The sequence below is a fragment of the Synechococcus sp. 'PEA 65AY6A-5F PE A' genome (genome assembly GCF_047462575.1).
In the GTDB taxonomy this organism is placed as follows: Bacteria; Cyanobacteriota; Cyanobacteriia; order Thermostichales; family Thermostichaceae; genus Thermostichus.
On sequence record NZ_JAOALE010000004.1, the window covers coordinates 39,959 to 95,877 of the forward strand.

Here is a 55,919-nt window from a genome sequence, read left to right on the forward strand (position 1 = left end):
CGGCCCGGATCTCGGCAATTTGGGCTGCAAAGGCCTGCCGCATCTCCGTCATCTGAGCCTCAAACCGCTCGGCAGCCCGCTGCTGCTCAGTTCGGATCTCGGCGATCTCGGCGGAGAAACGCTCGGCGGCCCGCTGCTGCTCGGCCCGGATCTCGGCAATTTGGGCTGCAAAGGCCTGCCGCATCTCCGTCATCTGGGCCTCAAACCGCTCGGCAGCTCTCTGCTGTTCGGCTCGGATCTCTTGAAGCTGTTCTTGTTGAAGCTGAAGGTTGCGGATCAGCCACTCCTCTTGTTCGGGGGTCATGGGAAAGGTCTGAAGATGTCGTTCCAATTCTAGTCAGTTGGGGATGGGATCCCGGCGGGCGGCCAGCAGTAGGGCATTGACGATGGCAGCGGCCACCGGGGATCCGCCTTTGCGGCCCTCCACCCGAATCTGGGGGACATCCGTTTGCGCTAGCGCCCGTTTGGCCTCTTCCACTGCCACAAAGCCCACTGGCACCCCGATCACCAGGCTGGGCCGGATCCGCTGGGCCCGCATCTCTTCCACCAGCGCCAGCAGCGCCGTGGGCGCGTTGCCGACGACAAAGATCGCTTCCGGGTAGCGCCGGGCTACCTTGACCATCCCCTGGGCCGTGCGCGTTTGCCCGGCTTCAAGAGGCTCTTCTGCCCAGTCCAAAGCGCAATGGAGCGGGATCCCCTGCGCCGCGAGGCCAGCTTGGATCCCGGCGGCCACCATCCGCACATCCACCACCAGCGGCCGTCGTTGCCGCAGGGCCGCCAGTCCCGCCTCAACTGCCGTGGGGCTGAACACAAAGCGATCCCGCAGCTCGAAGTCAGCGGTGGCGTGGATGGCGCGGCGCACGATCTCATAGGGGATCCCTTGCCAGGGGTGGGGGCCGATCTCTTGGTCAATCTGGCGGAAGCTGGCCGCTGTAATGGGGTCTATCCAAGCTGTTTCATCCATCATGGGATCGGTAGGCAGAGCCACATCTGGCAGGAGGGTTTTCTCCATCCTGTTGACGCAAGCGGTTTTGTTTGGAAAAAGGGGTGGGGAATGTCCAGAAAAAGCCGCTCAAGAGGGTTATCTGAGAGAAACGCCCCTCCAGTCCACTCTAGACGCCCTCCAGCAACCGCTAAGATCGGTCTATCCTGATGGAGGTGGGCCTGCTGTTGTCACATACAAAAGGATAGCTTGGTAGCCCCGCACTTTAGTGCGGGGCGGAAAAGCCCGCTAGCGACTTTAGTTGCTAACTGCTATAATCCTAGCCAGACCAGGGGAAAACGCTAACTACGGTGAAAAACCCGAGCAGCAACAAATCCTCTGGAGCGAGAAGTAAGCAGAACCTTGGGGCTTTGCCTTAAGGAACTGTCTAGAGGCGCTTTGACAACGCCGTTACGGGTTCTTTTGTGGACTGCGTAAGAATCCCCCGCCTTTAGGCGGTGGGAGTGTCAATCCTCCCTTGCCTGAACATAACCCTCCTTCTTCTTCTCCCTCTGCTGCTGTCGGCGGGGCAGGTTTCCCCTCCCTTGCGACGCCCCCCTCTTCGGTCGGCAGCAGGGATCCTGTCTCAGGGCTTCCTCGCTATGGTCATTCCCAAACCTGGCTCTGGCGCGGCTGGCCTATTCATTTCACCTACACCCCCAGTCGCGCCCAAACCGCCAGCGGCCAGGTGAACTTGACGGCGGCTCCGGCCATCTTGATCCATGGCTTTGGGGCCTCGGTGGGCCATTGGCGCCACAACATTGTTCCTCTGGGATCCCAGCGCTCCGTCTATGCTCTCGACCTGCTGGGATTTGGCGAGAGTGCCAAGCCGGAGATCGCCTACAGCGTCGATCTGTGGGTCGAGCAGGTGTACGAGTTTTGGCGAACCCACATCCAGCAACCTAGCCTCCTGGTAGGCCATTCCATTGGGGGCCTGGTGGGGGTGATTGTGGCTGCCCGCTATCCCCAGATGGTGAAGGGTTTGTGCTTGATCAGTTGTGCCGATGGGCCTCACCCCGAAGAATTGTCCCCTCCTTGGGATGTGTTGGTGCAGGCCCTTTGCGAAGGGATCCTGGCTGTTTTGGGCTGCCCGCTCACCTATCCTCATTTGTTTAACTGGCTGCGACAAACCGAGGTGCTGCGGGCCTGGATCAAAAATGTCTACAAGCGGGACGAGCAGGTGGACGAGGAGCTGGTGCAGATCTTCCAGAGGCCGGCCTTTGAGCCGGGGGCAGCCCACGTGTTTTTGGATAGCCTGAGGGCCATTCTCTGCCGCCGCTTCGACAGTCCCAAGCGCCTGTTGCCCACGCTCAAGATGCCCATTCTCCTCCTCTGGGGCCAGGAAGATCCGGCGGTGCCCAGCTTTTTGGCGGATCAGTTTAAGCGCTGGCAGCCGGCTCTTACGTTGGTGAAGCTGCCAGGGGTGGGCCACTGCGCTCACGACGAGCTGCCCCACTGGGTCAACACCCTCATTAGTGAGTGGGCAGCTAGCCTGGAGACTTGCCCTAACTTGTCCACCCACCTTCGCAAGAATCCCGCGGCTGGCTAGTCCAGCCAGTTCCCCTGCCCAGGTTCAGCAGTGCCCTCCCTGCTAGCGGTGAAACCTTATGTATGAATGAATGATCGCGCTAGGTGGGAACCTCCCTCTCCGGTTGGGAAAGCGGCTAGGGATGAGGGCCAAGGGATCCCTTTAGTCCTCGGGGGGCAGCTTGAGGATCTGACGCTGACGCATCCCCTGCCAGCGCTGGATGAGGTCGCTGTCGATGCCAAACTGATCCAGGGCCTTCACCACCACAAAGTCCACCAAGTCCAAGAGGGTACGCGGCTGGTGGTACCAGGCCGGAATGGCCGGGACGATGCGCGCCCCTGCCTCTGCCAGGATGGTCAGGTTGCGCAGGTGAATGAGGCTGAAGGGGGTTTCCCGCGGCACGATGACTAGGCGGCGGCCTTCTTTGAGCTGCACGTCAGCCGCCCGCTCCAGCAGGTCAGAGCTCAGCCCAGCGGCCAACTTGGCTACCGTGCCCATGCTGCATGGGATCACCAACATCCCCTGCGTGCGGTAGGAGCCGCTGGCAATGGTTGCCCCCACATCTTGCCAGCGGTGGCAGACCAAGGATCCGCCCTCGCTTTCGGCCTGCTGCCGCCAAAACTGGGCCTGCCGCTGGGGATCTGCCGGCAACGGCACCCCTTGCTCCCCTTGCCACACCTGATAGGCCGCTTTGGAGGCCACCACCTCGACGCGGTAATCCAGGCTGAGCAGAACGTGTAGGGCGCGCACGGCGTAGAGCATCCCGGAGGCGCCCGATATACCAAGGATGATCGGCTGGGAGGAGTTCAAGGGCAGGCGGAAAGGGTCTTTACCTCAGTTTACCGACTGCCGAGGCCCCTCGGCTCTAGGCCTTGGGCTGGGCGATGTCGAACTCGGCGTCGTAGTCGAAGTCCTCGTCTTCCTCGACCCAGTCTTCCTCCAGCCTATCGTCCTCTTCCAGCTCCTCCTCTAGGCGAAGCTTCTCTGGGTACTCCTCGTCCAGCCCCAAAGCGGCTCGCTCTTCCCGCCGCCGGAAGCGCTCCAAAGCCGCCGGCGTGATGAAGGGATACGGCAGCCCCTGCGCTTGCGCCTCCTCCAGCGCTGCCCGGTAGCTCTCCACTTCCTTGATGTCAATTTTCCAGCCAGTGAGGCGAGCGGCCAGGCGCACATTTTGCCCCTCTTTGCCGATGGCCAGGCTGAGCTGGTCGCTGGTCACCAGCACATGGGCCTGTTGGATCTCCGGATCCACCAACCGCACCTCCACCACCTTGGCCGGGCTGAGGGCGTTGGCGATGTAGGTGGCCGGATCCGGCGACCAGCGGATGACGTCGATCTTCTCGTTGCGCAGCTCTGCCACCACCGCCTGAATCCGGGATCCCCTTGCCCCAATACAGGCCCCCACCGGATCCACGTCCCGCTCCACGGTATCGACGGCAATCTTGGTGCGCGGCCCCACGTTGCGGGAAGGCGGGTTGGCCTCCCGCGCCACCGCCACGATGCGCACAATGTCCTCTTCGATCTCCGGCACCTCGTTGGCGAACAGGTTCACCACCAAGCCGGCGTCGGCCCGAGAAACCAAAAGCTGCGGCCCCCGCCGGGATCCCTCGTATACCTTTTTGAGGTAGACCTTCATCACCGCGTTGGGGGTGTAGCGATCGCTGGCCAACTGCTCCTTCTTGGGCAGTTCGGCTTCCACCTCCGGCTGCCCAAAACCGCTGGATACCGCCATGATCACCGTCTGCCGCTCCGTGCGCAGCACCCGTGCCTGCAACACGGTATTTTCCAGGTCGCGGAACTCTTCTTGAATCAGGCGGCGCTGCTGGTCACGCAACTTCTGGGCCAGCACCTGCTTGGTTTGGATGGCCGCCATGCGGCCAAACTCCGCCTGTTGGGGAGTGACGTCATTGGTTACTTCCCAGCCAACTTCGGCTTCCGGGTAGTCCTGCTGCACGTCGTACAGGGAGATCTCGTGATCTGGATCCCGTACCTCCTCGACAATGGTTTTGGTGGCCAAAATGCGAAAGCCCCCTGCCTCCACATCCAGCTCCACATCGAAGTTGCGGAAGTGGTCTTCTTCAAAGACGACATCTCGCTGAATGGTTTTGCGGTAGCGTTCGTAGCCCTTGAGCAGCGCCTCCCGCAAGGCGTTGGTGACCGCATGGCGGGGCAAGTTGCGCTCCCGCGAGATCATCTCCACCATTTCTGCCAAACCGGGCAGAGGCACCATCGACATAAGCTGTTGTCCTCCTAATGCAACTTAAGCTGGGATGAAACTGCTATCACTGTTGCTCCGCAATCCTGACGGGAAATGCATCGCCGCACAGCAGGCAGCTCCGACGCGAAGACAGGGCAACACACTTCGCGCTCGAACGTCCTCTCTATCCCCATTCCTCTACTCGGTTTCCGCCTCTGAGAGGACAACCCGCTGCACCGAGGCGCGGGGCAACTGCACGCGTCGTCCCTTGAGGGATAGGGCAACTTTCTCCTCATCCCGACCCAGCAGATGCCCTGACCAGACAGCTTTGCCCTTGTAGGGGGGATCCACCGTCACCTCCACCGCAAACCCTTTGAAAACCACAAAGTCGCGGTCGCTGATGAGGAGGTTGCTGATGCCGGGGCTGGAGACCTCCAGCACATAATGGCCGGGGATCAGATCCACTCGATCCAGCTCCACTTCCAAGGCCTGGCTCATAGCTTCGCAATCGGCGTGGCTGGTTTCCTGCTCCGGATCCAGCGGACGGATATCCACCCGCAGCACCGGCGGATACTGGTTGGTGTGAAAAACCATCTGTACCAACTCGTACCCCAGTCGAGCGGCCAAGGGACGGGCCAGACTCTCCAACTGCGGGATCAGAGGGTGAACCATAGCCAACTCATCGCCAACTCGGTGTAACGGCCAGATCCCAGCCCAGCGAAGCTGGAGCCGGCAGCGGGGGCATCTTCCCCCTAAAAAAGCAAAGAAGTGGGCGCTACCCACTCCCCGTTATCATTGCGGAGATCCTTGGGAATCTACCTGCCGTCGCGGGGGGCTTTGGGCAGGCTTTTCCCTGGCTATGATCTTAGAATACTTTGTCGGATTTGGCCAGAGGGATCCGCGTGAGCCAGATCTGCAAAAGGCCACACCTATAATTAATGTGGACAGCCGCGGATTTGCCCAGACACCCAGCCGCATTCTGTGGGGTTTCCTATGACCGTTGCTTTCTCCTATCCCATCTTTGGCCCCAGCATTCAATGCCCCCACTGTCGGCAGACGATTGCGGCCCTTACCCTGACCGATACCTACCTCTGCCATCGCCACGGCGCCTTTGAGGCAGATCCCGAGCAAGAGGAGCTGGTTCACCTGCAATCAGGGCGGCGTTGGCGCCTCTGGGAAGGCCGCTGGTACCGCCAGCACACCCATGCCGATGGGATCCGCTTCGAGATTCACGAAGAGCTGGATCGCCTGCGCATGCAGGGGATGCGGGCCACGCAGGTGATCGTGGCCGAGCGCTACCGCTCTTTGCTCACCCCCTACCTGGAGCAGGGATCCCAGCGGCGCCCCGGCCCACCCCGCCTCTACGGCCTGCCGGTTAGCTTCAGCTCCCAGCTTCCTGAAGGAGCCGGTGGCTCGCCGCAGCGCTGGCGGGTGATCAACTTCGAGCTGATCTGCGAGCTGGATCCGGCCATGCGACAGCCGCAATCCCGGCTGCAGTTCTGTGACTAGCCCTGAGAAAGGCAAGGTCGGGCTTTAGAAGCGGCTAACCCGCCTGGGATCCCCCCTCCGGCTCAGGGGAGGCTATACCCCAGTAGGTGTAGCCGACCCACTTTGGTTGGCTAGGCATGTAGAATTGTTCCAACTGCTCAAAGCGAAACCCTGCCTCTCGGAGCGAGCGGGCCATCTGGCAGAGGAAATCGAGGCTTTGGGCAGGCAAGAGCGCCGCGAATTGGTCAATCGCTTGGGGATCCTGCCGGGACACCTCCTCAAGGGGCAGTTCCAGCTCCAGCTTCGCGGCAAAAGTTGGCGGGCAACTATTAGCGAACAACGTCGCCAAATCCAGCAATTGCTCAAAGAGAGTCCTAGCCTAAAGCCTGAGCTTTTGGCAGCTCTGCCAGAGGCTTACCAAGACGGGATCCTGTTGGTGGTGAAAGAAACGCCGCTCTCGGAAGAGGATCTGCCCGCCGAGTGTCCCTACACGCTTGAGCAGGTAATGGATCTCGGCTTTTATCCGGGATCGGAATAGCTCAAGGGGCTTTGCTCGCCCTTGGAAGTGCCGCCTCTTGCAACCTGAGAGCAAAAGCCGGAGCTCCAGCTTAACTGTCCTCCACAAGCTGTAACCAGAGCCTTAGGAAGGATGGCTCAGGCGTGATTTGAACACGCGACCCAGGGCTTATGAGTCCCCTGCTCTACCGCTGAGCTACTGAGCCGGGAAGATGCTTAACTAGGATAGCATCTTTGTGCAGGAAGTTGCTCTCGTCGGCTGGCAATGTCGCCTCCTTTTCTTAAGGGATCCCTGTTTTGGCTGGCCCTGGTGCTGCAGGTGGGCCTGGTTGGGCTGGTGCCAGCTCGGAAGGCGCTTACCCTTGCCACTGGCTCCCCGATCTACTTGCAGATTGCTCCTCTGGATCCCTATGACCCCTTGCGGGGCCGCTACGTAGCTTTGAGCTACACCGTTGCCCAGCTTTCCACCCTAGAGAAACTGCCCGGCTGGTCCCCTGAGCTCGCTAAGCCAGGGATCCTCTACCTGTGCTTGGCCCCTCCTGCCGGGGATCCTGCTCAACCCTGGCAGGCCATTGCCATCAGTCGCGACCGGCCCAGGGAGCTGCGGCCTGGGGAGGTTGTCCTGCAAGGGTGGTTTGATGGGCGGCAGCTTAGGTTTGGGATCGAAGAGTTTTTCATTCCAGAAGCGCTGGGCGATGATCTGGAACCAGAGATCCGCCGCAATCCAGAAACCCTGCGAGCAGAGGTGAAGGTGGATCCCTGGGGCCAAGCAGCGCTGGTGGGCCTTTGGGCGGGAAAACGACGGTACTAAAGGCCGGCCTTGTTCTGCAGGGGGGGAGGATCCCTTCTAGCCCTCTTTCTTTTTCCGAGAGCGAGTTGCGCTTGTTCTCTTGGCACTGGTAGATGCCGTGGATTTTTTAGAGGACTTCTTCTGGCTAGAAGGTGGCGCTGTAGGAGCTAGAAAAAATACTTCTTTCAGGGCCTCCAACTTTTTGCCTCGTGTAATTTTGCACCCCAGCTTGGTTATGGGGGTTAAGTCCTGCCACCAGCTCCTATCTGCCTCCGCAATTCGCGCGGCTGCAATGGTTACATCAACTCCCTTGAGCGGAGTGCCGGGCTGCTCTGCCAGGTATCTCAACGCGGCCAAGATAGTTTCTCTCGGGGCCTCTGTCAGATTCACCTTTGGGACAATTTCTCTGGTGAGGATTTGGGCCTGCTTAACCTGCTCTGGGTCGGGATCGACAACAATGCACCAGAGCCTCTCCAGCCCTGCCTCTCGAGCAACTGCATAGACAAAATGGTTACCAATGGCCTTGTACTGATAGTCGCCAGCCTCGACCACCAGCAGAGGAACCCAGTTGTGTCCTCCTGTCGCCCTTAGCTGATCTGCGGCTGCGGCAACAAGGAAGGAGGGAGCAGAAAACCCATCGGCGGGCGTAATGCTCTCAAGGGGTAAGTTAACCAACCTACCTAGATCTGAAAACTCACTCATCGATAAAGTACTCACGGGCAAGACTCTGGTAGTATTCTAAAACTCTCCTGTCCCTAAAGACGGCAGGCCTTCGAGCAAAGCTTGCAGAGGATATCACTGCATAGTCAGGTATCCTAAAAATGCTTTTGTCTTCATTACCTTTCTTAAAATGCGGCCAGAAATATGGACGTAGATCTACACTTTTCTCCTGGTTGATAAGCTTATCTATCTCTTCGTTAGCTAGTTGAATAGTGTATTCACTTCCCGAAGAGACGCCGTTGAAAAAGATAGGCAAAGCAATAGGGCCACCATCCTGTCGTGACCTAGCAGTTTCTGGAATAAACTTGGTGATTACTCTAACAGCATTACTCAGGGAAGACAGATCGTCGGGGCGGGTAGGTATCAAAATAACATCGGCAGCAAAAACACCACTTTGGCTGAAGTAAAGCCATTGAGTTGGGCAGTCAATTAGGATGTAGTCATACTCATTGCGAAGAGGGGCAATCAGATCGCGAAGGCGCCGAGTTCCCTTCTGGATATATGCTACCGCCTGGCTATCAGTTAACGTTTCCAGTTCAGGGTCTCTTGGGATAATGTCAAAGATGGAAACTATACTCTGTTTGCCTTGTCTAACTGTCTTGAGTCTGTATGTTTGGACAACGGAATGAACATCTATTTTGGGATCCTTTAAGCACTGCGTCAGTGTAATTTTTCCAGGAGTAACTCCCAAGCTTCTTGTCAGATCTCCTTGGGAATCAAAGTCAACAACTAAGACTTTCTTTCTCTTTGTTGCTAGTGCTGCTGCAAGGTTAATAACTGTTGTTGTTTTGCCTACGCCTCCTTTATTGTTATACACGCAGATAGTCAAAGCCCGCTCGTAGTTTTCTATCTTGTCTCGCAAGTTGCGAACTATGCCCTCAATGTTATTTGAGCTGATATCAAGGTTTGCTGTAGCGGGGTGAACGACTTTTCCGTGCTTTCTCCAAAGCTGGATGTTATTTGCATTGGTGATAATTCCCCATTTTGCAGATTTGCAGTTCTTGGCAAGCAAGTAACTTTCTATCTGACAAACTGCATCCCTATAGCAAGATCCTTCTTTGAGGTTGACTACTCTGGATTTTGCCTCCAAAAGCAAGTAGGGATTCTTCGGGGATCTCAAGAAAATATCTTCAGGATCTCCGTTCTTTCTTGCTGCGAGATCGACCTGGCCGCAACCTGTCTCGAATTCTTCTCTAATTTCCGAGTCGTCAAAGCCAAGCGCCTGCAGGAGGGGAACAGCAAAGTGTTGGACAACAACTCGCTCTACACTCTCGGTGGGAGATATCCTCTCAAGCTTCTCTCGGAGATAGCTAGCCTCAGTCATAGGAAAAAATAAGGTGGACAATGCTAACCAAGCTAAAAGCTCGCCCTCAGCCTAGCAGTTGCTTTGCCCTCTCTGCCAGCGCCTGGGCTGTCAGGCCGTTGTAGTCCATGAGTTCCGTAGGGGTGGCGGTGGTTTCGCCACGTTTCCAGGCAAAGATGTCGCGCGGGCCAGTGTAGCGCAGCAACAGGGGCTCCAACATCAGGCTGGAGCCGCCGGTCACGCCGATAAGGGCTTCGCCGGCAAACCAGGCGGCAAACTCCTGGTCAGACATGAACTCCCCATCGGGTTGGGCACAGGTAGACCAGGCTATATCGCCGGGGCGATAGAGACGGCGGGGGTTGACCACGGAAACAATTTTGCTGCCGATCCCCTGGGCTTGGAGCTGCTCAGCCGCGGCAAACACCGGCAGGAGGATCATATCCCCCACCACGGCAAAGACCACTGTGCGGGATCCGGGCACTTCCTGCAGCACGGTGCAGCCCTGCTCTACTGCTTGGCGAGCCTGTTCCAGGGTGGTGCGGATGGGCAGGGGGGTTTTGCTGGCAAAGATCGGGATCCCTTTGTTGTAGGTAGACAAGGCCCACTCGTAGGCGGCTTGGGCGCAGTTGGCGTCGGGGGGAAAGAGGGGGAAAATGTTGCCGTTGCGCATCATGGCCGCTAGGTAGGCCTCAATTTCCGGCCGCTGGTGGGTCCAGCCGTTGCGGCCTTGTTCCAGGGCTCCGGCGGTGTAGAGAGCAATGGCGGAAGGGGTGGGGCGGCGCAGCTCGGCCATCGCCTGGGTTACCGTCTGCCAGATGGGCAGGCCGTTGACGGCAAAGGATTCGTAAGAACACCACAGGGAGCGCCCGCCAAAGAGCGCCAGGCCTGCCGTCAGGCCGGCACAAGCATCTTCGCTAAGGGGTTCGTAGACCTGCCCTTGGGGCTGTTGGTTGTAGAGGGGATCCGCCGTGGGGTGGATCACTTTCAGGCCCTGGTTGACATTGGCAAGGCCAGAGGCCTCATTGCCGTCAGCGTTGGCCACCAGAAAGTCGGGGTCTTTCTGCCCCACCTGTAGCACCAGGGCGCCGATGGCAGTGGTGGAAACCTGCTTATCGCCGAGGGGGAACTCGGTTAAGTTCAGGGATCCCAGCGGCGGCAAGGGCCGGACGGACTCCGTGACAGCTACCTTGGCGGCTGGCCCGCCAGCAGCCCGTTCACAATTTTGGCGCACCAGAGCCCAAGCGGCTGGGTGCAGGGCCCGTGCCTCCAGAGCGGCCACGATGTCGGGGTGATCCAAGGTGTGGTGGGCGTAGAGGTTGTGGGATTTGGATCCCTTGGCGTGCACGCCTGCCCCCTTCAGTTGCTTGAGGATGAAAACCGTCAGGTGGCCGCCTAGAGCGCACTGGATGGCCCGTTCCATCTCTACCAGCACTCTTTGGACAAAGGCCAAGCGGGCTTCCAGGGAAAATTGGGTGCTATCCACGTAGGGGCCAGGCTGTTGGGCATCGTCGAAGTCTTTGGCATCCACCAGCACCACTTCCTCAAAGCCGTTGCCCCGCCAGTACTCGGCCATCTGAGCGTTGGTGAAGGTAGAGATCATGCTGTGGTGCTCTTGGCTGTAGCCGTTCCAGACCAGCACCGGCAGGAAGTTGGTGCGCTGCGGGAAGGCGGTGTGAAAGTGGATCATGGAGCTCATCACGTAGGGCTCCCCCAGGCCCCCATCGCCGATGGTGACGGGGAAGAGACGGTCTGGGTAAAGCAGAGCGGCGGCCATAGCAAAGTGCTGCCCCTGCCCCAGCGGCCCTGCTGGCGCCAGCAGGCCGGGGATGTAGCCCGACAGGTGCCCCAGCAGCCCTTCTCGTTCCCGAAAGCGGGCCTGCAAGTCGGCGACGGTGTGGATGCCCATTTCTGATAGGGATCCATCCAAGAACATGGCGGCATAGAATCCGGGCGCGTGGTGGCCCACTTCGGTAGGGATGTTCTTTTGGCCCAAGTACACCAAAGCGGCGTAGGCTTCCGCTTGGCTGGCAAAGCCGCCCGGGTGGCCCGAGGCTTTGCTGGCGGTCATCTGCAGCGTGAGATAGCGCAGCGCATCGGCATAGAGCAGGGTTTGGTAGGCGGCCATGCGACTGCCCGGATCCCGCAGCTTGCCGGTGGCAGCATCCACTGCAGGCTCCTGACCCAGGCGGTCGAATTCCGGCCAGGGATCGCCAAAGTAGCGGATCCCTTCGCAAAAGGCGGGGATTTGGGCGGTTGCCTCCTGAGCCAGCGTCATGGTCGAGCCTCACTCTTTGTCGGGTTACTCCTCACTTTAAACCTAATAGAGCCTCTTGGATGTTCTAAGCAGAACTCGTCTAACTGAGGCTACCCCTCTCGGCCCCCAAGTTGGTCAAGCGGTGGGTGGTGCGGCCCAACAGGCTGTTGGCAAGCTTTCGTCATCGATGACAGACGATCTGGACAAGTAAATCAAAAGGGTAGCCAAGATCCATCCTAGGGCAGAGGTTCGGTCGCGATGGCCCGTCCTCACCCTTACCTACAATATCTAGTGTCTCAAACCCTTTAATTACCTATTTTCCCACAATATACAGATGAAAATCTGCTGGCTATTGACCAGTTTCCCTTGTCCTTTACCTGGGAGGGATCGGTGCCCCTTTTTGGAAAGCTGTGGTACATTCGAGGGAGGCCAGAACTGAGCCTTTCCGAGAAGCAGGCTAGAGGCTTTTTGGAGCAAAGCAAAGGGCTGTACTGCAATGGCTTAAGTTTGTAGGGCTGTTGACTTTTTCTCGTCTTGATTGCCTGAGGTTCTCTGGTTTTGTTTGCCCAAGTCTTAGACTTGTGGGGGGTTGCTATTTTCTAGAGGATTTGCGATGGTTGCTAGCTGTTGTTGAGCATTACTTCTAACTAATTGCTTCTTGCCTGTTGTCGATCCGCTTGCTCCCCAAGACCGACTGCTCCATGACAGACACTCGTCCTTGTGCCCCCTGTATCGTAGATAGCGGAATTTTGGTTAATAAGCGGGATATTTACCGTCTTCTGGCGGATCTGGGGCGGGTTCGCTACTTCGATATTGTCGATGGTCGGGTACGAAAGCAGGGGGAGGGCTATGTGATGGAGGTGTTTCAGGATGCAACGGCGGCTACCTTGGTGGCCAATCGCAGCCTTTATCTCAACCTAAACAGCTTTGACTACGCCTGCTTGCGGGATCCCTCCCCCTCGGAGGTGGCAGGCCTGGAGGGGGAACGGCCCAGTGTGGTGATCGATCTGGTTCAAGAGAGCCGCATCTTGCGTTTGGTGCCTTTGTCGGATCCGCTATCGGATCCTGCGCAGTTGTGGGCGGACACTCAGGCGTTGCGGGCGGCAGCAGCGGACGCTTTGGGGGCGGGTTGGAGCCTAGAAGAGGAAGACGGTTCTTCCGACCTGCTGGATTGAAAGGGCTCAAAAAAACGTGCCGCCAGGCCCATCTTCGCTCACTCTTGAGGTGACTGTTATTATTCACACTCCCACTGCCTAAAGGCAGGGGATTCTTACGCAGTCCAGGAACGGACTCGCAAGGGGGCTGTCAAGACGCTTCTAGACAGTTCCTTGGGGCAAAGCCCCAAAGTTCTGCCTACTTAGCAAGTTAGCTGAGACATCTCCTGGGCGCTTGCCCCTACTCGGGTTTTTCACCGTTTTGGGTGCTTGCCTAGGAAGGGCACGCCTCATCAACAATCACACCATTGGCGAGCAACTTGCTTACGGGCTTTTCCTCGCCGCACTAAAATACGGGGCTACCAAGCTATCCTTGCTGTGTCATTCAGGCCCCAGTTTTTGTTCATGAGGATCCACAGAGGTTTCCCCAGCCTCCTAGACATCGCCCATTGAGAATGGGTATGGGTGGCAGAGCCCAGGGCCAATCCTGCTCGGCAAATGGAGGCAACCGGTATGATCTGTCTGGGCTGTGGGGCTTTTGGGTTGGGAGGCAGTGTGAAGGATTTTCGGAAGCTTGGCGGCAGAACGTGGAGCTTGCGCCCGATCGGATCCCTGGTGGCGATGCTCTTGCTGCTGGCGCTCAAGGCTTGCGGGAGAAGTGGTGGTTCCTCTTCGGTAAGTGTCATTCCTACTCCCATTCCAACCATCGTTCCCACCTCTACTCCAGCTGTCGTCCTCACCCCTACCCCGACTGTTCTGCCTTCGCTGACGCCTACCTCTGTTCCCCAGTTCACGATCGACCTTCGCTTTCCCGACAACAGCCTCACTCCCAGTCAGCAAGCCATTGTCCGCAGCGCGGCCTTGAGATGGCAGCAGATCATTGTCGGGGACCAGCCAGATTTGCCCCCCACCTCTATTCAGGCCGACGCATGCAATCGGGGATTTCCCAGCACGCCGCTCAATTTCCCCATTGACGATCTGTTGGTAGAGGTGAGGGCGAGAGACCTAGGCAACGAGCGGGTTTTGGGGGGGGCGGCTCCTTGCTTTGTGCGGGCCTCGAATGGCTTGCCGTTCTATTCAATTGTGCTCTTCAACAGCCAAAACCTCTCGGCTTTGGAAGAGCGGGGGGATCTGCCCATTACTGCCCTGCACGAGTTGGGCCATGCGCTTGGCTTTTTGCCCAGCGTCTGGGATCCCAAGGGGCTGACGGTAGGGTTGGTGGGGCGGGATCAGCCGACGCCGCCGGGCTATGACCCCCGCTTTATCGGCCCGCGGGCAGTTGACGCTTTTATCACATTGGGGGGGAACGCCCCTTCTGTTCCTTTAGAGAATCAGTTTGGGGAGGGATCCCGCGATGCCCATTGGCGGGAGAGCGTCTTGGGCCGCGAGCTGATGACCAGCCGCCTCGACCGGGGGGTGCCCAACCCCCTGAGCATCCTCACGGTGGGAGCCATGGCGGATATCGGCTACGCGGTGAATCCGGCGGCAGCGGATGGCTTTGAGCTGGGGCGCAGCCGGCGCTTCTCGGAGCCGCTGGAGCTGCAGGAGCTGGAGTTGGCCCTGCCGCTGCGGCGGTTTGATGCCACCGGCAGGCAGGTATGGGATCCCTGAGTCGAAAAAAGCATATCTACCTATAGCCAAGCTGCCCGTTCTTAACAATAATGAATGGCCAGTTGCAGAACTTTACGACATCGGCAAACTCTTATATGGGCATCCTCAAAAAGCTGTTCGGCGGTCTTTTTTCCTTCTTTGGCATTCTCTTCGGCGGCCTAGTGGATTTTGTTACCGGCCCTTTTCGTCCGGCGCCTGCCCAATCCGCTCCAACCCAGTCCTCTAGCCCTGCGGCAACGGCTACGCCTGCCAAGCCCAAGGTGGTGGTTGAGAAGCCGTTTGTGCCCAACGAGATCCCGGCTCCGCGTCCTAACCGTCGCCCTGGGCCGGCTCTGGATCTGTTCCGCGCCATGGCCCAAGAGATCCCGTCGGCGCGGGCCTAGCCTGCCGGGTTTGGGGAGCAGCCCGTAAGATGGAGATGGCGCTGGATTCTGGAGACTGCTCCCTATGTCGGATCTTTCTTTCTCAGAACAAGAACGGCTAAGACAGCTTGAGCTTGAACTGGAGCAGGCAACTGGGGCCTCTGGGGAGCTGAGCTCGTCTCAGGGGAGAAATGCCATTCGCGCTTGGGCTGAGACGTGGGGGCGTCCGCTGCTGACGGTTTTGGCCATTTTGGGCTGTATCCTGCTGGTGGGGCTGATCTTCCGGGTTTTCGGCACCGTTCTCAAGTGGACGGTGGTGGCGGGGCTGGGCTATCTGCTCTACGTTTGGGTGGTGGCGCCGCGGCTGGGCCTTTCCACCGGAGCTAGGCCAAAGGCGGACGACAGGGATCTGGACCGCTTTTGATGGGCAGGGATCCCTGGCGGGCTTATGCCTACCTGGCGGCAGCTATCTTGGGCTGGGCCACGGCGGCCAGCGCCTTTAAGTTTGGCCTGCAACACCTTGCGCCAACGCTTTTGCTAATTTTTTCCGCGTGCAGCTCCTGCCTGATCTTGGGGATGGTTCTGGTGGCTACAGGGCGGGCGCATCTTGTCCGCCAGCAGAAGCGATCCCAGATTGCCTTGTCGGCGCTGCAGGGGCTACTTAACCCGCTTGGCTACTACGGGGTGCTGTTCCAGGCCTATGATCGCCTCTCGGCCCAGGCGGCGCTGGCTTTGAATTACACCTGGCCGCTGCTGCTGGCTCTCTTGGCGGCGCCGCTGTTGGGGGAGCGCCTGCGCGGGCGGCTGCTGCTGGCTTTGGGCATGAGCCTAGTGGGGGCGGTGCTGGTGGCCACGGGGGGATCCTGGGACACCTGGCAGGTGGAGGATCCCTGGGGGGTGGGGCTGGCGGTGGGCAGCGCTGCCATTTGGGCCCTCTACTGGCTGCTCAATGTGCGGGATGGACGGGACGCGGTGCTGAAGCTGTTCATGGGGTTTGTCTTCGGCAGCCTCTATGGCCTGCTACTGCTGCCGTTTCAGGAGGTCTCTTGGACAGTTGCGGGGCTGGGTTGGGCGGCTTACATTGGTCTGGCGGAGATGGGCCTGACTTTTGTATTTTGGCTGCGGGCTCTGGAGTTGGCGGGCCATCGGGGATCCCTGGCCAACTGGGTGTATGTGACGCCCTTTTTGTCGTTGGGGTTGATTGCGGTGCTGTTGGGCGAGAGGATTGCGCTGGGATCCGTGCTGGGCCTGGGTCTGATTTTGGCCAGCAATCTGTGGGGATCCCATAGGGAAAAGCCCCCCGCGGATCCTGTTCTGTCCTGAGGCGGTTGCGTTCGCGCCAGCGGGACGGAGTCCTATCGCGTTAGCGGTGCAGAGCACAATGAATCCCGTTCCTCTGTATGTGGCGGCAACAGCTCACGGGTTTGGGCACGTTACCCGTCTGGCGGCGGTCGTGAATGCTTTGCTGCGGCGGGATCCCCATGTTCTGCCCATCTTTGTTACGCCGGCTCCCCGCTGGCTCCTGGAGCGTTACGTGGAGGGGAAGTTTCTCCATCGGCCGCGGGCGTTGGATGTGGGGGTGGTGCAGCCGGATGGGCTGCAAGCGGATCTGCCGGCCACGCTGGCTGCTCTCAAGGCGTTTCAAGCGGGGGCTGCCGACCTCATCCGGGAGGAGGCCGAGTTCATTCGCAGCCAGGGGGTGCCGTTGATCCTGGCGGATGTGCCCCCCATCGCCACCGCCATTGCCGAGGCCGCCGGGATCCCCTGCTGGATGGCCAGCAACTTCGGCTGGGATTTTATCTACCAAGACTACGGCCCCCAGTTTCAGCCCTTGGTGGCCTGGATCCGCGAGCTGTACGGGCGCTGCCAGCGGCTGTTTCGCCTGCCCTTTGCCGAGCCTATGGCCGCCTTCCCTCACCAAGAGGCAGTGGGGCTGACGGGGTCGGATCCGCGCTACTCAGGAGAGGAGGTGGCCCGGCGCCTGGGGCTGGAGCGGGAGCGGCCCACGGTTTTGTTAACCTTTGGCGGGCTGGGGTTGCAGGGCTTGCCTTACGAGCGGCTGGCGGATTTTCCCGACTGGCAGTTTCTCACCTTCGACCCAAAGGCTCCTGCTCTGCCCAACTTGCAGATTCTAGACGGCCAGGTGTGGCGGCCGGTGGATGTCATGCCCCTCTGCCGTTGGGTGGTGTCCAAGCCGGGCTATGGCACCTTGGCAGAGGCGCTGCGCTGTGGCACGCCCATGGCCTGTGTCAACCGGTCGGGGTTTGCCGAGTCGCCCCTGTTGGTGGAGGGATTGCGGCGCTACGGATGGCACCGCATCCTCTCGCCGGAAGAGTTCTTTGCGGGATCCTGGGACTTCCTGCGGGATCCCCCCTACCCACCCCAGGCGTCGGAGAAGTTGGATCGGGGGGGCAATGAGGCCATTGCCGCTGCCATCGCGGCCTTCCTGAGGCGGTAGCATAGGGAGCAGCTTCTTGGAGCGGATCCCATGGCCGGCAGCACGACCGAGTCTTTGCGGCAAGTCTACGAGGAACTGCCCTATCCCAACGTGCCCGTTGAGGCCTCAGGGCGCAACGCCATCGGCAGCCTATACCGCTCAAGCTGGACGACGGCCCAATACGCCCGCACCCGCGCCATCCTGCCCAGCGAGGGGATCGCCATCCTCAATGTCGGCTGTGGCTCCGGCTGGGAGACCTTGATCTTGGCGGAGGCCAACCCGGGGGCACGGCTGGTGGCCTGCGACCTCTCGCCGGAGTCGGTGCGGGCGACGGAGCGACGCCTGCGCTACCACGGCTTCGGAGAGGTGGAGCTGTACGCCCTCGACCTGCTGGAAATTGAACAACTGGGGCAGCAGTTTGACTTCATCAGCCTCAACGACGTGCTCTATTTGCTCGAGGATCCGGTGGCGGGCTTGAAGGCGCTCAAGCGGGTGCTCAAGCCGGACGGCATCCTGCGGGCCAACCTGCACCACGCCTACCAGCGGCAGGTGATCTTGCGCATGCAGGAGGCGTTCCGGCTGCTGGGCCTGTTTGAGCTGCCCACGCCCGAAGCCTGCCAGCAGGTGCGGGAGTTCATGGCCAGCCTGGCCTCTGACGAGCTGCGGGTCTCCCTGCACTGGGATCCCCAGATCTACAGCGACGACACCAACATCCGCGCCAACTACCTCTTGCCTGGGGACAAGGGATTTCTGATCCCAGACCTGATGCGCATGCTCCAAGAGGCAGAGCTGGGCTTGGTTTGCCTTGTGGACTACGCCGACTGGGATCCGGCGCTGCTGTTCAAAGACAGGGCGATGCCGGCCTGGCTGCAGGTGGAGCTGGACAAGCTCTCTCCCGCCGAGCAAAACCACTTCTACGAGCTGATCTACCCCGACCACCGCCTGATCGACTTTTGGGCCGAGCACCCCGGCTCTTCCCTGGTCTTGCCCTGGAGCGACGCCGACTGGCTGGAGGGCAGGGTGCAGCTCAACCCCATCCTGATGGACAATGCCGAATTTCGCCGCAACTTCGCCCAGGCCTACGAAAAGAAGCTGGAGTTTACTATGAACTGGCCGGGGGCCAGCCGCGGCCGCCTCGCCATTCCGGCTCCCCAGATGGCCTGGCTGGGATCCCTCTTGCAGGGGCCAGTGGCGGTGGCCAGCTTGATCGAGCAGGCGGCCCAAGCCCATCAGATAGAACCGGAAGCGGCCCAGGAGCAGGTGCTCACCTACCTGGCGGGGCTGGAGTCGTTTCTGTTTGTGATGTTGGATCCCAGCCCAGCTTCTCTTGGCGCAGAAGGGGCTTGAAATGGCGGCAATCTGGGCCCCGCCTTGGGCGCGCAGGGGAGCGGATCCCTAGCGATCCACTAGGCGCAGCTCAAAGGTGAGGATGTTGGCGGCCAAAATTTCCAAGGCTCCCCCCTCGATGAGCTCGCGGCTGAGGGCAGCCCCGGAGCCACTTTGTTGGATCAATTCTCGGCTGCGGCGCATCGTCTCCTGGCGCTGGGGATCGTCCACGACCACCTGCCGCTGGTTGGAGAGGCTGAGGCGGTAGTAGTGGGGCAGCTCGCCGCGGGTGGCGTCAATGGCCAAGTTGGTTTCCTCGGGGGCGACGCGGAAGGGGGCGCGGGCGGTGAGGAGAGCCACCTGGATATCCTGATCCCGCCCGTCGAGGCCCTCTAGCTCGGAGATGTCGATCTGCAAGCGGAGGGTGTCGCGGTCGCGGCTGAGGCGCTCCACCCGCACCTGGTTGAAGCCGACGGCAAACTCCCGCTCCGGCTCGCCAAACCGCTGGATGGTGGACTGCAAGACCGACTCTTCGTTGAGGGGGGTAACCCGGATCAGGTAGTCCCAGTTCTGGACAAAAGCATACTCATTGGGCCCGACGCGGACATTGGGATCCACCAGATTGGCGGTGGGGCCGGGGCTGCCGGCCCGGCTGAGGGCCACCAGGTACCAGTAGTTGGGGCTGATGGGCAAGCCCATGGTCATGCGCACTTCCAACACCGGCCGCGCCCAAGCGGCAGCCGCCGTGAGGGCTGTGATGGCTGCTGCCCCGAGGCAGCTCCACAGCCAGTGCTGAGGACGAAGCTGAAGCTGCGGTGGGCGAAACCAGGTTACGGCCACAGTTCTCATGTCAGCTTTTTTAACCCCGGCAACTCGCCTTCGCGCCAGGCAACAAAAGACCCGCTGCTTGCGCGACAACTTTGGAACAGTCTAGCCGAAGATGGCCGTTGTCCGGCCAGTTGGGGCTCTGGATCCCGAAGCTGGGCTTTTGGCTAAGCCTACACAGAGGGATAGCTTGGTAGCCTCGCACTTTAGCGCGGGGCGGAAAAGCCCGAGAGCGACTTTAGTCGCTTACCAATGATGTGGGTCATTGATATAGTTTTGAATTACCTCAGCGCTAGCATTCCCCGCAGTACAGAAAAAATAACTTCTGCTCCAAAGGCTAGGTAGTTTTCGCAGGTTAGGAAACTTCTGCCTTAAATATTTGGAAGCTCTACCTTTGAATGCTTTTACCACAAGATGAATTGGGTCGGTAGGCTTAATCTCAAGAAACAGGTGGACATGGTCTGGAGCTATTTCAATCGCTCTCACATGCCAACCCTTCTCGCTAGACAGCTCCTGCCATAGCTCAAACAACCTGTTCCTGACTTCTCCTACCAAGACCTTTTTCCTTCTCTTTGGGCAAAAAACGAGGCGAACAACCGCTAGCCCCACAGCATGGTTGTAGTGATTGTACCGTTGGCTTCCCTCTCGCATTGTTGCTTACTTATGTTAGACTGCAGTTATCATGCCACTTACCAACAAGTATGGGGTACGGCTGTCAGCAGGTTCTCGTCAGGGACAGGGAGCTACTCCCCGTATTAGAGTACTTGTGTCAACAGTCTAATAAGGTGTACAACTGCGCTTTGTACTATGCGCGACAAGTCTATTTCAAAACAAAGCGATTGGCAAGCTATGGTGAGCTTTGCGCTGAAATGGTGAGAACCAAAAACAAGCACTTTATCGCAATGTATGTTTCCGCCGCACAACAGACGTGTAAGTCTGTAGCTGAGGCACTAAGTAGTTTTAAGACAAAGCTGAAACTTTTCTTGCAAGAAGAGATTAGCTTAAGACCAAACCTACCGCGCTACCGTAATAAGGGAATGTTCACGGTAGCATACCCGAAGAAGTGGCTTAAGTTCCAAGAAGGAAGAGTCAGAGTGCCGCTCGGCAACCAGGTCAAAGCTTGGTTTGGGATAGACGCTTTCTGGATACGATTTCCTACCAACTTAGATTGGAAAAATATTAAGGAGCTAAGAATTCTGCCCAGGCATGGGGTGTTCTACTTGGAGTGGATCTATGCTAAGCCCGCTCAACCGCAATCGCTGGATCCAAAAAAGGTACTAGCAATTGACCACGGAGTAAACAACTGGCTTACGTGCGTTAGCAACTTAGGGCATAGCTTCATCATTGACGGACGCAAAGTCAAATCCTTTAACCAGTGGTACAACAAGGAGGTGGCTAGGCTTAAGACTGACAAGCCGCAGGGGTTTTGGTCGCAGAAACTTGAGCGAATTACGGAAAAAAGAAGCCGGAGGATGCGAGATGCAATTCACAAAGCTGCGCGCAAGGTCATTGACTTCTGTTTGCACCACTCGATTGGGAGAATCATCTTTGGTTGGAACAAAGAACAAAAGCAAGAATGCGGTTTAGGGAAGGTCAATAACCAAAACTTTGTTTTAATTCCAACAGGTTGGTTAAAGGAGCGTATTGCGGAATTATGTCAGCACTATGGCATTGAGTTTATCGAGGCGGAGGAGGCGTACAGTTCGCAGGCGAGCTTCCTAGATGGAGATGAGCTACCTAAATTATGGTGAAAAACCCGACGGGTGGAGACCCTCTGGGAAGCGTGTCAAGCGGGGCCTGTACCAAACGGCAAAGGGGTGGTTGGTCAACGCTGAGGCAAATGCTGCCGCCAACCTGCTTAAGAAAGTCAGCAGAACCTTGGGGCTTTGCCTTCAGGAACTGTCTAGAGGCGCTTTGACAACGCCGTTACGGGTCCTTCTGTGGACTGCGTAAGAATCCCCCGCCTTCAGGCGGCGGGAGTGTCAACTTAGTTCTGGATTGGGAAGGATGGCCAGCGCTTTTGCACAGGCACAGGAAGGCACAGGCTCATTACCTTGGTTGGTTGAGCCAATGCAGATGGGGGATCCCTCTGTTTGGGTGCTCGTTGGGGGAGCAGGTTGAGGATGCGATTGCGAACAGTTCTGCCGCTGTTGGGTTTTTCTTTGCTCCTGGCTGCCTGTCGGCCCGGCGGGCCCCCTCGCGGCATGGAGAGTGGAGAAGGCCAGCCGACACCGGTGGCCATCGGCGCCGTGGAAGAACGGCTCATTCAGGAGACGTCGGAGTTCATCGCCAGCCTCGGATCCCAGCAGGTGGCCAGTATTCGGCCCCAGGTGAGCGGCCAGGTGACCCAGGTGTTCGTGCGGCTGGGATCCCAGGTTTCTGCCGGGGCGCCTCTGTTTGCCATCGACAGCCGGCAACAACAGGCGGCGGTGGCCGGCCAAGCGGCCGGGATCGCGGCGGCTCAGGCCAACCTGGAGAGCAGCCGAGCCGTGCTCAGCCAATTGCGGGCGGATCGCCTGCGGCTGGAGGCAGCGGCGGAGTTCGCCCGGGATCAACACCAGCGCAACCTGCGCCTCTTGGCCGAGGGGGCCATCAGCCAGGCGCAAGTGGATCAGTCCAGCCGCGATCTGCGCCAGGCGGAGGCGGCCTTGGCAGCGCAACAGGAGCAGATCCGGGCCCAAGAGGCGGCCATTGTGCGGGCAGAGCGGGAGGTGGAGCGGGCCCGGGCCGAGGCGGAGCGGCAGCAGGTGCAATTGCAGTTTTTCCAGGTCACGGCTCCCTTTGCCGGTATTGTCGGGGAAGTGTTGGTGCGGCAGGGGGACTATGTGACGCCCCAGACGGTTTTGACCACCCTGACCCAAACCCAGGCGCTGGAGCTGAACCTGAATATCCCGCTGCAGCAGGCCCCCCGCCTGCGCATCGGCACACCGGTGCAGATCTTGGACAGCCGCGGCGAGGTGATCGGCACCAGCCAAATCTCTTTCATCGCGCCTGAAGCCGATGCCAGCACGCAATCGGTACTGGCCAAGGCCCTGCTGGAGAACCCCGCCGGCCAGTTGCGCAAGGCCTACGGCCCGCTGGTGCGACCAGCCCAGTTTGTGCGAACCCGCATCCTCTGGGAGGAGCGGCCAGCTTTGCTGGTGCCGGCAACGGCGGTAGCCCGTCTGGGCGCCCAAACCTTTGTCTACACGGTGCAGACGACAGAGCCACCTGAGGAGGGCAAGCCCCCCGGGGCGGTGGCGGTGCAAAGGCCGGTGCGGCTGGGATCCCTCTACGGCAACAGCTACGAGGTGCTGGAGGGGCTGAAGGCCAACGAGCCGATTGTGCTGAGCGGCCTGCAAAAAATCCGCGATGGCGCCCCGATTGTCGATGAGGTGCTTTTGCAGCAGAGGATGCAAGGGGAGGGGAGACCGCCTGGATCCCCGCCCTAGATTTCTCCTCTTGAGCGGTTTCCCAACTTGGTCATCCCCTTCTACTCCTTACGCGGATCCCTGGCCTATGTTTGTCGACTTTTTCATTCGCCGTCCTGTTTTTGCCAGCGTCTGCTCCATCATCATTGTGCTGGTGGGAGCGGTGAGCATTCCCCTATTGCCGGTGGACTACTACCCGCAGGTGGCGCCGCCGGCGGTGAGGGTGACCGCCGTTTACCCTGGAGCCGATGCCGAGACGGTGGAGACGGCGGTAACCAATGTGCTGGAGCAGGAGATCAACGGCGTCGAGGGCATCCGCTACATCTCTTCGGTGAGCAGCAGCAACGGCACCAGCCAGATCACCGTCACTTTCAGCCCGGATCGGGATCTGGACACGGCGGCTGTGGATGTGCAAAACCGGGTGGCACGGGTGCAGGCGCGGCTGCCGGCAGAGGTGATCCAAAACGGCCTTAGTGTAGAAAAGGCCGGCGATAGCGCTTTTGTGCAGGTGGTGGCGCTGCGCTCAGAGGCAGGGGAATACGACGAGCTGTTTGTGAGCAACTACGCCGAGCTGTTCGTGCGCGATGCCCTGCGGCGCATTCGCGGCGTCAGCGATGTCATCGTCTTCGGGGAGCGCACCTATGCCATGCGCATCTGGCTGGATCCGACGCGGCTGGCCGGCTATGGGCTGACGGCGCTGGATGTGGTGAACGCCGTGCGCCAGCAAAACATCCAGGTGCCTGCCGGACAGATCGGCAGCCAGCCCAGCCCCCCGGATCAGGAGGTTCAGATCAGCGTCCAGGCTACGGGGCGGCTGTCGCAGCCGGAGGAGTTTGCCCAAATTGTGCTCAAAGCCAGCCCCGACGGCAGCTTGGTGCGCATTGCCGACGTGGGTCGGGTGGAGCTGGGGGCCCAAAGTTACGATACGTTCTTCCGCATCGGCGGCCAGGAGGCGGTGGGGATCGCCATCACCAAGCAGCCGGATGCCAACGCCTTGGAGGTGTCGCGGCAGGTGCGGCAGACGTTGGCGGAGCTCTCCCGTAGCTTCCCGCCCGGCTTGATCTACGAGATCGCCTTCGACGCCACGCTGTTTATTACGGAGTCGGTGCAGGAGGTGATCTTCACCCTGCTGCAGGCTATTGTCCTGGTGGTGCTGGTGCTGTTTATCTTTTTGCAGGATTGGCGCATCACTCTCATCCCCACTGTCACGATCCCGGTGGCGCTGCTGGGGACGTTTGCGTTTGTGCGCCTGTTCGGCTTTTCCATCAACACCCTGACCATGTTCGGCCTCACCTTGGCCACCGGCCTGGTGGTGGACGACACCATCGTGGTGGTGGAGAACATCTCCCGCTACATCCGCGACCGCGGCATGCGGCCTCTGCAGGGGGCCTCGGCGGGGATGAACGAGGTCCTGGGGGCGGTGATCGCCACGACGCTGGTGCTGTTGGGCCTGTTTGTGCCAATCGCGTTCTTTCCCGGCACCAGTGGCCGCATCTACCGGCAGTTTGCCGTCACCATTGCCGTATCGGTTTCGCTGTCTACCTTCAATGCCATTACCCTGGCTCCGGCGTTGTCGGCGCTGCTGATCCGCCCCCGTTCGGAGCAGATGTTTTGGCTGTTGCGCTGGTTTGACCGGGCCGTGGAAGGGATCCGCGCCGCCTATCGTCGGTTCCTGGAGCTGGTGGTGAAGCTGCGGCTGCTGGTGGTGGCGGGGTTTGTCGCCTGTCTGGGCCTCACCTACTGGCTGTTCCAGGTCGTGCCGACCGGGTTTGTGCCGGATGAGGATCAGGGCTTTTTCATCACCATCATCCAGGGGCCGCCGGGGGTTTCTCTCAATTACACCGACCGGGTCATCCGGCAGGCCAGCGCCATTTTGGACGGGATCCCGGAAATCGAAAACCAGGTGATCGTGGGGGGGTTCAGCTTTACCGGGCCCTCGCCGGGGAACGGGTTAATCTTCGCCACCCTCAAGCCCTGGGACGAGCGGCGGCGACCGGAACAATCGGCGCAGGCGATTGTCAACCGGCTGTTCGGGCCCTTTTTGGGCGGGATCAGCCGCTCGTTGGTGATCCCGATTTTGCCGCCAGCCATTCCCGATTTGGGGGTTACGGGCGGGTTCACCTTCCAGCTCCAGGATCGGGGGGTGAACGATTTCAACCTGCTGCAGCAGACGGCCAACACGCTTTTCTTCGTGGGCAACGCGCCGCCCCCGCCGGGCCAACCCCCCCTGGGCGTGCGGATTAACCCGCCCACCTTCAACGCCAACTCCCCCCGGTTGCAGGTCAAGGTGGATCGGGACATGGCCCAGGTGCTGGGGATCCCGCTGGCCGAGGTCTTCGGCACGCTGCAGACCCTGTTGGGGGGCACCTATGTCAACGATTTCGACCTGTTCAACCGCAACTACCGGGTCTATGTGCAGGCGGATCAGGCTTTCCGGGGCAGCCCCGAACGTATCGGCCAGTTCTACGTGCGCAGTGGGCAGGGGCAGCTTTTGCCCTTGAGCACCCTGGTTCAGGTGGAGGAGACCACCGGCCCTGCAATCATCAACCACTTCAACCTCTTCCGCTCGGCGGAGATCCAGGGCAGCCCGCTGCCGGGCTTCAGCTCAGGGCAAGCCATTCGGGCTATGGAAAGTCTGGCTGCCCGCTTGCTGCCGCAGGGGTTTGGCTTCGAGTGGTCGGGCCTGTCCTTGGAAGAGATCGAGTCGGGGGGACAGGCGCCGCTGATCTTCGCTTTGGGGTCGGTGTTCGTCTTCCTGGTGCTGGCGGCCCAATTTGAGAGCTATGTGGATCCCTTGATCATTCTGCTGGCGGTGCCGCTGGCGGTTCTGGGGGCGCTCTCGGCCCAACTGCTGCGGGGCCTGGCCAACGACATCTTTTGCCAGGTGGGGCTGGTGATGTTGATCGGTCTGGCCAGCAAGAACTCGATCTTGATCGTGGAGTTTGCCAACCAACTGGTTGCCCAGGGGATCCCGCTGGTCAAGGCCGCGATCCAGGCGGCGGAGACCCGTTTCCGCGCCATCCTCATGACGGCCCTGAGCACGATCCTGGGGATTTTCCCGCTGGCCGTGGCCAGTGGCGCCGGGGCTGCCAGCCGCCAGTCTCTGGGCACGGCTGTTATCGGCGGTATGTTCGTCTCGACCCTGCTCAGCCTGCTGGTGGTGCCGGTGCTCTATGTCGTGATCAAGAGAATCCAGGCGCGAGTTTTGGGGAGCGAATCCCGTGGGGATCTGGCCCATCTGCCGCCGCCGGAGGATCCCAAGGGTCTGTTGCCGGAAGAATCGACTTGATTGCAGGGCAAAACCTATGGCTGTGGATTCCAGCTTTTTCCAGCGACAGGGTTGGTAGGCCAACCACGCTGAAAGAGCGCCCAGCCACCCTCTTGCAGGAGCGGTGCAGAGTGCTGTCTTTCCCTCTTCTGCTTACGCAAGCGGCAGTCGGCCAAGTACAACAGGTCAGCTAACCAGAAGATTCACCCGATGGTGGCTGGGGGGCGGGCGGCGCTGCAGGAAGGGAGCTGCAGCTCACCGCTACAGGACTTTCAGGATGAGTGACGGTGGAGTCCGAAAAGGCCATACTGCAGTCTCGCTCCTCGGCCAGGAAAACAGACGGCAGCAGTCACCCTTTTTGTCAGCCGAAGGCCTTGTCTTGGAGCAGCTCCGGGTCAGCGTCGCCAGATACTCTCTCCCAAAACTGCGCCAAGTGCTGCAGGCCCACAAACCCCAACTGCCAGAGGATCAAGGCCAGGGGGCCGTGCTGCTGCCGCTGGATCTTCAGGGCCAAGGCCAGTTGTTTGGGCTTGAGGAGCTGTTGCTGCTCGGCAAAGCGGCAGAACTGCCGATCCCATTGGCTGAGGGCTTGCAAATCGGGCACAGTCAGTTCCATAGGTCTGGCTTGGGTGTAACTGGACGCTGGATCCCCTACTGTGGATCTCTTCTTTAGGGTACGCGTCTCCCTCAGCTCTCCCAAGGCGGCTCAGGGCAGAGGGCACTGAGCTTTGCCGCAGAGCTGACTTACAAGCGCTGTTGGGATAGCCCCTAGCTCCAGGGATCGTCATCGAAGGGGCTGTCCGACCAGTAGCCGCCCGACTGGGGTGGAGGAGGCTGTTGGGGTGGTGGGTAGCCGATGGGAGTAGAGGGCGGCGGCGTGGGGATGGGAGTTGGCTTTTCCATATCCTCAAGCCGCGGCAGGTCGGCGGGTTTGGGCTCAACACCGAGGCTCCTCAGCTTGGCCTGAGCTTCCTGTATCTGGGCGTTCAGCTCTTCCAAGTACGCCCGGTAGTGGTTGGCGGCTTCTAGGTATTGCTTGGCTTTGCGCTCGTTATCTTTGATGACGGCCTCTAGCTCTTTATTGCGAACGGTGTAATCGGCCTCTTGGTTGGTGAGGTTTTCGATGGCCTGGTTGAGCACAGCCCGCCGGCGCTCCAGTTGGGCCACGATCTCCGACAGTTGCCGTTCCCGCTCGCTGAGGCTGCGCTCGCGGTTTTGCGTTTGCTCCAGTTGAAAGGCGGCCTGGCTCAGTTGTTCACGTAGGTACATCACTTGGGGTTCAGTCTCGTTGCGCTCCTGCTGCAACTCGAAGACCCGCGCTTCTAAGTTGTCTTTTTCCTGCTGCAGCACTTCCCGCTCGTTCAAAAGACGGGTGTAGAGCTGGTTGAGGAAGTCCACCTCCATCACCACCTGGCTGAGCTGGGTGGCGTATTCCCCAACCAATGCCAACTCCCGCGCGAGGTTTTGGGTTTCGCTGGTGGCTTGCTCGGTGAAAAACTGGGGAAGCTGGGTGGTTTCTCTGAGGCGTTGGGTGAACTGTTTAAAGCGGAAGGAAAAGTTGCTCGCCATTGCCGGTGCGGTAGCCTCGAAGATCAGGAGAACGCCGATGGTCAGACAACAGTCTGGATCCCGTCCACTCTAGCATCGAGCTGCAGTTTCTTTGGGGTAGAAATCCGTCCCAGCAACCTGTCTAAGTGAAGTCAGGGGTCGTTTCCGGTGTGGCAGCCTCCCGTCCTTCGGATTCGGCATCTGAGCCGGCAGCTTCGGCTACTTCTACTTTACAGTCGAGTCTCTGATTTCCATCTTTTTGTGCCTGCGATGGGACTGCGGCAATCCGGCGCAGCAGCCGTTGCAACAGCGGGGTGTGGCGATCGCCAACAACGGAGAAGCGGCTCTCGATCTCCTCAGCAGGGATGGGATCCAGTTGGGCCAGCTCCGGCTCGCTGAGGAGAAGTACCCGTATTGCAGCAAGGGGGATCTGCAAGAACAGGTTGGCCCCCCAAAACCCGAAGGCGGCTATGGCCAGGCCGGCCAGACGGGTGCCGTTGCCAGGGGTGAGGGGGGCAAAGAGGGGGGCGAAGTCGTAGAGGCGCTCAAAGACTTCCAGCAGCAGGAGTGCCGCCAATAGCGTCAAGATCTTGTGTTCGGGGCTGAGGAAGGCAGCCAAGATGCGGCGTTGGTCGGGGGTGAGTTCCTCGGGAGGAACGGCGGCCACCCACAGGCTGAAGACATCGAAGGGCTTGCGCCACTGCATGGCAAAGACTGGCCCAATGCCCGCCACAGCCACTGCGGCCTGCTCTACTCCCACCGACAGGAGAGGATCCCCGGTGGCCAACCCAATGACGGTTAGCCCAATCCACAAGGGGAAGAGGAGGATCCCGGCGGCATGGATCCAAAGGAAAGGTTCCTGCCAATGGCTGCGCATGGGGAAGTTCTAGAGGAAAGCGGAGCGGAGCTAGCGGCGGGACTTGTCCACCACTTCCAATTCCGAAAGGCGGAAGGTAACCAATTTATCCCAGTTGCCCCCCTCGAAGAGGACAGCGGCATGGTCGTCGGTAACCCGCTGTACTTGTCCTTCAAAGAGGTAGTAGGTATCGTTGGGATTGATGACCCGCACGGCCACGCCAGGGTAGATGGGGGGAAGTTCCTGAAGAAGGGAGGGAGTTGCAGTCATGGCGGCTGTTTACGATTCCTCGCGGGTGGCTAAGCCCTATCCTATCATTATGAAGGAAGGCCCTTCTTCTGCCGAACCTTTCTCTGGCAAAGCCAACCCCAAACGATGCCTGCTGACCCAGCGTCTTCCCCCTCCCAGACTTGGCATGTGCTGGTGATCGATGACGAGCAGGGACGGCGGGCTGTGGCCCTCAGTGCCGCCACCTATTCCATCGGCAGGGATCCCAGCAACGCCATTGTCGTCCATTCGGCGGCGGTTTCTCGGCAGCACGCGCTGCTCTTGCGGCTGCCGCAAAAGGGCGGTGGCTACACCTACCGGCTGTTGGACGGCAATATCGAAGGCAAGCGCAGCACCAATGGCATCTCAGTAAACGGGCAGAAATGTCTGAGCTGGGATCTCAAGGATGGGGATCAGATCCAGTTGGGGGATCAGGTGCGGATGCAGTATTGCATTCGCCAGTTGTCGAACGAAGAGTTTCAGCGGTATCTCCAGTCTGTCAGCTTTCGCAGCCTAAAGGCGGAGGTGGTGGATCGGCGCTCCACAACGATGCAGCGGTTTGACCCGCCCTCGATGCGGGTGATTTTGCCCCAACAGGAGAGGGCGGAGAAGGTTGAAGACGTGGGATCCCGCCGTCGCAACCCGCTGTGGCTGCTGTTCCAGACGCTCTGGGGACGTTTGGGGAGAAAGTCGAGGTGATTCAACTCTCAGGAATGCCCACCTGCTCTGAGTCTGAGCGAGCTGATGGGGTTTCGACGCGGTCTTGCTCTGATGCTTCTGCCTGCAGATCCAGGAGAGAAGGAGGAGAGTCTACTTCCCCGATCAATACTCCCCGCAGCCAGAGGGGGGCGATAAAGGTGGTGGCGATCACCATGACGATGATGCTGACGTCGAGAGCCTCGGAGAGAACCCCGCTGGCCGCTCCCACGCCGGCAAACACCAGGCCCACCTCGCCGCGCGGGATCATGCCCACGCCGATGGCATAGCGGTTGATGCCCGGCTTGCCGAACGCCCCCAGGCCGGCGGCCAGCTTGCCCACAATCGCAACGCTAACCAAGAAGACGGCAATGATCAGCCCCTCGCGGTTGGCGGGGAGGGTGGGGTTGAGCACGGCGAGGTTGGTTTTGGCCCCGACGCAGACGAAGAAGATGGGCACCAGCAGGTCGGAAACGGGCTTGATCTGTTCTTCTAGCTCCTGGCGCTTGTCGGTTTCCCCTAGAATTAGGCCGGCGGCAAAAGCGCCCAAAATCGCCTCCAGGTGGATCACCTGCCCTACATAGGCCAACAAGAAAGCCAAGACCAGAGCGGGCAAAAGGGGGTTGCCGCGGGCTTTCAGGTTGTTGAGGAGAGCCACAAAGTAGGGGCTGAGGAGTCGCCCCAAGACGATAGAGCCGACGAGAAAGACGACAGCGCTGACGACGATGAGGCCAACATCGGCGACGTCAACCTCTCCGGTTTTGGCCAAGCTGGCCACCACCGCCAAGATGATGATGCCCAACACGTCGTCCAGGACGGCGGCGCCGATGATCACCTGCCCTTCGAGGGAGGTGAGTTTTTGCAGCTCGGCCAAGACGCGGGCGGTGATGCCAATGCTGGTTGCCGTCAGAGCCGCCCCGGCGAAGATGGCAGGGATGACAGGCACGTGAAAGAGGTAGAGCAGGCCCAGTGTTCCCGCCGCAAAGGGCACAGCAACCCCAATAACGGCCACGGCCGCCGCCTGCGGGCCAACCCGCAACAGTTCCCCCAGATCCGACTCAAGACCAATTTCAAAGAGAAGGATAACCACCCCCATCTCCGAGAGGATGTCGATGATCTGGCTTTGGGAGGAGAACACCTGCACCAGGGATCCCTTGTCAAGACCCGCGGTGGCCTGCAGAATCTGCATCAGAGCTGAGGACTGGGCCAAGGTAGGCAACGCCTCGGCAGAAAGCGGCCCTTCGGGAAAAACCAGTAACCCCAGGCCAGAACCGCCCACCAACACCCCTCCCAGCAACTCTCCCAGCACGGGGGGAAAACTCAGGCGAACGGCCATTTCTCCGCCAACGCGGCTGGCCAAGTAGATGACCACCAAGGCCAGCAGCACCGCCACCAAGATCAAGGGAGAGAGGTTGTCTCCCCCTGGCGCCTCGACGGGAGCGGCGGCTTCGACAGCCAGCAACACAGAGCTTAGGCAATTCAACAGCAAGATCTCACCCTTAGATGGACAGCTTTTCGTCTAAGCCGGCCTGACCAGAGCGCCAGAAAAGCTTGTGTTGCCATCTCTGGGGTCGCCCTGCCGGAAGACTGTTACAAAAACTAACCTCCCGCGTAATCCCATGGCAACGCCCATGTGGGCACTCTTTCCCCTTGCCGATAGTCCAGATAATTAGCACTTATCTGGAGTATTGTCCCTGCTGCCCGCCGAGAATTGGGCCGAGGAGGGGCAGGGGCCAACTTCCCAGAACGACAATGGAGGAAATAGAAACTCTCGCAACCAAGCTAAGGCCCACCGATGAGCTACTACATCCCCCCCACCTTTCTTAAAGTTGTCGCCCTGCACCTGACCAAAAATCATCTTCCTCTGCCCGACGTGCCCGTTCCGCTCATCTTGGGCATCCACGGGCGCAAGGGGGAGGGCAAGACCTTCCAATGCAACCTCATCTTTGAGCGCATGAAGGTCTATGCCGTCCACATCTCGGGGGGCGAGCTGGAAAGTCCCGACGCCGGGGATCCCGCCCGTATGATTCGCCTGCGCTACCGTGAAGCTGCCGAGCACATCCGCAAATTTGGCCAGATGGCCGTGCTGATGATCAACGACCTGGATGCCGGCGCCGGTCGCCTGAACAGCATGACCCAGTACACCGTCAACACCCAACTGGTGAGCGCCACCCTGATGAACATCGCCGACAACCCCACCAACGTGCAGCTTCCCGGCAGCTACGATCCCAAGCCCCTGCCGCGGGTGCCCATCATCGCCACCGGCAACGACTTTTCCACCCTCTATGCCCCCCTCATCCGCGATGGGCGCATGCGCAAGTTCTACTGGGAGCCCAGCCGCACCGACCGCATCCACATCGTTCACGGCATTTTTCAAGCCGACGGGCTGTCTCTTGAGGAGATTGAGCGCCTGGTGGACGCCTTTCCCGAGCAGGCCATCGACTTTTTCGGCGCCCTGCGCGCCCAGCTCTACGACGAGCAGGTATGGCAATTTATCCAAGAAGTCGGCCTGGAAGGGATTGCCTTTCGCCTGCTCAAAAGCAAAGAGGGCGCCCCCCAGTTTCCGCCACCGCGATTTTCTCTGGAGCAGTTGATCCAGGCCGGCCACCAGCTCAAAGCCGAGCAACACCAAGTAGAAGCCCGTCGCCTCTCCGAGGAATACCTTGGCCTCCGGCGCTCCGCTCCTCAAGAGCCGCCCCCCGCTTCCCCGCCATCCCCTCCTCCTGTGGCTGCCAACTCGGCCGATCCTGCCCCAGTTTCCCTCAACCCAGGCGTGCAGGCCCAGCTTCGCCAGATCCTGGCCCAAGGCTATGAGATCCTGGTGGAGCATGCGGATCCGCGCCGCTACCGCGTTCATTCCTGGCAGGAGTGTGGAGTTGCCCACCTGAGAGAATGGGCCGCTGCCTGTCAGGCTGTCGAGCAGTGCCTCAGCCGTTTTCCCAAGGACTACATCCGGCTGGTGGGCGTAGATCCGGTGAAAAAACAACGGCGGGTCGAGGCCATCATCCACCGCCCCTGAGACTGAACCGGGGCAAAATGGCACAATGAGAGAGCCTCCCCTCTGCCCGACAATCCTCCCTGGATCATGCTGTTTTGAATCATGCTGTGGCTGCGTCTTCTCCTGGTAGCTTTGTGCGTCGTGTTAATGGGCTGGTTGTCTCCGCCTGCCCATGCTCTCCTCAACGACGACCGCTACGACGGCAACATCTTTGCCCTCTATGGCTCCAACGGCGGCATGATCCCCCCTCGTGTCTCCCTGAAACAGGCCAAAGAACAAGGGATCCCGGCCCTGCTGGTGTACTACATCGACGACAGCAGCGACTGCAAAAAATACGCAGCCACCCTGGCCAACCTGCAAGTTCGCTATGGCTGGGGAGTCTATTTCATTCCTTATTCTGTCGATTCCCTCCTGCCTGGGGATGAGCGTGGCCAATACTACAGCGGCCAAGTCCCCCAGACCCTGCTTTTTGACTCCCAGGGCAACCTCGTCTACCAATCCATTGGCAACCGCCCCATCACCGAAGTGGAAAACGCCATTCGCGCCCTCTTCCAGTTGGATCCCGTCCCCCCAGGGGTGATCCAAGCCAAACCCTTCAACGAGATCCAAACCGGGTTTGCCGGATCCCGTTCCCCCGCCCCCCCAGCCGAGGCGCAGCCGTGACCGCTCCTCCCGATTCCCCCGATTCCCTTGAGGCTCTGCAAGCCAAGCTCGAGATCTTGCAAGCGCGGCTGGCCGACCTGCGCGAGCTGGAGCGCCTATCCCAGCTCTCCCCCGAACACTGGGCTGAAATCCAGGCGGAAGTCAGCCAATTGGAACAACGTCTGCAAGCCTACCTGTTGGAAGTGTTTAACCCCGTTCCTGCCACCTTTTGGCAGGTGCTGCGTTTTGGCGGCCTGGGCCTGCTCCTCGGCATTGCCCTGCAGCGCTGGGCGCTGAGCTAGCACCCGTTAAGATTAAAAGCCCTTGGATCCCGGAGCTCCTTCCCATGCGCATGCGACGCTCCAGACCGTTCAGTTTTGACTGCAAGACCTCGCCTTTTCTGCCTCTGTTCGGCTTAGGCAGCTTTAGCTGCTTCTGAATTATCCTAGTGTTGCGGGCACCAGAAACGGCTTTTAAGGCACTGGGAACGGTCGATTGGGGCTGCTGTAAACCAGCCCAGAGGTCCGCGGTCGGTTTGCCGACTGCAGGGCTACTAAAAGCTCCTGACTTTAGTCTGGAGTAGTTTACAACCCCTCTCCTAGAGGGAGAGGAGAGTTGAGAACTAGAGTTACTCCCACCATCCAACTTCCCCACACCCCCAGAACCTGCCTCAGCAGCCCCAGACTCTCCCGCACCACCTGGGGGCTCAAGGGACGAGCCGGGATCCCCACCTTGGGCTTCTCTTTGGGGATGCCGCGATAGAAATTGGTGCCTCCCAACTGGATCTGCAGCCGCCAGGCAAAGGCCGCCTCGCTCCACCCCGAATTGGGGCTGGGATCCGCCCGCCCGTCGCGGCGACAGCGCTGCCAAAATCCCCAGGGATCCCCGCTGAGCAGGGCCAGGGTCAGCACCGTCAGGCGACAGGACAGCCAGGTCAGCCCATCCTCACAGCGGGCCGGCACCGTGCCCAGGTAGGTGAAGGGGGCATGGCGGTAGCCCACCATCGAATCAAGCGTGCTGCTGGCCTTGTAGGCCAAAGCCAAGGGCGCCCCTCCCAAAAAGGCATAGAACAAAGGGGCCGTCGCCCCGTCGGGGGTATTCTCGGCTACCGTCTCGACCACCGCTCGCAAGATCTCCGCCTCCGTCAGGTGCTCCGTATCCCGGCCCACGTAGCGGCTTAGGCGCTGGCGGGCCTGCGGCAGATCCCCCTTTTCCAAGGGATCCAACACCTCCAAGGCGGCAAAGCGCAGGCTGCGCCCCCCTAGGCAACTGGCCATCAGGATGATCTGCATCAGGATCCCTGCCCAGGGATGGAGAGCCTGGGCAACGGCGATCAGCCCCCAGCCTGCCGCGTAGGATCCCGCCAGCAGCGCCAGGGTGAGAGCTGCCCCGCCCCAGCGCTGGGCCGCCGGCGTTGGGCAGCGCCTGAGAATGCAACTCTGGCCCCAGGCGATGACCGCCCCCATCACCCGCACCGGATGGGGCCACCCCCAGGGATCTGCCAACCAGTAATCCAGACCCAAAGCCGCCGCCAGCACCAGGGGAGCGGCTGGCTGACTCGGAAAAAACAGCAAGGTCTCCCTCCCGCAGGCGCGATCAGACCACAAACCCTCCCCCCTGACTTTGGGCTGCCTGCCAACTGCGGGCGTCGAAGTAGAGATCTTCCAGAGTTGTTTCCTCCAACACCTGCTCCACCCGCTGGGCGATCCGCCGCCAGAGGGCCTCCGTTACCCAGTCCAGCCCATCCGCAGAGCCTTCCTGCTGAGCCCCTGCCCTCTCAGCCGGGAGAGGATCCAGAGATTCTCCCACCGCCGCCAAAATGGCGCTAATTGGGATCCGCCGCGGTGCCCGTGCCAGCCGGTAGCCCCCCTGCGCCCCGCGCTGCGAACAGACCAAGCCAGCCTGGCGCAGCTCGATCAACAGCTTTTCCAGATAGGGGGCCGGGATCTGCTGTCGCTCGGCAATGGCCCGCACCGAGGCCACCTGGCCAAGCATCGCCAGATCCAGCAAAGCCCGGATGCTATAGGTAGCTCGCGTGGTCAGGCGCACCTGCTTTCTCCCGCCAATCTTCCCCGATCCTGCCACAGGGATCCCTTAACCTGGAAAGCAGTACCCGCTTAGCTCTGGCCTTGTCGAGATGGAGCGCCCCACCGCCAGCCTCTACTTGGTGGCCACCCCTATCGGCAACCGCGAAGACATTACCCTGCGGGCGCTGCGAGTCCTACGGGAAGTGGACTGGGTGGCGGCAGAAGACACCCGCCACTCCGGCCAGCTTCTTAAACACTTTCAGATCTCCGCCCGCTTCATCAGCTACCACGAGCACAACGCCGCCCAGCGCATCCCGCAAATCCTCAAGTATCTGGCGGCAGGGCAGTCGGTGGCCCTAATCAGCGATGCCGGCACACCCGCCATCTCCGATCCAGGAGAGGAACTGGTGCGCGCCTGTATCCAAGCTGGGATCCCGGTGATCCCGGTGCCTGGCCCGGTAGCGGCAGTGGCCGCTTTGGCTGCTTCTGGGCTGGCCACAGGGCGGTTTGTCTTCGAGGGGTTTTTGCCGCTCAAAGCCAGCCAACGACAAGCCCGTCTGCAACAACTGGCCCAAGAAGAGCGCACCGTCGTTCTCTACGAAGCCCCCCATCGCCTGCAGCAAACCCTGCAAGATCTCCTGGCTCACTGCGGCCCCCGGCGGCAGATCGTGCTGGCCCGCGAGCTGACCAAGCTGCACGAGTCCTTCTGGCGGGGATCCCTGGCCGCCGCTCTGGAGCACTGCGCCGCCCAGCCGCCGCGGGGGGAGTTCACCCTTGTTCTAGAGGGGCGGCCTGCCTCCGAAAAGGGCGAAGAAACCTCCCCCTCGGAAGCGGAAGTTCGCCAGGAGCTGGCCCGCCTGCTGGCCGAGGGCCTTCCCCGCTCCGCTGCCAGCCGCCAACTGGCCCGGCGCTTCCAGGGATCCCCCCTGTGGACGCGGCGCCGCCTTTACGATCTCTGCTTACAACTGGAGCCCCCTCCCTCCCTGGCCCCTCCGGCAAGCGACGACGAGACAGAATCCTAGAGCATGGCGCGCATCTTGTTGGTGGACGACGAAGTGGAGCTGGCCGATTCCCTGGCCCAGCACCTGCGGCGAGAGGGCCACAGCGTGGACGTGGCCTACGAGGGAAACAGCGCCTGGGAGCTGCTGCAGAAGCCCCCAGCCCCACCCTACGACTTGCTGGTACTGGACTGGATGTTGCCGGGCCTGTCCGGCCTCTCCCTCTGCCAACAGGTGCGACAGGTAGATCGCGCCACCCCCATCCTCTTCCTGACCGCCAAAGATACTCTCGACGACCGGGTGGAAGGGCTGGACGCCGGCGCCGACGACTACCTGGTCAAGCCCTTCGAGCTGCGGGAGCTGCTGGCGCGGGTGCGAGCCCTCTTGCGGCGGGCTGCCGGCCCCGGCGAAGGGATCCCTCGCCTGCAAATTGGAGACCTAGAGCTGGATCGGGAGAACCAAGTGGCCTACCGCCAAGGACGGATGATCCACCTCTCCCAAAAAGAGTTCCGCCTGCTGGAGTACTTCATGGCCCACCCCGGCCAGTTGCTCACCCACGAGCAGATCTACGAGCGGGTGTGGGCCGGCGAGGATCCCCCCAGCAGCAACGTCCTGGCTGCTCAGGTGCGCCTGCTGCGGCGCCGCCTCCGTCTGCCCGGCTCCCCCGAGTTGATCCACGCCGTCTATGGCAAAGGCTACCGCTTCGGGCCTGTGGCCGAGGATCCTCAGCAGCCGCCAACCCCCCTCTCCCCCTGGGAGAGGGGCTGAGGGTGAGGGATTACTTGGACTTGAGCTTCTCCGCCTTCTCGATGGCCTCCTCGATGGTGCCCACCAGATAGAAAGCCTGCTCCGGCAGATGATCCAGTTCTCCGGAGAGAATGCGCTGGAAGCCTTTGATGGTGTCCTCCAACTTCACGTACTTGCCAGGCGAGCCAGTGAAGACCTCGGCCACAAAGAACGGCTGCGACAGGAAGCGCTCGATGCGGCGGGCGCGGGCCACCACCAGCTTGTCCTCTTCCGACAGCTCGTCCAACCCCAGAATGGCGATAATATCCTGCAACTCTTTGTAGCGCTGCAGCGTTTGCTTCACCGCCTGAGCGGTGTTGTAGTGCTCCTCGCCCACAATGTCTGCCTGCAAGATGGTGGACGAAGAATCCAGGGGATCCACCGCCGGGTAGATGCCCTTGGCCGCCAGGCTGCGCGACAGCACCACCGTCGAATCCAGGTGGGCAAACGTCGTCGCCGGCGCCGGGTCCGTCAGGTCGTCGGCGGGCACGTACACCGCTTGCACCGACGTGATGGATCCCTGCTTGGTGGAGGTGATCCGCTCCTGCAGGTTGCCCATTTCCGTGGCCAAGGTGGGCTGGTAGCCTACCGCCGAGGGCATGCGGCCCAACAGCGCCGACACTTCCGAGCCAGCTTGCACAAAGCGAAAGATGTTATCGATAAACAGCAGCACATCCTGCTTGTTGACGTCGCGGAAGTACTCCGCCATCGTCAAGGCGGTCAGGCCCACCCGCATACGAGCGCCCGGCGGCTCGTTCATCTGGCCGTACACCAGCGCTACTTTGTCCAGCACCCCCGATTCTTTCATCTCGTTGTAGAGGTCGTTCCCCTCGCGGGTGCGCTCTCCCACGCCGGCAAACACCGATAGGCCGGAGTGCTCCTCGGCAATGTTGTGGATCAGCTCCTGGATGAGCACCGTCTTGCCGACGCCGGCGCCGCCAAACAGGCCCACCTTGCCACCTCTCTTGAAGGGGGCCAGCAGGTCGATCACCTTAATGCCGGTTTCAAAGGGCTCCGGTTTGACAGTCAGCTCCACAAAGGGCGGCGCGCTGCGGTGGATGGGGGCAAACTCCTTGGCTTGCACCGGCTCTCCTTGATCCACTGGCTCCCCCAGCACGTTGAAAATGCGACCCAGGGTAGCCTCGCCCACCGGCACGGTAATCGGGGCACCTGTATCCACCACTGGCATGCCCCGCACCAAGCCATCGGTAGAAGACATGGCCACGGCCCGCACGCGGTTATCCCCCAAAAGCTGCTGCACCTCAAAGGTGACTTTGACCTTCAATCCGCTTTCGGTCGTCGCCTCCACCTTGAGAGCGTTGTAGATTTCAGGCAGCTTGCCGCTGGGAAACTCGGCGTCGATCACAGGTCCAATGACCTGAGTGATGTAGCCAACGTTGGTCGCAGTAGCGGTGGCAGTAACCATGGTCGAGGCTCAGCTCCTTGTGTACTCAGTTGCAGTTATGGACTCAGCGATGCCGGATGGGAGTTTCAGAATGGGCCATGAGAAGATCTCGGACTGGGCGGCTGGATCCCGGTAGCAAAAGCCAACAGGTCTACCCCTGGACTTCGGTCTCGCGGCTCGGTTCTCTTCTGCCCAAGGGTACCGCTTCAAGGCCAATACAAAACCCTAGCTAATGTCTTAGGGGTTAGACTACTGGGTTTTTGAAGCGGTTGACTACCCATGCCGCCATACAAAAGGTACCACAAGGCCGTCCCAAAGGACAGAACGGGGCTCTAAACCCAGTTTTTTGCTCCTTTGGCAATGGCTTTGGCTTCCCCACTCGGCAGGGAACTGGCTCAGTACTCAAAGGTCATCGGCGGGAAACGGGAGGAGGAGAAGCGGCCAGTGCCCGGTTCTCGAGCAGCGGCGGGATCCCGAAAGCTCTCTGCCTCCTGCTGAAAACGCTGTAGCGCTTGTTCGATTTCCCGGAGCCTTGCTTGAATTTGCCCTTGCCGTTCCTGAATGAACTCCAATTCCTGGTTGAGCCGCTGCTTTTCCACAGTGAGCTGCTGCATCTCGGCATAGAGAGCCGATTCGGTTTTGCGGCGAGGGATCGAGCGTAACTTTGGGCGGGGCCGGGAGCGGGGCACGCGGGGCAAGCTCATAACAGAACAAATGGGATCCAGAGAAAAGGGCGTTGCGCCCATCCTAGCGCGCTCTCGCAGGCAAGAGGGCTGATGGCCTTGGCAGATGTTCGGATCTGGAGGCATGGCTGATAGGCGCCGCCTGGAGGATGTGCGCCCTTGGCGGCAACCCTGTTCCTCGGTAGGATCCGACTTGTCTAGGATGGGGAAAAGCAATGGTCGAAACCGCAGCGGAACTGTTGCAGCGCTATGGCAGCGGCGAGCGGGACTTCAGCAACAGCCAATTGGCCGAAGCTGACCTGGCCGGTGCCGACTTGGCCGGGATCGACCTGGGCGGAGCAACCCTCCAGCAGGCCAAACTGGCCGCTGCCAACCTGGAGCGGGCCTACTTGAGCGGCGCCGACCTCAGCCAAGCCGATCTGCAGGGATCCAACCTGCGCCTGGCCAATCTAGAAAAGGCCAAATTGCAGGGATCTCGATTGCAAGGGGCCAACCTGCGCGGCGCCAACCTGACCGCAGCCGACCTGAGTGGTGCCGATCTCAGCCAGGCAGACCTGGCGGGGGCCAACCTCAGCGGCGCCAACCTGAAAGGGGCCAACCTCAGCGGCTGTAAACTCAAGCTTGCCAACCTGCGGGGAGCCTGTTACGACACGGCCACTCACCTAGAAGCAGATGTCGCTCCCGCCGAGTTGGGCATGGTTTCCGCCTAGCCTGCGGCTAGTTGTCCTGAGGCTCCAGATCCAAGATCTCCTGGATCTCGGCATCGGTATAGCCCACCGCCCGCAGCTTCTCTGCCACCGCCTCGATCTCCTGCGCCGACAGATCGTGCTGGCGTACCCGATCCCAGAGATTGGCCACAATCTGCAGCAGCAAACGGCTGCTTTCCGCCTCGAACAGCTCAAAAGCCGTCGCCATCTCGATTGCCTGCAACACCTCCTCGGCGCTGCCAATCGGCTGATCGAGGGATTGTTCCTCCAGATCCACCAGCAACTGGCGCAGCTGATTCAGGCCCTCCCCAAGAGCAGACATACCCCCGGCTCCTCAACGGCACCTGAGCACTCACCCTAACAGGCTTGCCTCCCTGGGCAAAAGGGATCCGATGAATTCCGCACCACCTGAGGCTATTCTGAGTAGAGGAACAATTTAGTGGCAAGCGCCAGGATTGTTGAAGGGCCGGCGAAGCGGTTCACAACAATCTACAACTACAAAAGGAGATGCACGAGTATGGCCCCAGCGAACGTCCTGCCCAACACCCCCCCGTCCCCCACTGATGGGGGCGGCACTGCCCTAGACTACAGCAGCCCAAGGTATCGGCAGGCCTACTCCCGCATCAACGGTATTGTTATCGAAGGCGAACAAGAAGCCCACGACAACTACCTCAAGCTGGCCGAAATGCTGCCGGAAGCTGCAGAGGAGCTGCGCAAGCTGGCCAAGATGGAATTGCGCCACATGAAAGGCTTCCAGGCCTGCGGCAAAAACCTGCAGGTGGAACCCGATGTGGAGTTTGCCCGCGCCTTTTTCGCGCCCTTGCGGGACAATTTCCAAAGCGCCGCAGCGGCAGGGGATCTGGTCTCCTGTTTTGTCATTCAGTCTTTGATCATCGAGTGCTTTGCCATTGCCGCCTACAACATCTACATCCCGGTTGCCGATGACTTTGCCCGCAAGATCACCGAGGGGGTAGTTAAGGACGAGTATCTGCACCTCAATTTTGGGGAGCGCTGGCTGGGCGAGCACTTTGCCGAGGTTAAAGCCCAGATCGAAGCAGCCAACGCCCAAAATCTGCCTCTAGTTCGGCAGATGCTGCAGCAGGTAGAGGCGGATGTGGAAGCCATTTACATGGATCGCGAGGCCATTGTAGAAGACTTCATGATCGCCTACGGCGAGGCCCTGGCCAGCATCGGCTTCAACACCCGCGAGGTAATGCGCCTCTCGGCCCAGGGTCTGCGGGCCGCCTGACGCAACTCAACTCTGCCTGCCGATTGGTTTTCCGGCCTGGCTGGAACGCTCCCTACCCTCTCTGGGTGCGGACATGTTTTGATGGGATCCGGATGGAGCTCATAAAGTTAAGTATCGAAGTGAGTGAGCATCTATGTTCGGCCTGATCGGGCACCTGACCAGCCTGGCCCACGCAAAACGGGTGGCAGATAAGCTGGGGTATTCCGAATATGCGGAGAGCGACCTGGAATTTTGGTGCATGGCTCCGCCTCAGGTGGTGGACGAGATCGTGGTGACCAGCATCACGGGCCAAAAAATCTATGGCCAGTACGTCGAATCCTGTTTCCTGCCGGAAATGCTGGCGGGGGGACGGGTGAAGGCGGCCTGTCGCAAGATTTTGAATGCGATGGCCTTGGCGCAGCGGCGCGGCTTGAACATCACCACCCTGGGAGGATTTAGCAGCATTATTTTCGAGAATTTTCGCCTCGACACCCTCAGGCGGGTGCGCAACATCGACCTGGAAATTCGGCGTTTTACCACCGGCAACACCCACACGGCCTATATCATCTGTCAGCAATTGCAGGCGGCGGCCCAGCGCTACGCCATGGATTTGGCAGCTGCCACAGTTGCCGTGGTGGGGGCCACCGGCGATATCGGTAGTGCCATCTGCCAGTGGTTGGTAGCCCACACTTCCCCGGCCAAATTGCTGTTGATAGCCCGCGAGCGGCGACGCCTGGAAGAGCTGCAGGCCAAACTTAAAAAAGGGGAGGTCTGTTCCTTGGAAGAGGCCTTGCCCCGCGCCGATTTCATCGTCTGGGTGGCCAGCATGAGCCAAGGAGTGACCCTCGATCCTCAGGTGCTTCCGGATCCCTGCGTGATCATCGACGGTGGCTACCCGAAAAACATCGCCTCCAAGTTGCAGCGCAAGGGGCTGTACGTGATCGACGGCGGCATGGTGGAACACTCTCTCGATATCGAGTGGAATATTATGCAATTTTTGAATGTGGCCAACCCGGCCCGCCAGCTCTTCGCCTGCTTTGCCGAGGCGATGCTCCTGGAGTTCGAGGGCCTGTACACCAATTTTAGTTGGGGCCGCAACTTGATCACCCTAGAAAAGCTGGATTTAATCGGGCAACTGTCCCGCAAGCACGGCTTCCGTCCCCTTATGCCCGAAGCCTAGGTTTAGCTGGGCTGACCCCCTGAAAAGCGGTAACTGAGAGGAGGGGCAATCTGAGACAAGGAGATCCCCGCCCTAGCGGGGGTAGGGATCTGGAATCGAGATACTCACGTCCAACTTTCCGGCCACAGGGCACCCAAAGAGTTTCCCCCACACCCAGAGATCTCAATCAGTTGAAAAGAACCCCAGAAACGCCGCGAGAGAGCCACCATGTCTCAATCTTTTACCGCCCACCTCTGGCAGACGATCGAGCCCATCTACCAACAGATCTTGGATCACCCCTTTAACCAAGAGCTGGCCGCAGGCAGCCTCTCGCGGCAGCGCTTTCAGTTCTATCTGCAGCAGGATGCTCTTTATCTCACCGATTTTGCCCGCGCCCTTGCCTTGATCGGGGCCCGTTCCGAGGGGGCTGAGCGGGTGGTGAGTTTCTTGAACTTTGCCCTGGGGGCCATTGTGGCCGAGCGCAGCCTGCACGAGAGTTACTTTCGCCTCTACGACATCCAGCCGGAGACAACCTACGCTCCTGCCTGCTTCGCCTACACCCGTTTTCTATTGGCTGCGGCTGCCTTGGATCCCTACGAGGTGGCCATGGCCGCTGTGCTGCCCTGCTTCTGGATTTACCGTGAGGTGGGATCCGCCATTTACCGCACCGCCAAGCCCAACAATCCTTATCAACAATGGATCGACACCTATGCCGGGGAAGAATTTGCCCAGGTGGTGCAACAGGCCCTGGACATCACCGACTCCTTGGCTACGCAGACCACAGCGGCGACGCGGGAGAAGATGACGGCTGCTTTTGTCACCGCCTCTCGCCTGGAATGGCTGTTCTGGGACAGCGCCTACCGCCTGGAAACCTGGCAGCCCGCCTGATCCCCGCCGGGCCTGGCGGCTCAGCAAGGTCGTCATGGCCATGGCATGTGGTTATGGTCCAACGCCAAGATGACCCGCACCTGGGTCAACAGCTCCAGCTCTTGTCTCAGATAGCCCAGGCAGGTCTTGGCTTCTGCGGCGGTGGGGCGGTTCTGCGGCGGCGCGCAGCGCATCACGGCTGAGATGGAGCAATCCCGCAATTGCAGGCCATCTTCCCGGTGCAGAGAGATGGGTTGATTGGCAAACCTGGCCCGGCGCAGAGCGCGAAATAGCCAATCCCCGCTGGGATCCCCCGTAAACACCCGCCCGGTGCGGTTGCCCCCATGGGCTGCCGGCGCCAAGCCGATCACCCACAGCCGCGCCTGCACATCCCCAAACCCCGGCACCGGTCGGCCCCAGTAGAGCTGGTCACAAAAACGGGCCACCTTTTGCTGGGCAACCGCCTCTCGCCAAGCCACCAGGCGGGGACAGCGGCGGCAAGCGACGATCTCAGCCTGTAGCGCCGCCCAGGGCTGGTGATCCGCCAACGCCTCACTCTTCTTCTCCCTCATCCTCCGTCGGCTCGTCAACGGGGGTGGAGTCGTCGATGAGCTGGTCGTCATCCAAGATCAGGCGAGGCGGCAGCTCTGGCAGCACAACAGGCTCCTCCTCTTCCTCCGGCTCCGGTTCTGGCGCCATCTCCTCGTAGGTGCTGAAGCCCGTGCCCGCCGGGATCAAGCGCCCGATGATCACGTTCTCCTTCAGGCCCCGCAGCCAGTCGGACTTGCCTTCGATGGCCGCCTCCGTCAGCACCCGCGTGGTCTCCTGGAAGCTGGCCGCCGAGATGAAGCTGTCGGTGTTCAAGCTGGCCTTGGTGATCCCCAGCAGAACGGGCGTGTACTTAGCCGGCGCCCCGCCGGTGATGGCCATGGTAGCGTTGGTCTGCTGGATTTCCCGCAGCTCCACCAGCTCGCCGGGCAACAGGACGGTGTCGCCGCTGTCGTCCACCCGCACCTTGGAGGTCATCTGGCGCACCACAATCTCGATGTGCTTGTCGGCAATCTCCACCCCTTGCGAGCGATAGACGTTCTGCACCTCGTTGACCAGGAAGCGCTGCACCTCCCGCAAGGCTAGCCGTGCCGCTTGGTCGTCGCCCAAGGTTTGGCGATGGTACTCAAAGTAGATCTCCAAGAGGTCGTGGGGGTTGGCCGGGCCGTCGGTCAGCGGATCCCCCACCTGTACCGGCTGGCCATCGACCACGATCAGGTTTTGCCCCGGCATCACCGAATACTCGGTAACCGTACCATCGGCTTCGATGACCCGCAGATCCGGCTCTTCTCCTCGCCAGCTCAGTTGCACCGTGCCGGGCCGCTTGGCCAGAACACACATTTCCTTGGGCTTGCGGGCCTCCAACAGCTCCTCGATCCGCGGCAGACCCTGGATGATGTCCCCCGTCTTGGCCCGCTCAAACACCAGGAGGGCCAAAGAATCCCCCCGCTGCACCAGATCCCCATCCCGCACCTGCAGAATGGCACCCGCCGACACCAAATAAGGCCGCGCCAACCGCAACACCACTTGGCCATCGGCGATCTGCATCACTTGCCCCGACTCGGGGGCAGGGATCCCCGGCGCCAGCTCGTCGCCGGCCCGCACCAGCGCTCCCACCTCGACGCTGGCTTGGCCCGTCAGAGGCACCGTCAGCAGGTCGTCGTCGGTAACCACCAGAACCCGTCGCACCACCTCCGCGCCCTGGCGGATCCCCTGCACGATCCCGGCTTTTTTGGCCTGAATCTCGGTGCGGGCGATAACACCCCCCCTGCCGATACTGTCTCCTTCGCTCACCAACAGCCGCGTGTGGGTACTCCCCTGGGTTAGATCCGCCTCCACGTCTCGGCGCAGCAGCAGGGTTTCCAAGATCACCAGTTGCAGGCGACGGATACTGGGATCCTTCTCATCTTGGATCAGTTCAATATCGGCCTTCAGTTGCGGGGCGTCGGTATCGATCTCCAGCACCAGTTGTGTGCGCAGCAGTTCTACCGGCCCCACCGACTTCACCCGCTCCCCATCCTTGAAGGGAACGCGCTGCACCGCCCGCAGGCGAATGGAGCGGCCAGACTCGCTGGTAGACTCTTGGCTGGGCACCACCGGCCGGTCGGGGATCTCGTACTCGTACACCGGGCGCAGCAGCAGGCCTGGCCCTTCAGGCGTCTCCACCTGCTCCAGATAGACCAATCGGTCAGGGACGATGCTGCTGAGCAGCTTCTGGCCCGGCTGGATTAGCGTGCCGGTGGGTATTTCCAGGTCGGCGGGGTCGTCCACCAGATGCAGGGATCCGGGCTTGATGACGATCTCCCGCAGGATGTCGTTTTTCTGGATAACCTCGACGACGCCAGCATTTTGGCAGAAGATGTCCTTCACCACCTCGGTGCCGGCTTCTACGTACTGGCCATCCTCCACGTTCAACAGGGAGATGTCCTTGTTCACCTCGTGGGTCTCCTCCGGGATCCACAGCAAGGTGCCGCCCCGGATGACCTCATAGCCCTGCTTCGCCTTGCCCCGCCGGGCCACCTCGACACCGGCAAACTTCACCAGGCCGCCCGTCTGGGTGCGGAAATTGTTCTCGATCAGCTCCGCCACTACCTCGTCGTTGCCCACTTTGGTGCCCGGCGTGGCCTTGAGGACAAAGGTCTGGCCGCTGGCCGTATCCAGCAAAAATTGCTCCCGGCCCTGGTGGGATTCCACCCGCACCCGCGCCTCGTGCAACACCACCGCGGCGTTGATGATCTCCACTTCGCGCCCACTTTTGGTGTCGCTGCGCTCCGGCAGCCGCACGATGCCGCCGTGCTCGGTTACCAGCGAGGTCTCAGCGATCACATCCCCCGCCTGCACCCGATCCCCGTTTTTCACCACCGGCTCGGCCCCCGGCGGCAGGTTGTATACCTGGCCGGACATCACCCAGATCAACCCTTGCCGCTGCGCGGTGCAGGTGGTGTTGCCCTGGCGGTCGGTTTTCTCCTCGATGGGCAGATCGGCAAAGCGGATTTCCCCCGCCAAGTCGGCCACCACCTCCTTCTGGGCTTTCTCGGTGCTCTTGCGCACGGCCTTGGCTACAGTCACTTCCGCAATCAACTGATCCCGCTGCACCTGGGCCCCGTCCCGCACCAGCAGAGTGGATCCCTGCGTCATGTCGAAGACTTCCCGTTGTCCGTCTGGCCCTTCCAGGACAATTTGGTTGTTCGCTTCTAGCTGCAGGGCATCGTCGCCGTGGCGGGTGCGGAAGGGGCGGGTGCGCAGATTTTTCGGGAACCGCACCACGCCAGCAAAGGGGGCGCGAATTTGGCGGGCCACCTCCCCGGTAAACACACCTCCCGTGTGGAAGGTGCGCATGGTTAACTGGGTGCCCGGCTCCCCAATCGATTGAGCGGCGATGATCCCGACCGCCTCCCCCAGATCCACCAGCCGGGAGTGGGCCAGGCTCCAGCCATAGCACATCCGGCACACCGATCGGTTGGCCTCGCAGGTGAGGGGAGAACGCACCATCACCTGCCGGATGCCGGCCTCCACAATGGCCTTGGCCAAGTCGTGATCCACCTCTTGGTTGCGGCGGGCAAGGATCTCCTGGGTTTGCGGGTGCACCACATCCCGCGCCAGCACCCGGCCCACCAGGCGCTCCTCCAGCGACACCACCACCTTGTCCGCATCCATCAGGGGTTCCAGCAGGATCCCTTGGTCGGTGCCGCAGTCGGATTCCCGCACGATCACATCCTGAGACACGTCCACCAAACGGCGGGTCAGGTAGCCAGAGTCGGCAGTGCGCAAAGCCGTGTCCACCAAGCCCTTGCGCGCCCCGTAGGAAGAGATGATGTATTCGGTAACCGTCAGGCCCTCGCGGAAATTGGTTTTAATCGGCAAGTCGATGATCTCCCCCTGCGGGTTGGCCATCAGGCCGCGCATGCCCACCAACTGCCGCACCTGCGAGACGTTCCCCCTCGCCCCCGAGTTGGCCATCATGTACACGGAGTTGAGGGGATCGTTCTGGCGGAAGTTGCTGAGCATCTCCTCCTTAATCTGGTCGTTGGTCTGGTTCCAGGTATCGATCACCTTTTGATAGCGCTCCACCTCGGTGATCTCGCCGCGGGTGTAGCGCTCCGTGGCCGCCTCGATCTCCGCTTCTGCCTGGGCCAACAACTGCCGCTTGCTGGGTGGAATGCGCAGATCCTCGATGCTGATGGAAACGGCAGCCTGGGTGGCGTATTTGAAGCCCAGGGCCTTCAGAGCATCCGCCATCTGAGCGGTGCGGGCGGTGCCGTAGCGAGCAAACGACCAGGCAATCAGATTGCGCAGCTCTTTTTTGCCGATTTGATAGTTGCGAAAGGGTACAGGGGGCGGCGGGGTCTTGGCCTTGGCGCCATCGGCGGCCTGCCGGACTAGACCGGCGGAAAAGCGTCCTTTTTCGCTCATAATGCCTCGGTGATAACTCTGACAGTTCTGGACAAGGGGGCAGGGATCCCAGCTACCCATCGACAAGGGCAACGTCCACAGGGGCAGCCTCAAGCAGACAAAATATCTTGCACCGTTTTGTTGAAGATGATCCGGCCCGCCGTGGTGCGAATGTATTGGCTGATCACGTTGCCGTCCCGATCCTCGCGGATGCGGCGGTAGTTGGTGATCTTGAGGCGGGTGCCGCCCGGCTCCTCGATAATCTGAGGCTCCGACTCTTTTTCCTCTTTGCCCAACTCCATCGGGCCGCTGTAGCGCACCCAGATTTTGCTGTGCAGGCCGATGACGCCGCGGTCGTAGGCGATGAGGGCGTCCTCCAGGCTGGCAAAATAACGATCGCCAAGGTCGGGGGCGTGGGGATTGTCCGCCGTCAGATAGTAGCACCCCAACACCATGTCTTGGCTGGGAGTAATAATCGGAGCGCCTGTGGCCGGGGAGAGGATGTTGTTGGTGGCCAACATCAGCAAGCGTGCCTCCGCCTGGGCTTCCAAGGAGAGAGGCACATGCACCGCCATCTGGTCGCCGTCGAAGTCGGCGTTGAAAGCCGGGCAGACCAAGGGGTGGAGCTGAATCGCCCTCCCCTCCACCAGGATCGGCTCAAAAGCCTGGATCCCGAGGCGGTGCAACGTTGGGGCACGGTTGAGCAAAACTGGGTGGCCGTCGATTACGTCCTCCAGCACGTCCCAAACCTGCGGGTCATTGCTCTGGATCAGCTTTTTGGCGGCTTTGATGTTGTTGACGATGCCCCGCTTGATCAACTTGTGGATCACAAAGGGCTGGAACAGCTCGATGGCCATCTCTTTGGGCAAGCCACACTGGTGCATGCGCAGGTTGGGCCCCACCACGATCACCGAACGCCCAGAGTAGTCCACCCGCTTGCCGAGCAGGTTTTGCCGGAAACGCCCCTGCTTGCCCTCAATGATATCGGAGAGGGACTTGAGGGGACGGTTGTTGGCCCCCACCACCATGCGCCCCCGCCGACCGTTGTCGATCAGGGCGTCCACCGCCTCCTGCAGCATACGCTTCTCGTTGCGCACGATGATCTCCGGCGCCATGATCTCCTGCAGCCGCGCCAGGCGGTTGTTGCGGTTGATCACCCGACGGTAGAGATCGTTGAGGTCGCTGGTGGCAAAGCGCCCCCCATCCAACTGCACCATCGGGCGCAGATCGGGCGGGATCACCGGCAGCACCCGCAGCACCATCCACTCTGGCCGGGCTCCCGTGGCGATGAAGTTGTCGATCACGCGCAGCCGCTTGATTAGGCGCGCCCGCTTCTGGCCGCGGGCGCTGGCGATCTCCTCCCGCAACTGCTCCGCCTCTTTTTCCAGGTCGATATCCTTGAGCAGGCGTTCGATGGCCTCCGCCCCGATCATGGCCCAGTTCTCCGGCAGTTGCAGCTCGGATCCCTCCTCGTACATCTGATCCTCGATCTCCAGGTATTGATCCTCGGTCAGCAACTGCTTGTAGGAGAGGTTGGGAGCGTTGCCCGGATCCACCACCACGTAGGCGTTGAAGTACACCACCTGCTCCACGTCCCGCAGCGGCATGTCCAACAGCGTGGCGATGTGGCTGGGGATCCCTTTCAGGTACCAAACGTGGGTGACCGGGGCGGCCAGTTTGATGTAGCCCATACGATGGCGGCGCACCCGCGACTCGGTCACCTCCACCCCACAGCGCTCGCAGACAATGCCGCGATGCCGCACTCGCTTGTACTTGCCGCAGTGACACTCCCAGTCCTTAACCGGCCCGAAGATGCGCTCACAGAAGAGACCATCCATCTCCGGCTTGAGGGTTCGGTAGTTGATGGTCTCCGGCTTGGTGACTTCTCCCACCACTTGGCCGTTGGGCAGGGTGCGCTGGCCCCACTCTATAATCCGCTCCGGAGAAGCCAGCCCAATCTTGACATAGTCAAAGCGTTGCTCCGTTTTGGCCATTGCCGTTGTTCTCCTGACTTGCTGCCCTAGCAACTACAAAGGAAGGGGAGAGGAACCCCACCCCTCCTCTCCTGAGCCGAATGGGATCCCTGGCATCAATCAAAAATCGTCCTCTTCCTCCCTGTCTTCGTCTTCCTCGCGGCTGCGCCTGGCTAAGGTAAAGGTTCCTCCTGCCGCTGGAGAAAGATCCTCGGATGTAACGGATTCATAAGTGGGCCGCGAGGGGGTGTGGCGGCTGGAGACATCGGCCATCAGATCCACCTCCACATCGCGGGTCTGGCCGTCGCTGTCCACCTCCACCTTATGGACAGACACGTCCAGGCAGAGGGACTGCAGCTCCCGCACCAACACCTTGAAAGATTCCGGCGTGCCGGGTCGAGGGATGGGCTTGCCCTTGACGATGGCGTTGAGGGCCTCGTTGCGCCCCACCATATCGTCCGACTTGACGGTGAGCAGCTCCTGCAAGATGTAGGCCGCTCCAAACGCCTCCAAAGCCCACACCTCCATCTCGCCAAAGCGCTGGCCACCCTGCTGCGCCTTACCCCCCAGGGGCTGCTGGGTTACCAGCGAGTAGGGACCGGTAGAGCGGGCGTGGATCTTGTCGTCCACCAAATGCACCAGCTTCAGCATGTAGGCGCGGCCCACCGTAACCGGCTGGTCGAAAGGCTCGCCAGTGCGACCATCGAACACCTGGATCTTGCCGCAGTACTTGCCTTCTGGGTTGAAGATCCAGTCTTTGCCGGTTTTTTCACGGGCCTCCCGCAACTTGGCCTCCACCGTCAACCGCGAGGCTTCCAGGCCGTGCATCTCGTCGAAGGGCATCAGCTTAAAGCGCACCCCCAAGTGTTCTGCCGCCCAGCCCAGGAGGCACTCATACACCTGGCCCACATTCATGCGGGAGGGAACCCCCAAGGGGTTGAGCACCACATCCACCGGCGTGCCATCCGCCAGGTAGGGCATGTCCTCGATCGGCAAGATGCGGGAGATGATGCCCTTGTTGCCGTGACGGCCCGCGATCTTGTCCCCCACTTGAATTTTGCGCTTGAGGGCGATGTAAACCCGCACCACCATGTTGGCGCCCGGAGGCAGCTCGTCCCCCTGCTCGCGGGTAAAGATGCGTACATCCACCACCCGTCCGCGCTCGCCGTTGGGCACCCGCAGCGAGTTGTCGCGCACGTCGCGAGCTTTCTCGCCGAAAATGGCCCGCAACAGCCGCTCCTCTGGCGGTTGATCCGACTCCCCTTTGGGAGTGACCTTGCCCACCAAAATATCGCCGGCTTCCACCCAAGCCCCAATGCGCACAATGCCGTTTTCGTCCAGGTTGCGCAGGGCATCTTCCCCCACGTTGGGAATCTCGCGGGTGATCTCTTCCGGCCCTAGCTTGGTCTGCCGGGCTTCGATCTCGTACTTCTCGATGTGTACCGAGGTGAAGACATCATCGTAGACCAGCCGCTCGCTGATCAAGATGGCATCTTCGTAGTTGTAGCCCTCCCAGGGCATGTAGGCCACCAAGACGTTTTGGCCCAAGGCCAGCTCGCCTCCCTCGGTCGCCGGGCCGTCCGCCAGCACCTGCCCGGGCACCACCCGATCCCCCGCGTAGACAAGAGGGCGCTGGTTGAGACAGGTATCTTGGTTGGAGCGCTGGTACTTCTGCAAGCGGTAAACAATCGGATCCCCGCCGTCGTCTGGCCGCACCACGATTTCGTCGGCGGAAACATAGGTCACCACGCCACTGGTGCGCGACACCACCACCATGCCAGAGTCCCGCGCCGCCTGGGCTTCCAAACCCGTGCCCACATAAGGCCGATCCGGCTTGAGCAGGGGCACCGCCTGCCGCTGCATGTTCGCCCCCATCAGGGCGCGGTTGGCGTCGTCGTGCTCCAAAAAGGGGATCAAGGAGGTGGCCACCGAGATCACTTGCACCGGCGACACCTGCACGTAGTGCACCTCGCTGGGGTGGGCGGTGGTAAATTCCTGGCGGTAGCGCACCGGCACCAAGTCGGCGGTGATGCGGCCTTCGGCATCCACCGGCACATCCCCCGGCGCCACGCGATACTCGTCCTCCTCGTCGGCGGTGAGGTAGACCATCCCCAGATCCTTGCGCACCACGCCGTTTTCGACCCGGTAGTAAGGGCTTTCGATGAAGCCGTACTGGTTGACGCGGGCGTGGGTGGCCAGGGATCCGATCAGCCCGGCGTTGGGGCCTTCCGGAGTTTCGATGGGGCAGATGCGCCCGTAGTGGCTGGGGTGGATATCCCGCACGGCAAAGCCGGCCCGCTCCCGGCTCAGGCCACCGGGGCCCAAGGCCGACAGCCGCCGCTTGTGGGTCAGCTCCGCCAGCGGGTTGGTCTGATCCATGAACTGGGAGAGCTGGCTGGAGCCGAAGAACTCCTTGATGGCCGCCACCAAGGGCTTGGGGTTAACCAGCGAGGCCGGGGTGAGGTTCTCTGACTCGGAGACCGTCATGCGCTCGCGGATGATCCGCTCCAGGCGGTTGAGGCCCACCCGTACTTGGTTTTGCAAGAGCTCGCCCACCGAGCGCACGCGGCGGTTGCCCAGGTGATCGATGTCGTCCACATGGCCGATGTCGTACTCCAAGTTAATCAGGTAGTCGATGACGGCCAAGATGTCCGTGACGGTGAGCACCCGCACATTTTCCGCCACGTTGAGATTGAGCTTTTTGTTGAGCTTGTAGCGCCCTACTCGGCCCAGGTCGTAGCGCTTGGGATCGAAGAAGCGGGATTCCAACAACTGCTGGCCGCCGGAGACGGTGGGAGGCTCGCCAGGCCGCAGCTTGCGGTACAGCTCCATCAGGGCCTCTTCTTCGCTGTAGTGCCCCTCTTTTTCCATGGTTTTTTGGAAAAATTCGGGGTGGCGCAGGCTGTCGTAGATCTCCGAGTCGCTCAGGCCCAAGGCCTTCAGCAGCACCGCCGCCGAGAGCTTGCGGGTTTTGTCGATGCGCACCCACACCAGGCCGTTTTTGTCGGTCTCAAACTTCAGCCAGGCGCCCCGGTTGGGGATGAGGCTGGCGCTGTAGGTGCGCCGACCGTTTTTGTCCAGCTCCGACTTGTAGTAGACGCCGGGGCTGCGCACGATTTGGTTGACGATCACCCGCTCGGCGCCGTTGATGATGAAGGTACCCCGATCCGTCATCAAAGGCAGCTCGCCGATGAAGACGTCCATGTCCTTGATCTCGCCCGTCTCTTTGTTAATCAGGCGAGTGGGCACCCGGATTTGCGCTTGGTAGGTAGCATCCCGTCGCTTAGCTTCCTCAGGGTCGTAGCGCGGCTTGTTGATCTTGTACCCTTTGGAGGGATCCCCAGGGCGGTACTCCGGCAGAAAGTGCAGCTCCAGCTTGCCTGTGTAATCGACGATAGGGGAAAAGCTGAGGAGCTCCTCTTCAAACCCTTCTCGCAAAAACCACAAAAAACTCTCCCGCTGAATCTCTACCAGGTCAGGCAAGGTAGGAGCGGCAGGGGATGGCACTGCTAATTGTGTCATGCGTTGCTCGGCAGGGGTTGCGCTGCAGTCAGGCCTCTAATTATAGAAACCCTGCCAACGATCGTCAACGAACGTTACAAAGGCCGAGGGACTGTCCGGATCCCGTGGGGGCGCACCTGGAAAATCTCGGCAAAACCGCTTGGGATCCCCTTTTGGCTGCCGGAGCAGGGACGATTCCCACCGTGCCTTAAGGATTGTTCACATCCATTCACACTCAGGCAGATTATTCTAATCTTTGACCGTTTTTACGGATCATCCGCTGCTCCAGCTCGGATTTCCGGTCGACCGTGGGGATCGGAGGGGTGGTTCTGACAGGCTCAGCCGGTCGCCAGGGTGGACGCGGCGCCGGTCTTTGTCGCTTTTGAGATGCACGCTGTTGATGCAGGCTAGGGGGCAAGACGCGGAGCCATCAATCATGAGAAAGGATCGGGAATGGGTTTACAAAGCTTCTCAGGCTGGGGGAACCTCGGGATGGCTTGCGGGTGATCTGCGGGTGATCTAATGAAGCACAGTTTGTTGGCGAGGAGGGTTTTGTGAGTCAAAGTCAGAACAATCAGAATAAAAAAAGTGATCTGTATAACCGGGACCACAGCTTGTCGGCCCAGTTGCGAGAGGGCACCAAGCAGTCCCACACCATGGCCGAGAACATGGCCTTTATCAAGTGTTTCCTGAAGGGAGTGGTGGATAAACGGGCCTACAGCCGCTACCTGGGCAATTTCTACTTTGTCTACAGCGCTTTGGAAGAAGGCTTTGCCCAACTGCGAGAGCACCCCCTGGTAGGCCGGCTCTACTACCCAGAGCTGTGGCGCAAGGCCAGCCTGGAGAAGGATTTAAATTATTTTGTCGGCCCCAATTGGCGTGCCGTGGTCAAGCCCTCTCCCGCTTGCCAGGTCTATGTCAACCGCATTCGAGAAGTGGTGGAAAAAGACCCGGTTCTGCTGATTGCCCACGCCTACACCCGCTACATCGGCGACCTCTCGGGCGGCCAGATCCTGAAAAACATCGCCCGCCGGGCCATGGGCCTGCCGCCGGGGGAAGGAACGGCCTTTTACGATTTCGAGCAGATCCCCCACGAGGGCAAGTTTAAGCAGCGCTACCGCGCCCAGTTGGACGCGCTGGAGCTGGATCAGGCCACCATCGAGCGCATTGTGGCGGAAGCCAACTACGCCTTCAAGCTCAACATGGACTTGTTCAAGGAATTGGAGGGCAATTGGCTGCTATCCATGGCCCGCTTGGCCTGGAACTCGCTGCTCAGCCAGTTTCGGCGCCCGTCCGCCCGCTCTGAGGCGGCTGCCCCCACCTCCTGAGCCACACCTCTTTGCGGCGAAACAGGGCGTTCCTGGCCTCCCCATCCCCCCTCTCCCTCAGGGGAGAGGGTCCGAGGGTGAGGGATTAGTCGCATCCGAGGGTGTCGCGGGTGGCCCGCCCGGTGACGGGGTTAACGCCGCTGGCCCGTTCGCAGAGGATGGCAAGGGCATCTTTGCGGATCAGGGCGTTGGTGAAATCCGCTCCCTCGATCTCGATCCCTTCCACCCGCGCCAGCCACATCATGCTGTCCTGCAGTTGGGCTTCCCGCAGGTCGGCACCTTGCAAATTGGCCATGTCCAAGGTGGCGCCGCGCAGATCGGCCCCCCGCAGGTTGGCTCTGCTGAGGTTGGCTCCAAACAGGTTCGCCCCTGCCGCTTTGACATGGCTGAGATCGCTTTGTCGCAGGTTGGCCTTGAGAAATTTCCAGCCGCTCAGGTCTTGTCCGGCAAAGTTCGCCCCCTGCAGATCCCGCTTGCTGTAGTCTTCTGCCCAGGACGGGGATCCCAAGAGGGCGACACCCAGGCACAGGATCAGCCCGCAAAACACCGCACCCCGCAGGAAAGGGGTCAGCCAGGACAGTCTCACCAAACCAGAAGCCGGCCAAGCAACAGACATCGCAGATCCCTCCAGGAAACCTCCACGGCTTTGGGATTGCTCTTACTTTTATCCTACCGGATGGGGATCCCGCCGGCAGATTGGGCTAATTTGGGCTTTTATAAGCTGAGTCCCAACTGGCGAGGGGGGGACAGGGATCCATGTCCACAGTCGAGGTCTTCAATGCGCAGCAGATAGCGGAGCTGATCGACGCTCTGGCTACAGCAATTGCCAGGGATCACCCCCACCTGGACAGGCTGGTGTTGATCGGCATTCGCACTCGCGGCGTCCCCTTGGCCTACCGCCTGCGGGATCGCATCGCCACCGGCTTCGGGAGCCCACCGCAGGTAGGAGAGCTGGACATCACCTTCTTCCGAGACGACCTGGGCTCCGGCGGCCTGCGCACTCCCAATCGCAGCGAGCTGCCGCGGGATCTGACCGGCCAAGAAGTGGTGTTGGTGGACGATGTGCTCTTCCGGGGTCGCACCGTCCGTGCGGCTCTGGAGGCTCTCAACCACTTTGGGCGACCGGAGCAAGTGCGCCTGGCCGTGTTGATCGACCGCGGCCACCGCCAGTTTCCCATTCAACCAGACTACTGCGGTCACAAGCTAACCACGGCCCCTGAGCAGATCGTCAAAGTGCACCTGCGGGAAACCGACGGCGAGGAGCGGGTGTTGTTGATCGACGCCAAACTTGAGGAAAACAGCAGAGAGTGAGCCTGAGACGCCCCTGGGGTGCGGTATGGTGGGGATAATCTGCCGACTTTTGCCGCTATGGCTGTCTTGCCGGAAACCCGTCGCTACGCTGTCTTGGGCACAGGCGCCCTGGGAGGGTTTTACGGGGCAAAACTGCAACAGGCTGGCTTCACGGTGCATTTTCTCTTGCACAGCGACTACGACCACGTGCGCCAGAAAGGGCTGTGGGTAGAGTCCTGCTGGGGCGACTTTCACTTACCCCAGGTAAATGCCTACGCCGCCGTGGAGGAGATGCCCGTCTGCGAAGGGGTGATCGTGGCCCTGAAAGCTACCCAAAATCACCTCCTGCCAC

The 55,919-nt window shown here is 60.7% G+C and carries 52 protein-coding genes, 1 tRNA gene and 1 pseudogene (1 of these 54 cut by a window edge); 27 read left to right on the plus strand and 27 right to left on the minus strand.

Features of this window, described 5'->3' with window-relative positions; all coding sequences use genetic code 11:
* A pseudogene (locus GG26_RS02500) lies at positions 1-304 on the minus strand (hypothetical protein); the annotation flags it as partial.
* A gap of 33 nt (positions 305-337) precedes the next feature.
* Positions 338-967, minus strand: a complete 630-nt coding sequence (locus GG26_RS02505) for a cobalt-precorrin-8X methylmutase (RefSeq protein WP_011429368.1) — start codon at positions 965-967, stop codon at positions 338-340.
* 493 nt (positions 968-1,460) lie between these two features.
* On the opposite strand from GG26_RS02505, the gene GG26_RS02510 reads away from it, so the two are divergent.
* Positions 1,461-2,531: an alpha/beta fold hydrolase gene (locus GG26_RS02510; RefSeq protein ID WP_099884263.1), complete on the plus strand. Its 1,071-nt coding sequence runs from the start codon at positions 1,461-1,463 to the stop codon at positions 2,529-2,531.
* A 141-nt stretch (positions 2,532-2,672) separates the two neighbouring features.
* On the opposite strand, the gene GG26_RS02515 is transcribed toward GG26_RS02510, so the two are convergent.
* From GG26_RS02515 to rimP, 3 genes are all read right to left on the minus strand, one after another.
* On the minus strand, positions 2,673-3,320 hold the full coding sequence (locus tag GG26_RS02515) for a flavin prenyltransferase UbiX (protein ID WP_011429365.1): 648 nt from the start codon (positions 3,318-3,320) through the stop codon (positions 2,673-2,675).
* Positions 3,321-3,375: 55 nt separating this feature from the next.
* Positions 3,376-4,743 (minus strand): transcription termination factor NusA, encoded by a 1,368-nt coding sequence (gene nusA, locus GG26_RS02520; protein WP_011429364.1) that lies wholly within the window; start codon positions 4,741-4,743, stop codon positions 3,376-3,378.
* Positions 4,744-4,902: 159 nt separating this feature from the next.
* A complete protein-coding gene (gene rimP, locus GG26_RS02525) occupies positions 4,903-5,376 on the minus strand; it encodes a ribosome maturation factor RimP (RefSeq protein ID WP_099812470.1) in 474 nt (157 codons plus the stop codon).
* A gap of 321 nt (positions 5,377-5,697) precedes the next feature.
* On the opposite strand from rimP, the gene GG26_RS02530 reads away from it, so the two are divergent.
* On the plus strand, positions 5,698-6,213 hold the full coding sequence (locus GG26_RS02530) for a TIGR02652 family protein (protein WP_011429361.1): 516 nt from the start codon (positions 5,698-5,700) through the stop codon (positions 6,211-6,213).
* Between the two features lie 34 nt (positions 6,214-6,247).
* Here GG26_RS02530 and GG26_RS02535 read toward each other — a convergent pair whose 3' ends face one another.
* Complete coding sequence (locus GG26_RS02535) at positions 6,248-6,388, minus strand: hypothetical protein (RefSeq protein ID WP_011429360.1); 141 nt, start codon at positions 6,386-6,388, stop codon at positions 6,248-6,250.
* On the opposite strand from GG26_RS02535, the gene GG26_RS02540 reads away from it, so the two are divergent.
* The gene (locus GG26_RS02540; RefSeq protein ID WP_049749706.1) at positions 6,338-6,730 is read left to right on the plus strand and encodes a DUF29 domain-containing protein; all 393 of its coding nucleotides are present in this window, start codon (positions 6,338-6,340) and stop codon (positions 6,728-6,730) included. The genes GG26_RS02535 and GG26_RS02540 overlap by 51 nt on opposite strands.
* Positions 6,731-6,842: 112 nt before the next feature.
* Here the strand turns inward: GG26_RS02540 and GG26_RS02545 are convergent.
* A tRNA-Met gene (locus GG26_RS02545) sits at positions 6,843-6,914 on the minus strand.
* A 59-nt stretch (positions 6,915-6,973) separates the two neighbouring features.
* Here GG26_RS02545 and GG26_RS02550 point away from each other — a divergent pair.
* Positions 6,974-7,519, plus strand: a complete 546-nt coding sequence (locus tag GG26_RS02550) for a GDYXXLXY domain-containing protein (protein WP_414388740.1) — start codon at positions 6,974-6,976, stop codon at positions 7,517-7,519.
* Between the two features lie 36 nt (positions 7,520-7,555).
* On the opposite strand, the gene GG26_RS02555 is transcribed toward GG26_RS02550, so the two are convergent.
* Genes GG26_RS02555 through GG26_RS02565 form a run of 3 tightly spaced genes read right to left on the minus strand, consistent with a single transcriptional unit; the run spans position 7,556 to position 11,796 of the window.
* A complete protein-coding gene (locus tag GG26_RS02555; RefSeq protein ID WP_414388742.1) occupies positions 7,556-8,200 on the minus strand; it encodes a Rho termination factor in 645 nt (214 codons plus the stop codon).
* Complete coding sequence (locus GG26_RS02560; RefSeq protein WP_414388744.1) at positions 8,193-9,542, minus strand: AAA family ATPase; 1,350 nt, start codon at positions 9,540-9,542, stop codon at positions 8,193-8,195. The genes GG26_RS02555 and GG26_RS02560 overlap by 8 nt, the downstream gene beginning before the upstream one ends.
* 46 nt (positions 9,543-9,588) lie before the next feature.
* Positions 9,589-11,796 carry a phosphoketolase gene (locus tag GG26_RS02565; protein ID WP_414388746.1) on the minus strand — a complete coding sequence of 736 codons (2,208 nt, stop codon included), beginning with the start codon at positions 11,794-11,796 and terminating at the stop codon, positions 9,589-9,591.
* A gap of 728 nt (positions 11,797-12,524) precedes the next feature.
* On the opposite strand from GG26_RS02565, the gene GG26_RS02570 reads away from it, so the two are divergent.
* The 7 genes from GG26_RS02570 (at position 12,525) to GG26_RS02600 (ending at position 18,686) form a co-directional block, all read left to right on the plus strand.
* Positions 12,525-12,950: a hypothetical protein gene (locus GG26_RS02570; protein WP_228375410.1), complete on the plus strand. Its 426-nt coding sequence runs from the start codon at positions 12,525-12,527 to the stop codon at positions 12,948-12,950.
* 534 nt (positions 12,951-13,484) lie between these two features.
* Positions 13,485-14,540, plus strand: a complete 1,056-nt coding sequence (locus GG26_RS02575; protein WP_228375409.1) for a leishmanolysin-related zinc metalloendopeptidase — start codon at positions 13,485-13,487, stop codon at positions 14,538-14,540.
* Positions 14,541-14,635: 95 nt separating this feature from the next.
* The gene (locus GG26_RS02580) at positions 14,636-14,923 is read left to right on the plus strand and encodes a hypothetical protein (RefSeq protein WP_099834676.1); all 288 of its coding nucleotides are present in this window, start codon (positions 14,636-14,638) and stop codon (positions 14,921-14,923) included.
* A gap of 64 nt (positions 14,924-14,987) precedes the next feature.
* Positions 14,988-15,326 (plus strand): hypothetical protein, encoded by a 339-nt coding sequence (locus tag GG26_RS02585; RefSeq protein ID WP_011429350.1) that lies wholly within the window; start codon positions 14,988-14,990, stop codon positions 15,324-15,326.
* On the plus strand, positions 15,326-16,225 hold the full coding sequence (locus tag GG26_RS02590; protein ID WP_414388749.1) for a DMT family transporter: 900 nt from the start codon (positions 15,326-15,328) through the stop codon (positions 16,223-16,225). Before GG26_RS02585 ends, GG26_RS02590 begins: the two co-directional genes overlap by 1 nt.
* A gap of 58 nt (positions 16,226-16,283) precedes the next feature.
* The gene (locus GG26_RS02595; RefSeq protein ID WP_414388751.1) at positions 16,284-17,360 is read left to right on the plus strand and encodes a glycosyl transferase; all 1,077 of its coding nucleotides are present in this window, start codon (positions 16,284-16,286) and stop codon (positions 17,358-17,360) included.
* Between the two features lie 30 nt (positions 17,361-17,390).
* A complete protein-coding gene (locus GG26_RS02600; protein WP_414388753.1) occupies positions 17,391-18,686 on the plus strand; it encodes a class I SAM-dependent methyltransferase in 1,296 nt (431 codons plus the stop codon).
* Positions 18,687-18,734: 48 nt separating this feature from the next.
* Here GG26_RS02600 and GG26_RS02605 read toward each other — a convergent pair whose 3' ends face one another.
* Both GG26_RS02605 and tnpA read right to left on the minus strand, forming a co-directional pair.
* The gene (locus GG26_RS02605) at positions 18,735-19,514 is read right to left on the minus strand and encodes a hypothetical protein (RefSeq protein ID WP_041438081.1); all 780 of its coding nucleotides are present in this window, start codon (positions 19,512-19,514) and stop codon (positions 18,735-18,737) included.
* Between the two features lie 222 nt (positions 19,515-19,736).
* Entirely contained in the window at positions 19,737-20,141 is a 405-nt protein-coding gene (tnpA, locus tag GG26_RS02610) for an IS200/IS605-like element ISSoc6 family transposase (protein ID WP_011429345.1), read from the minus strand.
* Positions 20,142-20,191: 50 nt separating this feature from the next.
* On the opposite strand from tnpA, the gene GG26_RS02615 reads away from it, so the two are divergent.
* The 3 genes from GG26_RS02615 (at position 20,192) to GG26_RS02625 (ending at position 26,189) form a co-directional block, all read left to right on the plus strand.
* Positions 20,192-21,241 (plus strand): RNA-guided endonuclease InsQ/TnpB family protein, encoded by a 1,050-nt coding sequence (locus GG26_RS02615; protein ID WP_414388756.1) that lies wholly within the window; start codon positions 20,192-20,194, stop codon positions 21,239-21,241.
* A 372-nt stretch (positions 21,242-21,613) separates the two neighbouring features.
* Complete coding sequence (locus GG26_RS02620; RefSeq protein WP_099812481.1) at positions 21,614-22,921, plus strand: efflux RND transporter periplasmic adaptor subunit; 1,308 nt, start codon at positions 21,614-21,616, stop codon at positions 22,919-22,921.
* 67 nt (positions 22,922-22,988) lie between these two features.
* Positions 22,989-26,189 carry an efflux RND transporter permease subunit gene (locus tag GG26_RS02625; RefSeq protein ID WP_414388759.1) on the plus strand — a complete coding sequence of 1,067 codons (3,201 nt, stop codon included), beginning with the start codon at positions 22,989-22,991 and terminating at the stop codon, positions 26,187-26,189.
* Positions 26,190-26,529: 340 nt separating this feature from the next.
* Here the strand turns inward: GG26_RS02625 and GG26_RS02630 are convergent, their stop codons facing one another.
* From GG26_RS02630 to GG26_RS02645, 4 genes are all read right to left on the minus strand, one after another.
* Positions 26,530-26,784 (minus strand): DUF2949 domain-containing protein, encoded by a 255-nt coding sequence (locus tag GG26_RS02630; protein ID WP_041438079.1) that lies wholly within the window; start codon positions 26,782-26,784, stop codon positions 26,530-26,532.
* 152 nt (positions 26,785-26,936) lie between these two features.
* Positions 26,937-27,737, minus strand: coding sequence for a hypothetical protein (locus tag GG26_RS02635; protein ID WP_011429340.1), 801 nt, complete (start codon positions 27,735-27,737; stop codon positions 26,937-26,939).
* A 121-nt stretch (positions 27,738-27,858) separates the two neighbouring features.
* Positions 27,859-28,593 carry a low-complexity tail membrane protein gene (locus GG26_RS02640; protein ID WP_011429339.1) on the minus strand — a complete coding sequence of 245 codons (735 nt, stop codon included), beginning with the start codon at positions 28,591-28,593 and terminating at the stop codon, positions 27,859-27,861.
* Positions 28,594-28,623: 30 nt separating this feature from the next.
* A complete protein-coding gene (locus GG26_RS02645; protein ID WP_011429338.1) occupies positions 28,624-28,842 on the minus strand; it encodes an NAD(P)H dehydrogenase subunit NdhS in 219 nt (72 codons plus the stop codon).
* A 105-nt stretch (positions 28,843-28,947) separates the two neighbouring features.
* On the opposite strand from GG26_RS02645, the gene GG26_RS02650 reads away from it, so the two are divergent.
* Positions 28,948-29,538 carry an FHA domain-containing protein gene (locus GG26_RS02650; protein ID WP_011429337.1) on the plus strand — a complete coding sequence of 197 codons (591 nt, stop codon included), beginning with the start codon at positions 28,948-28,950 and terminating at the stop codon, positions 29,536-29,538.
* A gap of 1 nt (position 29,539) precedes the next feature.
* On the opposite strand, the gene GG26_RS02655 is transcribed toward GG26_RS02650, so the two are convergent.
* On the minus strand, positions 29,540-30,994 hold the full coding sequence (locus GG26_RS02655; protein ID WP_228375494.1) for a cation:proton antiporter: 1,455 nt from the start codon (positions 30,992-30,994) through the stop codon (positions 29,540-29,542).
* Positions 30,995-31,330: 336 nt separating this feature from the next.
* Between GG26_RS02655 and GG26_RS02660 the strand changes: the two genes are divergently transcribed.
* The 3 genes from GG26_RS02660 (at position 31,331) to GG26_RS02670 (ending at position 33,477) form a co-directional block, all read left to right on the plus strand.
* Entirely contained in the window at positions 31,331-32,554 is a 1,224-nt protein-coding gene (locus tag GG26_RS02660) for a ribulose bisphosphate carboxylase small subunit (protein WP_414388763.1), read from the plus strand.
* A gap of 81 nt (positions 32,555-32,635) precedes the next feature.
* Positions 32,636-33,196 carry a thylakoid membrane photosystem I accumulation factor gene (locus GG26_RS02665; RefSeq protein ID WP_099812484.1) on the plus strand — a complete coding sequence of 187 codons (561 nt, stop codon included), beginning with the start codon at positions 32,636-32,638 and terminating at the stop codon, positions 33,194-33,196.
* Positions 33,193-33,477 carry a hypothetical protein gene (locus GG26_RS02670; RefSeq protein WP_011429333.1) on the plus strand — a complete coding sequence of 95 codons (285 nt, stop codon included), beginning with the start codon at positions 33,193-33,195 and terminating at the stop codon, positions 33,475-33,477. Before GG26_RS02665 ends, GG26_RS02670 begins: the two co-directional genes overlap by 4 nt.
* Positions 33,478-33,759: 282 nt before the next feature.
* Here the strand turns inward: GG26_RS02670 and cbiB are convergent, their stop codons facing one another.
* Together cbiB and GG26_RS02680 are read right to left on the minus strand one after the other, a co-directional pair.
* Positions 33,760-34,749, minus strand: a complete 990-nt coding sequence (gene cbiB, locus GG26_RS02675) for an adenosylcobinamide-phosphate synthase CbiB (protein ID WP_414388766.1) — start codon at positions 34,747-34,749, stop codon at positions 33,760-33,762.
* Between the two features lie 22 nt (positions 34,750-34,771).
* Positions 34,772-35,224 (minus strand): Rrf2 family transcriptional regulator, encoded by a 453-nt coding sequence (locus GG26_RS02680; protein ID WP_011429331.1) that lies wholly within the window; start codon positions 35,222-35,224, stop codon positions 34,772-34,774.
* Positions 35,225-35,312: 88 nt separating this feature from the next.
* On the opposite strand from GG26_RS02680, the gene rsmI reads away from it, so the two are divergent.
* Together rsmI and rppA are read left to right on the plus strand one after the other, a co-directional pair.
* Positions 35,313-36,224, plus strand: a complete 912-nt coding sequence (gene rsmI, locus GG26_RS02685) for a 16S rRNA (cytidine(1402)-2'-O)-methyltransferase (protein ID WP_414388768.1) — start codon at positions 35,313-35,315, stop codon at positions 36,222-36,224.
* 3 nt (positions 36,225-36,227) lie between these two features.
* Positions 36,228-36,968, plus strand: coding sequence for a two-component system response regulator RppA (gene rppA, locus GG26_RS02690; RefSeq protein WP_011429329.1), 741 nt, complete (start codon positions 36,228-36,230; stop codon positions 36,966-36,968).
* Between the two features lie 10 nt (positions 36,969-36,978).
* On the opposite strand, the gene atpD is transcribed toward rppA, so the two are convergent.
* The gene (atpD, locus tag GG26_RS02695; protein ID WP_011429328.1) at positions 36,979-38,412 is read right to left on the minus strand and encodes a F0F1 ATP synthase subunit beta; all 1,434 of its coding nucleotides are present in this window, start codon (positions 38,410-38,412) and stop codon (positions 36,979-36,981) included.
* Positions 38,413-38,786: 374 nt separating this feature from the next.
* A complete protein-coding gene (locus GG26_RS02700; RefSeq protein ID WP_228375407.1) occupies positions 38,787-39,137 on the minus strand; it encodes a gas vesicle protein GvpV in 351 nt (116 codons plus the stop codon).
* A gap of 152 nt (positions 39,138-39,289) precedes the next feature.
* Here GG26_RS02700 and GG26_RS02705 point away from each other — a divergent pair, with 152 nt between their 5' ends.
* Positions 39,290-39,784, plus strand: a complete 495-nt coding sequence (locus GG26_RS02705) for a pentapeptide repeat-containing protein (protein ID WP_099812487.1) — start codon at positions 39,290-39,292, stop codon at positions 39,782-39,784.
* A gap of 7 nt (positions 39,785-39,791) precedes the next feature.
* On the opposite strand, the gene GG26_RS02710 is transcribed toward GG26_RS02705, so the two are convergent.
* Entirely contained in the window at positions 39,792-40,103 is a 312-nt protein-coding gene (locus GG26_RS02710) for a hypothetical protein (RefSeq protein ID WP_011429325.1), read from the minus strand.
* A gap of 195 nt (positions 40,104-40,298) precedes the next feature.
* On the opposite strand from GG26_RS02710, the gene GG26_RS02715 reads away from it, so the two are divergent.
* The 3 genes from GG26_RS02715 to tenA all read left to right on the plus strand — a co-directional run bounded on the left by GG26_RS02715 (position 40,299) and on the right by tenA (position 43,056).
* On the plus strand, positions 40,299-41,030 hold the full coding sequence (locus GG26_RS02715; protein WP_011429323.1) for an aldehyde oxygenase (deformylating): 732 nt from the start codon (positions 40,299-40,301) through the stop codon (positions 41,028-41,030).
* 133 nt (positions 41,031-41,163) lie between these two features.
* The gene (locus GG26_RS02720; RefSeq protein WP_011429322.1) at positions 41,164-42,189 is read left to right on the plus strand and encodes a long-chain acyl-[acyl-carrier-protein] reductase; all 1,026 of its coding nucleotides are present in this window, start codon (positions 41,164-41,166) and stop codon (positions 42,187-42,189) included.
* Between the two features lie 207 nt (positions 42,190-42,396).
* Positions 42,397-43,056 (plus strand): thiaminase II, encoded by a 660-nt coding sequence (gene tenA, locus GG26_RS02725; RefSeq protein WP_011429321.1) that lies wholly within the window; start codon positions 42,397-42,399, stop codon positions 43,054-43,056.
* 32 nt (positions 43,057-43,088) lie between these two features.
* On the opposite strand, the gene GG26_RS02730 is transcribed toward tenA, so the two are convergent.
* The 4 genes from GG26_RS02730 to rpoB form a co-directional block, all read right to left on the minus strand.
* Positions 43,089-43,607, minus strand: coding sequence for a uracil-DNA glycosylase (locus tag GG26_RS02730; protein WP_414388773.1), 519 nt, complete (start codon positions 43,605-43,607; stop codon positions 43,089-43,091).
* A complete protein-coding gene (locus GG26_RS02735) occupies positions 43,588-47,496 on the minus strand; it encodes a DNA-directed RNA polymerase subunit beta' (RefSeq protein ID WP_011429319.1) in 3,909 nt (1,302 codons plus the stop codon). The genes GG26_RS02730 and GG26_RS02735 overlap by 20 nt, the downstream gene beginning before the upstream one ends.
* Positions 47,497-47,585: 89 nt before the next feature.
* The gene (locus tag GG26_RS02740; RefSeq protein WP_011429318.1) at positions 47,586-49,469 is read right to left on the minus strand and encodes a DNA-directed RNA polymerase subunit gamma; all 1,884 of its coding nucleotides are present in this window, start codon (positions 49,467-49,469) and stop codon (positions 47,586-47,588) included.
* Positions 49,470-49,568: 99 nt separating this feature from the next.
* Positions 49,569-52,970: a DNA-directed RNA polymerase subunit beta gene (gene rpoB / locus GG26_RS02745; RefSeq protein WP_099812488.1), complete on the minus strand. Its 3,402-nt coding sequence runs from the start codon at positions 52,968-52,970 to the stop codon at positions 49,569-49,571.
* Positions 52,971-53,563: 593 nt separating this feature from the next.
* Between rpoB and GG26_RS02750 the strand changes: the two genes are divergently transcribed.
* Positions 53,564-54,277, plus strand: coding sequence for a heme oxygenase (biliverdin-producing) (locus GG26_RS02750; RefSeq protein WP_099884279.1), 714 nt, complete (start codon positions 53,564-53,566; stop codon positions 54,275-54,277).
* A gap of 85 nt (positions 54,278-54,362) precedes the next feature.
* Here GG26_RS02750 and GG26_RS02755 read toward each other — a convergent pair whose 3' ends face one another.
* Positions 54,363-54,893, minus strand: a complete 531-nt coding sequence (locus GG26_RS02755; RefSeq protein WP_099812490.1) for a pentapeptide repeat-containing protein — start codon at positions 54,891-54,893, stop codon at positions 54,363-54,365.
* Between the two features lie 140 nt (positions 54,894-55,033).
* On the opposite strand from GG26_RS02755, the gene pyrR reads away from it, so the two are divergent.
* Both pyrR and GG26_RS02765 read left to right on the plus strand, forming a co-directional pair.
* The gene (pyrR, locus tag GG26_RS02760) at positions 55,034-55,588 is read left to right on the plus strand and encodes a bifunctional pyr operon transcriptional regulator/uracil phosphoribosyltransferase PyrR (protein WP_011429314.1); all 555 of its coding nucleotides are present in this window, start codon (positions 55,034-55,036) and stop codon (positions 55,586-55,588) included.
* A gap of 18 nt (positions 55,589-55,606) precedes the next feature.
* Positions 55,607-55,919: the start of a putative 2-dehydropantoate 2-reductase gene (locus GG26_RS02765; protein WP_414388777.1), read on the plus strand. Its footprint extends 686 nt past the window's final position; only the first 313 of its 999 coding nucleotides appear in the window; the start codon lies at positions 55,607-55,609; its stop codon lies beyond the right edge, outside the window.

What these genes read in the sequence shown, in the direction of transcription:
- GG26_RS02505 (WP_011429368.1), bottom strand. Translation starts at nt 967, where the DNA reads ATGATGGATGAAACAGCTTGGATAGACCCCATTACAGCGGCCAGCTTC.
- nusA (WP_011429364.1), bottom strand. Translation starts at nt 4,743, where the DNA reads ATGTCGATGGTGCCTCTGCCCGGTTTGGCAGAAATGGTGGAGATGATC.
- rimP (WP_099812470.1), bottom strand. Translation starts at nt 5,376, where the DNA reads ATGGTTCACCCTCTGATCCCGCAGTTGGAGAGTCTGGCCCGTCCCTTG.
- GG26_RS02530 (WP_011429361.1), top strand. Translation starts at nt 5,698, where the DNA reads ATGACCGTTGCTTTCTCCTATCCCATCTTTGGCCCCAGCATTCAATGC.
- GG26_RS02535 (WP_011429360.1), bottom strand. Translation starts at nt 6,388, where the DNA reads ATGGCCCGCTCGCTCCGAGAGGCAGGGTTTCGCTTTGAGCAGTTGGAA.
- GG26_RS02550 (WP_414388740.1), top strand. Translation starts at nt 6,974, where the DNA reads ATGTCGCCTCCTTTTCTTAAGGGATCCCTGTTTTGGCTGGCCCTGGTG.
- GG26_RS02555 (WP_414388742.1), bottom strand. Translation starts at nt 8,200, where the DNA reads ATGAGTGAGTTTTCAGATCTAGGTAGGTTGGTTAACTTACCCCTTGAG.
- GG26_RS02560 (WP_414388744.1), bottom strand. Translation starts at nt 9,542, where the DNA reads ATGACTGAGGCTAGCTATCTCCGAGAGAAGCTTGAGAGGATATCTCCC.
- GG26_RS02565 (WP_414388746.1), bottom strand. Translation starts at nt 11,796, where the DNA reads ATGACGCTGGCTCAGGAGGCAACCGCCCAAATCCCCGCCTTTTGCGAA.
- GG26_RS02580 (WP_099834676.1), top strand. Translation starts at nt 14,636, where the DNA reads ATGGGCATCCTCAAAAAGCTGTTCGGCGGTCTTTTTTCCTTCTTTGGC.
- GG26_RS02585 (WP_011429350.1), top strand. Translation starts at nt 14,988, where the DNA reads ATGTCGGATCTTTCTTTCTCAGAACAAGAACGGCTAAGACAGCTTGAG.
- GG26_RS02590 (WP_414388749.1), top strand. Translation starts at nt 15,326, where the DNA reads ATGGGCAGGGATCCCTGGCGGGCTTATGCCTACCTGGCGGCAGCTATC.
- GG26_RS02595 (WP_414388751.1), top strand. Translation starts at nt 16,284, where the DNA reads ATGAATCCCGTTCCTCTGTATGTGGCGGCAACAGCTCACGGGTTTGGG.
- GG26_RS02600 (WP_414388753.1), top strand. Translation starts at nt 17,391, where the DNA reads ATGGCCGGCAGCACGACCGAGTCTTTGCGGCAAGTCTACGAGGAACTG.
- GG26_RS02605 (WP_041438081.1), bottom strand. Translation starts at nt 19,514, where the DNA reads ATGAGAACTGTGGCCGTAACCTGGTTTCGCCCACCGCAGCTTCAGCTT.
- tnpA (WP_011429345.1), bottom strand. Translation starts at nt 20,141, where the DNA reads ATGCGAGAGGGAAGCCAACGGTACAATCACTACAACCATGCTGTGGGG.
- GG26_RS02615 (WP_414388756.1), top strand. Translation starts at nt 20,192, where the DNA reads ATGGGGTACGGCTGTCAGCAGGTTCTCGTCAGGGACAGGGAGCTACTC.
- GG26_RS02620 (WP_099812481.1), top strand. Translation starts at nt 21,614, where the DNA reads ATGCGATTGCGAACAGTTCTGCCGCTGTTGGGTTTTTCTTTGCTCCTG.
- GG26_RS02625 (WP_414388759.1), top strand. Translation starts at nt 22,989, where the DNA reads ATGTTTGTCGACTTTTTCATTCGCCGTCCTGTTTTTGCCAGCGTCTGC.
- GG26_RS02630 (WP_041438079.1), bottom strand. Translation starts at nt 26,784, where the DNA reads ATGGAACTGACTGTGCCCGATTTGCAAGCCCTCAGCCAATGGGATCGG.
- GG26_RS02635 (WP_011429340.1), bottom strand. Translation starts at nt 27,737, where the DNA reads ATGGCGAGCAACTTTTCCTTCCGCTTTAAACAGTTCACCCAACGCCTC.
- GG26_RS02640 (WP_011429339.1), bottom strand. Translation starts at nt 28,593, where the DNA reads ATGCGCAGCCATTGGCAGGAACCTTTCCTTTGGATCCATGCCGCCGGG.
- GG26_RS02645 (WP_011429338.1), bottom strand. Translation starts at nt 28,842, where the DNA reads ATGACTGCAACTCCCTCCCTTCTTCAGGAACTTCCCCCCATCTACCCT.
- GG26_RS02650 (WP_011429337.1), top strand. Translation starts at nt 28,948, where the DNA reads ATGCCTGCTGACCCAGCGTCTTCCCCCTCCCAGACTTGGCATGTGCTG.
- GG26_RS02660 (WP_414388763.1), top strand. Translation starts at nt 31,331, where the DNA reads ATGAGCTACTACATCCCCCCCACCTTTCTTAAAGTTGTCGCCCTGCAC.
- GG26_RS02665 (WP_099812484.1), top strand. Translation starts at nt 32,636, where the DNA reads ATGCTGTGGCTGCGTCTTCTCCTGGTAGCTTTGTGCGTCGTGTTAATG.
- rsmI (WP_414388768.1), top strand. Translation starts at nt 35,313, where the DNA reads ATGGAGCGCCCCACCGCCAGCCTCTACTTGGTGGCCACCCCTATCGGC.
- rppA (WP_011429329.1), top strand. Translation starts at nt 36,228, where the DNA reads ATGGCGCGCATCTTGTTGGTGGACGACGAAGTGGAGCTGGCCGATTCC.
- atpD (WP_011429328.1), bottom strand. Translation starts at nt 38,412, where the DNA reads ATGGTTACTGCCACCGCTACTGCGACCAACGTTGGCTACATCACTCAG.
- GG26_RS02700 (WP_228375407.1), bottom strand. Translation starts at nt 39,137, where the DNA reads ATGGGCGCAACGCCCTTTTCTCTGGATCCCATTTGTTCTGTTATGAGC.
- GG26_RS02705 (WP_099812487.1), top strand. Translation starts at nt 39,290, where the DNA reads ATGGTCGAAACCGCAGCGGAACTGTTGCAGCGCTATGGCAGCGGCGAG.
- GG26_RS02710 (WP_011429325.1), bottom strand. Translation starts at nt 40,103, where the DNA reads ATGTCTGCTCTTGGGGAGGGCCTGAATCAGCTGCGCCAGTTGCTGGTG.
- GG26_RS02715 (WP_011429323.1), top strand. Translation starts at nt 40,299, where the DNA reads ATGGCCCCAGCGAACGTCCTGCCCAACACCCCCCCGTCCCCCACTGAT.
- GG26_RS02720 (WP_011429322.1), top strand. Translation starts at nt 41,164, where the DNA reads ATGTTCGGCCTGATCGGGCACCTGACCAGCCTGGCCCACGCAAAACGG.
- tenA (WP_011429321.1), top strand. Translation starts at nt 42,397, where the DNA reads ATGTCTCAATCTTTTACCGCCCACCTCTGGCAGACGATCGAGCCCATC.
- GG26_RS02730 (WP_414388773.1), bottom strand. Translation starts at nt 43,607, where the DNA reads ATGAGGGAGAAGAAGAGTGAGGCGTTGGCGGATCACCAGCCCTGGGCG.
- GG26_RS02735 (WP_011429319.1), bottom strand. Translation starts at nt 47,496, where the DNA reads ATGAGCGAAAAAGGACGCTTTTCCGCCGGTCTAGTCCGGCAGGCCGCC.
- GG26_RS02740 (WP_011429318.1), bottom strand. Translation starts at nt 49,469, where the DNA reads ATGGCCAAAACGGAGCAACGCTTTGACTATGTCAAGATTGGGCTGGCT.
- rpoB (WP_099812488.1), bottom strand. Translation starts at nt 52,970, where the DNA reads ATGACACAATTAGCAGTGCCATCCCCTGCCGCTCCTACCTTGCCTGAC.
- GG26_RS02755 (WP_099812490.1), bottom strand. Translation starts at nt 54,893, where the DNA reads ATGTCTGTTGCTTGGCCGGCTTCTGGTTTGGTGAGACTGTCCTGGCTG.
- pyrR (WP_011429314.1), top strand. Translation starts at nt 55,034, where the DNA reads ATGTCCACAGTCGAGGTCTTCAATGCGCAGCAGATAGCGGAGCTGATC.